The organism is Mesorhizobium sp. B3-1-8, from assembly GCF_006439495.1.
In the GTDB taxonomy this organism is placed as follows: domain Bacteria; phylum Pseudomonadota; class Alphaproteobacteria; order Rhizobiales; family Rhizobiaceae; genus Mesorhizobium.
Genome location: NZ_VFTK01000023.1, coordinates 1 through 53,535 on the forward strand (window position 1 = coordinate 1; position 53,535 = coordinate 53,535).

General features: G+C 63.5%; 61 protein-coding genes and 1 tRNA gene (1 of these 62 only partly in view). 30 read left to right on the plus strand and 32 right to left on the minus strand.

Annotated elements, in window-relative coordinates; genetic code table 11:
- Positions 1-201: 201 nt before the first annotated feature.
- On the plus strand, positions 202-951 hold the full coding sequence (locus FJ424_RS20905; RefSeq protein WP_140641551.1) for an NYN domain-containing protein: 750 nt from the start codon (positions 202-204) through the stop codon (positions 949-951).
- 7 nt (positions 952-958) lie between these two features.
- Positions 959-1,510, plus strand: a complete 552-nt coding sequence (locus FJ424_RS20910; RefSeq protein WP_140641549.1) for an ankyrin repeat domain-containing protein — start codon at positions 959-961, stop codon at positions 1,508-1,510.
- A gap of 25 nt (positions 1,511-1,535) precedes the next feature.
- Here FJ424_RS20910 and FJ424_RS20915 read toward each other — a convergent pair whose 3' ends face one another.
- Together FJ424_RS20915 and FJ424_RS20920 are read right to left on the minus strand one after the other, a co-directional pair.
- Positions 1,536-2,063: a gamma carbonic anhydrase family protein gene (locus FJ424_RS20915; RefSeq protein WP_140658508.1), complete on the minus strand. Its 528-nt coding sequence runs from the start codon at positions 2,061-2,063 to the stop codon at positions 1,536-1,538.
- A gap of 19 nt (positions 2,064-2,082) precedes the next feature.
- Positions 2,083-2,427 (minus strand): hypothetical protein, encoded by a 345-nt coding sequence (locus FJ424_RS20920; protein ID WP_140658596.1) that lies wholly within the window; start codon positions 2,425-2,427, stop codon positions 2,083-2,085.
- 110 nt (positions 2,428-2,537) lie between these two features.
- Between FJ424_RS20920 and FJ424_RS20925 the strand changes: the two genes are divergently transcribed.
- Positions 2,538-3,266, plus strand: coding sequence for a hypothetical protein (locus FJ424_RS20925; RefSeq protein ID WP_140658510.1), 729 nt, complete (start codon positions 2,538-2,540; stop codon positions 3,264-3,266).
- A gap of 143 nt (positions 3,267-3,409) precedes the next feature.
- Entirely contained in the window at positions 3,410-4,657 is a 1,248-nt protein-coding gene (locus FJ424_RS20930; protein ID WP_140658512.1) for a cytochrome P450, read from the plus strand.
- Between the two features lie 50 nt (positions 4,658-4,707).
- Here FJ424_RS20930 and FJ424_RS20935 read toward each other — a convergent pair whose 3' ends face one another.
- The 6 genes from FJ424_RS20935 to FJ424_RS20960 all read right to left on the minus strand — a co-directional run bounded on the left by FJ424_RS20935 (position 4,708) and on the right by FJ424_RS20960 (position 9,422).
- Positions 4,708-5,052: a cupin domain-containing protein gene (locus tag FJ424_RS20935; protein ID WP_140658514.1), complete on the minus strand. Its 345-nt coding sequence runs from the start codon at positions 5,050-5,052 to the stop codon at positions 4,708-4,710.
- A gap of 1 nt (position 5,053) precedes the next feature.
- Positions 5,054-6,334: an O-acetylhomoserine aminocarboxypropyltransferase gene (locus FJ424_RS20940; protein ID WP_140658516.1), complete on the minus strand. Its 1,281-nt coding sequence runs from the start codon at positions 6,332-6,334 to the stop codon at positions 5,054-5,056.
- Between the two features lie 161 nt (positions 6,335-6,495).
- Positions 6,496-7,017, minus strand: a complete 522-nt coding sequence (locus FJ424_RS20945) for a CoA-binding protein (RefSeq protein WP_140658518.1) — start codon at positions 7,015-7,017, stop codon at positions 6,496-6,498.
- Positions 7,014-7,793 (minus strand): GNAT family N-acetyltransferase, encoded by a 780-nt coding sequence (locus FJ424_RS20950; protein ID WP_246677315.1) that lies wholly within the window; start codon positions 7,791-7,793, stop codon positions 7,014-7,016. The genes FJ424_RS20945 and FJ424_RS20950 overlap by 4 nt, the downstream gene beginning before the upstream one ends.
- Positions 7,774-8,556: an AAA family ATPase gene (locus FJ424_RS20955; protein ID WP_140658520.1), complete on the minus strand. Its 783-nt coding sequence runs from the start codon at positions 8,554-8,556 to the stop codon at positions 7,774-7,776. Before FJ424_RS20955 ends, FJ424_RS20950 begins: the two co-directional genes overlap by 20 nt.
- A gap of 44 nt (positions 8,557-8,600) precedes the next feature.
- Entirely contained in the window at positions 8,601-9,422 is an 822-nt protein-coding gene (locus tag FJ424_RS20960; protein ID WP_140658522.1) for an enoyl-CoA hydratase, read from the minus strand.
- 150 nt (positions 9,423-9,572) lie between these two features.
- Between FJ424_RS20960 and FJ424_RS20965 the strand changes: the two genes are divergently transcribed.
- The 4 genes from FJ424_RS20965 (at position 9,573) to rpsI (ending at position 11,935) form a co-directional block, all read left to right on the plus strand.
- Entirely contained in the window at positions 9,573-10,037 is a 465-nt protein-coding gene (locus tag FJ424_RS20965) for a PaaI family thioesterase (RefSeq protein ID WP_095767634.1), read from the plus strand.
- A gap of 41 nt (positions 10,038-10,078) precedes the next feature.
- A complete protein-coding gene (locus FJ424_RS20970; protein ID WP_140658525.1) occupies positions 10,079-10,729 on the plus strand; it encodes a LysE family translocator in 651 nt (216 codons plus the stop codon).
- Positions 10,730-11,000: 271 nt separating this feature from the next.
- Positions 11,001-11,465 (plus strand): 50S ribosomal protein L13, encoded by a 465-nt coding sequence (gene rplM / locus FJ424_RS20975; RefSeq protein ID WP_040983169.1) that lies wholly within the window; start codon positions 11,001-11,003, stop codon positions 11,463-11,465.
- Positions 11,465-11,935, plus strand: a complete 471-nt coding sequence (rpsI, locus tag FJ424_RS20980) for a 30S ribosomal protein S9 (RefSeq protein ID WP_140658527.1) — start codon at positions 11,465-11,467, stop codon at positions 11,933-11,935. Before rplM ends, rpsI begins: the two co-directional genes overlap by 1 nt.
- 51 nt (positions 11,936-11,986) lie before the next feature.
- Here the strand turns inward: rpsI and FJ424_RS20985 are convergent, their stop codons facing one another.
- Complete coding sequence (locus FJ424_RS20985; RefSeq protein WP_140658529.1) at positions 11,987-12,898, minus strand: LysR family transcriptional regulator; 912 nt, start codon at positions 12,896-12,898, stop codon at positions 11,987-11,989.
- A 94-nt stretch (positions 12,899-12,992) separates the two neighbouring features.
- Here FJ424_RS20985 and FJ424_RS20990 point away from each other — a divergent pair, with 94 nt between their 5' ends.
- Positions 12,993-13,865 carry an aldo/keto reductase family oxidoreductase gene (locus FJ424_RS20990; RefSeq protein WP_140658531.1) on the plus strand — a complete coding sequence of 291 codons (873 nt, stop codon included), beginning with the start codon at positions 12,993-12,995 and terminating at the stop codon, positions 13,863-13,865.
- 203 nt (positions 13,866-14,068) lie between these two features.
- Here the strand turns inward: FJ424_RS20990 and FJ424_RS20995 are convergent, their stop codons facing one another.
- A complete protein-coding gene (locus FJ424_RS20995; RefSeq protein ID WP_140658533.1) occupies positions 14,069-15,127 on the minus strand; it encodes a glycerophosphodiester phosphodiesterase family protein in 1,059 nt (352 codons plus the stop codon).
- Between the two features lie 141 nt (positions 15,128-15,268).
- A complete protein-coding gene (locus tag FJ424_RS21000; RefSeq protein WP_140658535.1) occupies positions 15,269-16,483 on the minus strand; it encodes an acyltransferase in 1,215 nt (404 codons plus the stop codon).
- A gap of 125 nt (positions 16,484-16,608) precedes the next feature.
- Here FJ424_RS21000 and speB point away from each other — a divergent pair, with 125 nt between their 5' ends.
- The 4 genes from speB to FJ424_RS21020 all read left to right on the plus strand — a co-directional run bounded on the left by speB (position 16,609) and on the right by FJ424_RS21020 (position 19,811).
- Complete coding sequence (gene speB / locus FJ424_RS21005; RefSeq protein WP_140641515.1) at positions 16,609-17,610, plus strand: agmatinase; 1,002 nt, start codon at positions 16,609-16,611, stop codon at positions 17,608-17,610.
- A gap of 29 nt (positions 17,611-17,639) precedes the next feature.
- Entirely contained in the window at positions 17,640-18,572 is a 933-nt protein-coding gene (gene argC / locus FJ424_RS21010) for an N-acetyl-gamma-glutamyl-phosphate reductase (RefSeq protein ID WP_140658537.1), read from the plus strand.
- Positions 18,573-18,578: 6 nt separating this feature from the next.
- Entirely contained in the window at positions 18,579-19,412 is an 834-nt protein-coding gene (locus FJ424_RS21015; protein WP_140658539.1) for an aminoglycoside phosphotransferase family protein, read from the plus strand.
- An 84-nt stretch (positions 19,413-19,496) separates the two neighbouring features.
- The gene (locus tag FJ424_RS21020) at positions 19,497-19,811 is read left to right on the plus strand and encodes a hypothetical protein (protein ID WP_140658541.1); all 315 of its coding nucleotides are present in this window, start codon (positions 19,497-19,499) and stop codon (positions 19,809-19,811) included.
- A gap of 3 nt (positions 19,812-19,814) precedes the next feature.
- On the opposite strand, the gene FJ424_RS21025 is transcribed toward FJ424_RS21020, so the two are convergent.
- Positions 19,815-20,906 carry a COX15/CtaA family protein gene (locus FJ424_RS21025; protein ID WP_140658543.1) on the minus strand — a complete coding sequence of 364 codons (1,092 nt, stop codon included), beginning with the start codon at positions 20,904-20,906 and terminating at the stop codon, positions 19,815-19,817.
- A 152-nt stretch (positions 20,907-21,058) separates the two neighbouring features.
- Between FJ424_RS21025 and FJ424_RS21030 the strand changes: the two genes are divergently transcribed.
- Positions 21,059-21,274 (plus strand): DUF2842 domain-containing protein, encoded by a 216-nt coding sequence (locus FJ424_RS21030; RefSeq protein ID WP_040999884.1) that lies wholly within the window; start codon positions 21,059-21,061, stop codon positions 21,272-21,274.
- A gap of 100 nt (positions 21,275-21,374) precedes the next feature.
- On the plus strand, positions 21,375-21,779 hold the full coding sequence (locus FJ424_RS21035; protein WP_140658545.1) for a hypothetical protein: 405 nt from the start codon (positions 21,375-21,377) through the stop codon (positions 21,777-21,779).
- Positions 21,780-21,792: 13 nt separating this feature from the next.
- On the opposite strand, the gene FJ424_RS21040 is transcribed toward FJ424_RS21035, so the two are convergent.
- The gene (locus FJ424_RS21040) at positions 21,793-22,851 is read right to left on the minus strand and encodes a polysaccharide deacetylase family protein (RefSeq protein WP_140658547.1); all 1,059 of its coding nucleotides are present in this window, start codon (positions 22,849-22,851) and stop codon (positions 21,793-21,795) included.
- 90 nt (positions 22,852-22,941) lie between these two features.
- Here FJ424_RS21040 and FJ424_RS21045 point away from each other — a divergent pair, with 90 nt between their 5' ends.
- Both FJ424_RS21045 and FJ424_RS21050 read left to right on the plus strand, forming a co-directional pair.
- The gene (locus FJ424_RS21045; RefSeq protein ID WP_140658549.1) at positions 22,942-24,171 is read left to right on the plus strand and encodes a GNAT family N-acetyltransferase; all 1,230 of its coding nucleotides are present in this window, start codon (positions 22,942-22,944) and stop codon (positions 24,169-24,171) included.
- A 126-nt stretch (positions 24,172-24,297) separates the two neighbouring features.
- Entirely contained in the window at positions 24,298-24,534 is a 237-nt protein-coding gene (locus tag FJ424_RS21050) for a hypothetical protein (RefSeq protein ID WP_140641497.1), read from the plus strand.
- 98 nt (positions 24,535-24,632) lie between these two features.
- On the opposite strand, the gene FJ424_RS21055 is transcribed toward FJ424_RS21050, so the two are convergent.
- Together FJ424_RS21055 and FJ424_RS21060 are read right to left on the minus strand one after the other, a co-directional pair.
- Positions 24,633-25,067 carry a peptidylprolyl isomerase gene (locus FJ424_RS21055; RefSeq protein ID WP_140641495.1) on the minus strand — a complete coding sequence of 145 codons (435 nt, stop codon included), beginning with the start codon at positions 25,065-25,067 and terminating at the stop codon, positions 24,633-24,635.
- A 286-nt stretch (positions 25,068-25,353) separates the two neighbouring features.
- On the minus strand, positions 25,354-27,591 hold the full coding sequence (locus FJ424_RS21060; protein ID WP_140658551.1) for an exopolysaccharide transport family protein: 2,238 nt from the start codon (positions 27,589-27,591) through the stop codon (positions 25,354-25,356).
- Positions 27,592-27,853: 262 nt separating this feature from the next.
- On the opposite strand from FJ424_RS21060, the gene FJ424_RS21065 reads away from it, so the two are divergent.
- From FJ424_RS21065 to FJ424_RS21090, 6 genes are all read left to right on the plus strand, one after another.
- A complete protein-coding gene (locus tag FJ424_RS21065) occupies positions 27,854-28,417 on the plus strand; it encodes a polysaccharide biosynthesis/export family protein (RefSeq protein ID WP_140658553.1) in 564 nt (187 codons plus the stop codon).
- A gap of 10 nt (positions 28,418-28,427) precedes the next feature.
- Positions 28,428-29,558, plus strand: coding sequence for a glycosyltransferase (locus FJ424_RS21070; protein ID WP_140658556.1), 1,131 nt, complete (start codon positions 28,428-28,430; stop codon positions 29,556-29,558).
- Positions 29,559-29,654: 96 nt separating this feature from the next.
- Entirely contained in the window at positions 29,655-31,190 is a 1,536-nt protein-coding gene (locus FJ424_RS21075; RefSeq protein ID WP_140658558.1) for an undecaprenyl-phosphate glucose phosphotransferase, read from the plus strand.
- 89 nt (positions 31,191-31,279) lie between these two features.
- Positions 31,280-32,527, plus strand: a complete 1,248-nt coding sequence (locus tag FJ424_RS21080; protein ID WP_140658598.1) for an O-antigen ligase family protein — start codon at positions 31,280-31,282, stop codon at positions 32,525-32,527.
- Between the two features lie 54 nt (positions 32,528-32,581).
- Positions 32,582-32,658: transfer RNA gene (locus FJ424_RS21085), tRNA-Pro, on the plus strand.
- A gap of 307 nt (positions 32,659-32,965) precedes the next feature.
- On the plus strand, positions 32,966-34,033 hold the full coding sequence (locus tag FJ424_RS21090) for an acyltransferase (RefSeq protein ID WP_140658560.1): 1,068 nt from the start codon (positions 32,966-32,968) through the stop codon (positions 34,031-34,033).
- Between the two features lies 1 nt (position 34,034).
- On the opposite strand, the gene FJ424_RS21095 is transcribed toward FJ424_RS21090, so the two are convergent.
- Complete coding sequence (locus FJ424_RS21095) at positions 34,035-35,048, minus strand: sugar-binding transcriptional regulator (protein ID WP_140658562.1); 1,014 nt, start codon at positions 35,046-35,048, stop codon at positions 34,035-34,037.
- 152 nt (positions 35,049-35,200) lie between these two features.
- Between FJ424_RS21095 and FJ424_RS21100 the strand changes: the two genes are divergently transcribed.
- Positions 35,201-35,986, plus strand: a complete 786-nt coding sequence (locus FJ424_RS21100) for a hypothetical protein (RefSeq protein WP_140658564.1) — start codon at positions 35,201-35,203, stop codon at positions 35,984-35,986.
- A 17-nt stretch (positions 35,987-36,003) separates the two neighbouring features.
- Here FJ424_RS21100 and ptsP read toward each other — a convergent pair whose 3' ends face one another.
- The 5 genes from ptsP to FJ424_RS21125 are packed head-to-tail and all read right to left on the minus strand — an operon-like array spanning position 36,004 to position 40,725.
- A complete protein-coding gene (ptsP, locus tag FJ424_RS21105) occupies positions 36,004-37,989 on the minus strand; it encodes a phosphoenolpyruvate--protein phosphotransferase (protein WP_140658566.1) in 1,986 nt (661 codons plus the stop codon).
- A 49-nt stretch (positions 37,990-38,038) separates the two neighbouring features.
- Complete coding sequence (locus FJ424_RS21110; protein ID WP_140658568.1) at positions 38,039-38,419, minus strand: PTS glucitol/sorbitol transporter subunit IIA; 381 nt, start codon at positions 38,417-38,419, stop codon at positions 38,039-38,041.
- Positions 38,420-38,446: 27 nt separating this feature from the next.
- The gene (locus FJ424_RS21115) at positions 38,447-39,451 is read right to left on the minus strand and encodes a PTS glucitol/sorbitol transporter subunit IIB (protein WP_140641477.1); all 1,005 of its coding nucleotides are present in this window, start codon (positions 39,449-39,451) and stop codon (positions 38,447-38,449) included.
- Between the two features lie 15 nt (positions 39,452-39,466).
- Entirely contained in the window at positions 39,467-40,234 is a 768-nt protein-coding gene (locus FJ424_RS21120; RefSeq protein ID WP_127867858.1) for a PTS glucitol/sorbitol transporter subunit IIC, read from the minus strand.
- 53 nt (positions 40,235-40,287) lie between these two features.
- Positions 40,288-40,725 carry a transcriptional regulator GutM gene (locus FJ424_RS21125; protein ID WP_140641475.1) on the minus strand — a complete coding sequence of 146 codons (438 nt, stop codon included), beginning with the start codon at positions 40,723-40,725 and terminating at the stop codon, positions 40,288-40,290.
- A 190-nt stretch (positions 40,726-40,915) separates the two neighbouring features.
- Here FJ424_RS21125 and FJ424_RS21130 point away from each other — a divergent pair, with 190 nt between their 5' ends.
- A complete protein-coding gene (locus FJ424_RS21130) occupies positions 40,916-41,557 on the plus strand; it encodes a hypothetical protein (protein ID WP_140658570.1) in 642 nt (213 codons plus the stop codon).
- A gap of 88 nt (positions 41,558-41,645) precedes the next feature.
- On the plus strand, positions 41,646-42,320 hold the full coding sequence (locus FJ424_RS21135; RefSeq protein ID WP_140658572.1) for an HAD family phosphatase: 675 nt from the start codon (positions 41,646-41,648) through the stop codon (positions 42,318-42,320).
- 1 nt (position 42,321) lies between these two features.
- Here the strand turns inward: FJ424_RS21135 and FJ424_RS21140 are convergent, their stop codons facing one another.
- From FJ424_RS21140 to FJ424_RS21170, 7 genes are all read right to left on the minus strand, one after another.
- A complete protein-coding gene (locus tag FJ424_RS21140) occupies positions 42,322-43,491 on the minus strand; it encodes a DUF930 domain-containing protein (protein ID WP_140658574.1) in 1,170 nt (389 codons plus the stop codon).
- 113 nt (positions 43,492-43,604) lie between these two features.
- Complete coding sequence (locus FJ424_RS21145) at positions 43,605-44,978, minus strand: pyruvate dehydrogenase complex dihydrolipoamide acetyltransferase (protein ID WP_140658576.1); 1,374 nt, start codon at positions 44,976-44,978, stop codon at positions 43,605-43,607.
- Between the two features lie 3 nt (positions 44,979-44,981).
- Positions 44,982-45,980, minus strand: coding sequence for an alpha-ketoacid dehydrogenase subunit beta (locus FJ424_RS21150; protein ID WP_140658599.1), 999 nt, complete (start codon positions 45,978-45,980; stop codon positions 44,982-44,984).
- Positions 45,980-47,008, minus strand: a complete 1,029-nt coding sequence (locus tag FJ424_RS21155) for a thiamine pyrophosphate-dependent dehydrogenase E1 component subunit alpha (protein ID WP_140658578.1) — start codon at positions 47,006-47,008, stop codon at positions 45,980-45,982. Before FJ424_RS21155 ends, FJ424_RS21150 begins: the two co-directional genes overlap by 1 nt.
- Before the next feature lie 2 nt (positions 47,009-47,010).
- Positions 47,011-48,339, minus strand: coding sequence for an NAD(P)H-dependent oxidoreductase (locus FJ424_RS21160; RefSeq protein ID WP_140658580.1), 1,329 nt, complete (start codon positions 48,337-48,339; stop codon positions 47,011-47,013).
- 254 nt (positions 48,340-48,593) lie between these two features.
- Complete coding sequence (locus FJ424_RS21165; RefSeq protein WP_140658582.1) at positions 48,594-49,052, minus strand: YbaK/EbsC family protein; 459 nt, start codon at positions 49,050-49,052, stop codon at positions 48,594-48,596.
- A 154-nt stretch (positions 49,053-49,206) separates the two neighbouring features.
- A complete protein-coding gene (locus FJ424_RS21170) occupies positions 49,207-49,473 on the minus strand; it encodes a helix-turn-helix transcriptional regulator (protein ID WP_140658584.1) in 267 nt (88 codons plus the stop codon).
- A 298-nt stretch (positions 49,474-49,771) separates the two neighbouring features.
- Here FJ424_RS21170 and FJ424_RS21175 point away from each other — a divergent pair, with 298 nt between their 5' ends.
- From FJ424_RS21175 to FJ424_RS21190, 4 genes are all read left to right on the plus strand, one after another.
- Positions 49,772-50,380, plus strand: a complete 609-nt coding sequence (locus FJ424_RS21175; protein ID WP_140641459.1) for a hypothetical protein — start codon at positions 49,772-49,774, stop codon at positions 50,378-50,380.
- A 219-nt stretch (positions 50,381-50,599) separates the two neighbouring features.
- Positions 50,600-50,794, plus strand: coding sequence for a hypothetical protein (locus FJ424_RS21180; RefSeq protein WP_140641457.1), 195 nt, complete (start codon positions 50,600-50,602; stop codon positions 50,792-50,794).
- A gap of 218 nt (positions 50,795-51,012) precedes the next feature.
- Positions 51,013-51,207, plus strand: coding sequence for a hypothetical protein (locus tag FJ424_RS21185; RefSeq protein ID WP_140658586.1), 195 nt, complete (start codon positions 51,013-51,015; stop codon positions 51,205-51,207).
- 155 nt (positions 51,208-51,362) lie between these two features.
- Positions 51,363-51,623 carry a hypothetical protein gene (locus FJ424_RS21190; protein ID WP_140658587.1) on the plus strand — a complete coding sequence of 87 codons (261 nt, stop codon included), beginning with the start codon at positions 51,363-51,365 and terminating at the stop codon, positions 51,621-51,623.
- A gap of 75 nt (positions 51,624-51,698) precedes the next feature.
- On the opposite strand, the gene FJ424_RS21195 is transcribed toward FJ424_RS21190, so the two are convergent.
- The 4 genes from FJ424_RS21195 to FJ424_RS21210 all read right to left on the minus strand — a co-directional run.
- Positions 51,699-52,001, minus strand: a complete 303-nt coding sequence (locus FJ424_RS21195) for a DUF883 family protein (protein WP_140658588.1) — start codon at positions 51,999-52,001, stop codon at positions 51,699-51,701.
- 94 nt (positions 52,002-52,095) lie between these two features.
- Positions 52,096-52,635 carry a MerR family transcriptional regulator gene (locus FJ424_RS21200; RefSeq protein WP_042640150.1) on the minus strand — a complete coding sequence of 180 codons (540 nt, stop codon included), beginning with the start codon at positions 52,633-52,635 and terminating at the stop codon, positions 52,096-52,098.
- Between the two features lie 132 nt (positions 52,636-52,767).
- Positions 52,768-53,091 (minus strand): integration host factor subunit alpha, encoded by a 324-nt coding sequence (locus tag FJ424_RS21205; RefSeq protein WP_023815657.1) that lies wholly within the window; start codon positions 53,089-53,091, stop codon positions 52,768-52,770.
- A gap of 104 nt (positions 53,092-53,195) precedes the next feature.
- A protein-coding gene (locus FJ424_RS21210) for a beta-ketoacyl-ACP synthase III (protein ID WP_140658589.1) crosses the window boundary here: on the minus strand, positions 53,196-53,535 show its end. Its footprint extends 632 nt past the window's final position; only the last 340 of its 972 coding nucleotides appear in the window; the start codon falls outside the window, past its right edge — the gene reads right to left on this strand; the stop codon is at positions 53,196-53,198.

The following is a 53,535-nucleotide window of genomic DNA, read 5'->3' on the forward strand; positions in this document are numbered from 1 at the left end:
AATCCCGGTCGAGGCCCCACCCTCCCCGTCCCCAACGACCGGGTTTTAGGAGCCGGCCCCTGTCCCCGGGGCCGGCTCCGCTGTTTCTGACGATACGGTTCCGGTGGCCTGAATTTCTGTTTGGGGGGCCTTCTGCTACAACAGAAGATAGCGCGAAACTCTTCTCCTGTTTGTCTGCGCGCCAACCGAGGGATGTTCTGTATGCCGAACGAACCCCGATCACCTCGTCTTGCGGTTCTCATCGACGCCGACAACGCCTCCGCGAAGATTGCCGACGGACTGTTCGAGGAAATCGCGAAGATCGGCGAGGCAAGCGTTCGCCGCATCTATGGTGATTTCTCGAACGCCCGGTCGAAGAGGTGGGCAGAGGTTCTGTCGAAGCACGCGATCATTCCGCAGCAACAATTCGCTTACATCACGGGCAAGAACGCTTCGGATATCACGCTGGTGATCGACGCGATGGATTTGCTGCACAGCGGCCGGTTCGACGGTTTCTGTCTGGTTTCTTCCGACAGCGACTTCACTCGCCTTGCCTCGCGGATACGCGAGCAAGGCGTCGACGTGTTCGGATTTGGGGAGCAAAAAACCCCAGAGAGCTTCCGGCAGGCATGTCGCCGCTTCGTCTATACCGAAAACCTTCTCCATGGCGCGGAGAACGCTCAAGATACTGCTCCTGCGACGAAGCCGCTTCAGGCGCCGACGGCAGCTACGCCCATTCTGAAGAAGGTCATCGGCCAGATGGAAAGTGAGGATGGCTGGGTGCTCCTGGGCACCTTTGGCAAGCAGCTCTCAAATCTCTTTTCCGATTTCGACCCGCGTACCTACGGCTTCAGCAAACTGAGCGACCTGGTAAGGAAAACGGCCGCCTTCGACATCGAAAATCCCAAAGGCGGGTCCATGCGGATACGGGTCAAACCTGCCGAGAAGAAAGGAAAAGGCAAATCCGGGTAACGCGATCATGTTAGAGATCCCTGAAGACCGATGCGAGCGCGCCAAGCTGTTCCGGGCGATCGACGACGCCTTTAAAGCAGGTGATTTCGAGACCCTTGGCAAAGCGCTTGGTGAAGCGCCGCGCTGGTTCGACGAGAGGATGCCGTTCGAACTCGGCCTTGGTCATCCGCTGGAATATGCGATCTACTGGAGCCCGGCCGCGTTCATCACCGCCTTGCTCGATGCCGGGTCGAACGCGAACTATGAAGATCCCGCCGGCTTTCCTTCGATCATTGCGGCGTTGTCGACGGAACGGCCGGACAGGCTGGATGTCGTCCACATCCTGCTTGGACACGGCGCCGACCCGGATATGCGCGGCGTGAACGACTGGACGCCGCTGCACTATGCGGTGTCCCGGCGTGACGCGGACGCGATCCGTCTGTTGCTCCTTTCAGGCGCGGACCCGTCGCTGCGGACTCGCATCGACGACTATGAGACGGCACTGGAAGGCGCCGAGCAGGCCGGCTTCGAGGCCGGCGCCTTTCTGTTGCGTGAAGCGATGAACAATCGCCGCGGATGACCACGCGCGAAGCGGGCCGCCGCCGTCACACCGTCTTGAGCTTAGCCTTGAAGCGTTTGGCATTGGCGACATAGTGGGCCGCCGAGACGCGCAGCCGTTCGATCGCCGCCTCGTCCAGCGTCCTGATCACCTTGGCGGGCGAGCCGACGATGAGCGAATTGTCAGGAAAAACCTTGTTTTCGGTCACCAGGGCGCCGGCGCCGACCAGCGAGTTGTTGCCGATCCTGGCGCCGTTCAGCACGATGGCGCCCATGCCGATCAGGCTGTTGTCGCCGATCGTGCAGCCATGCAGCAGCGCCCTGTGGCCGATCGTGCAGCCTTCGCCGATGGTCAGCGGAAAGCCCGGATCGGTGTGCATGATCGTATGTTCCTGCACATTGGTGTCGGCGCCGATCGCAATGAGTTCGCCATCGCCGCGGATGACGACACCGAACCAGAAGCCGGCGTTGCCGCCGATCCGGATATTGCCGATCAGCGTCGCGTCGGGCGCGATCCAGTTCGTATCGGCGTCCTCGAACTCAGGCGCCTTCCCATCGATCGCATAGACCGGCATTTTTCGTCTCCGATTCGTCTCAACCAGCGAATTCGAAAGACCCTAGGTTGGCGGTCGCCCAGGATGCAATGGCGATGAGCACGACGCCGAGGGCCAGCGCCCAGGCGATGGCCGTGCAACCGCAGGACAACAGCGCCATCGCGCCTATGCGACCCTCACGCCGGGCGGCCAAGGCCTCGTTGGTGAGCATGAACGGTCCGGCGCAAGCCGTTGCCGCCAGCGAACGCAGGATATGGACAGGCGAAACATAAGGCTCGGCAAAGGCCAGGCGCCGGCCTGACAGCAGTTCCATGGCCGATCCGGACAGTCCGCAGGCCGTTAGACCAACAGCAAAAGCGTAAAGAACAAGCACAACGGGATCCATGTTTACCAACCGTTTACCATGAAAACGCACAGTCGTGCCAACGCGCTGCAAAAGCCATGCCGCGCAGGCTGTGCCGCCGAAGGACAGGCGGGCGGATCGGGAAAGAGCAAATGAGAGACGCAACGGCTGCCGAGAGCGCGGAGTTCCAGGTCGTCGACTCGACCTTGATGAGGCGGGTCTTCTACATTTTCGCGGCGCTGGCGCTGCTTTCGGTGGCCATCAGCGTCGGCGGCAAATGGCTCGGCCGGTCGATCGCCATGGCCGGCTATACGGATAACATGACGGTGCGCCAGATTGTCATGGGCAACAATCTGATCAGCGTGCCGGCAAACTTCATCCGCTTCGACCAGGCCAGGCGCGACGGCATCGCCTCGCGGCTCGATCTCTATCTGCGCTATCCCGAAATGGACGGCTACAGCACGGCCGCGCGCGACGACTTCAACCATGCGACGACCAGGAAGATCGTCTTCCTGTCGTTCGAGCCGCGCATGATGTCGCGCGACATGAGCGGCCGTTTCGCGCCGATCTACAGCGCCCTGATCGAGAAGCCTGGCACGCCCGGCCCGGGCGGCACGACGGTCTACGCCTTTACGGAAAAATCAGGCTATCTCAACGAGGTGCTGGTCGTCGCGGAGCGTCCCGGCAAAGATCCCTTCGTCGTCCGCTGCCTGAGCGGCCCGAGCGCGGAGGAATCGCTGGCGCCTTGCGAACGCGACATCCAGGTCGGCGACGATCTCAGCCTCACCTATCGTTTCCCGCGCGAGCTGCTCGCGAATTGGCCGGCGCTCGACGCGGCGATCGCAGCCAAAGTGGCGAGTATTCTGAAGACTGGCCACTGACGCTGGCGGCTAGCCGAATATCCAACTAGATCATTTCTGCGCGCAGCTAGGCTTCAAACCGGCAATCTGGCTCAACGGTTCGATTTCACGGGCGACAAGATACGGTCTGGCATCGGGCTGACAAGGCGCGCTAATGGTCAGGCATGACCGATTTGAAGCCTTCCTATCTTGAGTTTGATCTCGCCAGCCGCCATCTGCGCCTCGACCCGCACGAGCCGGCCTTCGTGCAAGACCCTTACGAGGCCTACGCCTTCCTGCACGGCACTGCCAACGCCTTCTTCTGGGAAGACTACGGCTTCTGGTGCTTTGGCGGCTTCGACGACGTCAACCAGCTGTTGCGCGACCGCCGTTTCGGCCGCCAGAACCCGGCGGGGATTCCCGACAGCCGCGGCGTCGGCGACGACCGTTCGCATCTCGCGGCCTTCGACGCCATCGAGGCCAATTCCATGCTGGAACTGGAGCCGCCGGTGCATACGCGGCTTCGCACGCTGGTCAACCGCGCCTTCGTCTCACGCCAGGTCGAGCGGCTGCGGCCGCGCATCGAGGTGCTGGCCAACGAGTTGATCGACCGCTTCGAGCCAAACGGCGTCGACCTTCTGCCCGCCTACGCCTCGCCTTTGCCGATCACCATCATAGCGGAAATGCTCGGCGTGCCGGTGGAGATGGGGCCGCAACTGCTCGACTGGTCGCATCGGATGGTCGCCATGTACATGCATGGCCGCACGCGCGAGACCGAGGAGACCGCCAACCGCGCCGCGCGCAACTTTTCCGACTTCCTGCGCGGTTACGTTGCCGAGCGGCGCAAGAAGCCGGGCGACGATCTGCTGTCGCTGCTGATCGAGGCCCAGGACAACGGCCAGAAGCTTTCGGAAGACGAGCTGGTTTCCTCGGCGATCCTGCTTCTCAATGCCGGTCATGAAGCGACCGTGCACCAGACCGGCAATGCGGTGCGCTCGATCCTCGCGCAAGGCGGCGATCCGCGGCGTTTTTTCGAGACGCCTGAGAAAAATGTCGCGGCGGTCGAGGAGTGCCTGCGCTACGACGCGCCGCTGCATATGTTTCTGCGCTACGCCTATGAGGAGATGGAAGTTTCGCCAGGCATCCTGGTCAAACCCAGGGAGATGGTGGCGCTGTTGCTCGGCATGGCCAATCACGACCCGTTGGCGTTTGCCGAGCCCGACACCTTCAATCCGGCCCGCGCGGACCAGAAGAACGTCTCCTTCGGCGCCGGCATCCATTTCTGCATCGGCGCACCGCTGGCGCGGCTTGAGTTGCAGGTGTCGCTGAAGGCGCTGTTCGATCGGTTGCCGGAACTGCGCCTGGCGGAGACGCCACGCTTCCGCGACAGCTATCACTTTCATGGGCTGGAGCGGATTGCCGTCACATTTTAGGGCCAGGCCTACGCCGCTTCGCCATAGAATGACGCGGCATTGGCGCCCACTCAAAGCTTGATCACATATTCCTTGCGTGTCGTCTCGAGCACCTCCCAGGTGCCCTTGAACCCAGGCCGCAGCACGAAACTGTCGCCGGCCCGCACGGTGCGCGCCTCGCCGCCGTCCTCGGCGATCACCGACACGCCGGACAGGATGTGGCAGAACTCCCATTCGTCATAAACGATCCGCCATTTGCCCGGCGTCGCTTCCCAAACACCGGCATAGAGGCCGCCGTCGCGCTCCTCGGCATTCCAGGTGCGGAATTGGGGATCGCCCGAGATCACCCGATCCGAGGCCGGCGCGCCGGCCTCCGGTTCGACGGTATCGGTGCTGACCGCAAGGAAGGCCGACATATCAGACCTTGCCGAGCGCTTGCTCGAGATCGGCGACGATGTCGTTGACGTCCTCGATGCCGACGGAAAGGCGGACGGTGTCGGATCCGGCGCCGGCCTTGACCTTCTGCTCGTCGGAAAGCTGGCGATGCGTGGTCGAGGCCGGATGGATGACCAGCGACTTGGTGTCGCCGACATTGGCGAGGTGCGAGAACAGTTCGAGCGCCTCGACGAATTTGATGCCGGCCTCGTAGCCGCCCTTGAGGCCGAAGGTGAACACCGCGCCTGCGCCCTGCGGCGAATATTTCTTCTGCAGCGCGTTGTTCTTGTCGCCTGGAAGGCCGGGATAGTTCACCCAGGCAACCTTGGGATGGTCCGACAGCCAGCCGGCAACGCTCGCGGCATTGTCGCAATGACGCTGCATGCGCAGCGGCAGCGTTTCCAGGCCAGTCAGGATCAGGAAGGCGTTGAAGGGCGAGATCGCCGGGCCAATGTCGCGCAGGCCGAGCACGCGGGCGGCAATCGCGAAGGCGAAGTTGCCGAAGGTCTCGTGCAGGACGAGGCCGCCATATTCAGGGCGCGGCTCCGACAGCATCGGGTATTTGCCGGACTTCGACCAGTCGAAGGTGCCGCCATCGACGATGACGCCGCCGATCGAATTGCCGTGGCCGCCGATGAACTTGGTCAGCGAGTGCACGACGATGTCGGCGCCGTGCTCGATCGGCCGGACCAGGTAGGGGGAAGCCAGCGTGTTGTCGACGATCAACGGCAGGCCGTGCTTGCGGGCGATGTCGCCAATCTTCTCGATATCGACGAAGACGCCGCCGGGGTTGGCAAGGCTCTCGATGAAGATCGCCTTGGTCCTGTCGTCGATCTGGCTCTCGAAAGTCGCCGGATCGTTTGCTTCTGCCCAGCGAACTTCCCAGCCGAAGTTCTTGAAGGCATGACCGAACTGGTTGATCGAGCCGCCATAAAGCTTGTTGGCGGCGACGAAGTTGTCGCCCGGCTGCATCAGATTGTGGAAGACGATGACCTGCGCGGCGTGGCCCGAAGCGACGGCGAGCGCCGCCGTGCCGCCTTCCAGCGCCGCGACGCGTTCCTCGAGAACCGCCTGCGTCGGGTTCATGATGCGGGTGTAGATGTTGCCGAAGGCCTTCAGCCCGAACAGCGAGGCGGCATGATCGGCATCGTCGAAGACAAAGGAGGTGGTCTGGTAGATCGGTGTGGCGCGCGCGCCGGTCGCCGGATCGGGCTTGGCGCCGGCATGAACGGCTAAAGTGTTGAAACCAGGCGTACGGGTCATCGAAACCTCCCTCTCCTAACCTTTCGAAAATCGCCGGGCATTCATGCCGAAGCGCGCTCGTGAATGCAAAGAAGAAAATACCTTTCGGCGTGCGATCTGCGACGAACGCCAGGAAAAATCCAAATTCTTCCCGGAATAATTTTGCGCGAATTACCGCGCGCCTATTTCTGCCTTACGCCGAAGCTCTGGAAACCCTGGCGCATCAAGGGTTTCTTCGACGACAGCACGCCGGAATTGACGCCGGTCCAGCCGATCTCGCCCGACAGCTTGCCGTATTCGATCTTCGGACAGCGGTTCATCACCACCTTGATGCCGGCAGCTTCTGCGCGGGCCGCCGCCTCGTCGTTGCGCACGCCAAGCTGCATCCAGACGACCTTGGGCAACGGGTCGAGCTTCAGCACCTGGTCGACAATGCCCGGCACTGCCGCCGAAGCCCGAAAAACATCCACCATGTCGACCGGATGCGGCAGATCGGCCAAGCTCGCGTAGACCGTCTGTCCGAGAATCTGCTTACCGGCGTGACCGGGATTGATCGGCACTACCGAAAAGCCTTTGGCCAAAAGATATTTCAGCACGAAGTAGCTTGGCCGCACATCGTTGGGCGAGGCGCCGACCATGGCGATCGTCTTCACCGAATTCAGGATGCCGGCGATGTAGCTGTTGTCGTAGGTATCGTGGTTCATGCTGCGACGGTCTTCCTGCGGTAATGGTAACGATAGAGTTCCCGGCTGAAGCCGAGAGAAGCATAGAGTGCGCGGGCGGGCGTATTGTCGACAACCACCTGCAGGCAGCCCGCCTTGGCCCCCGCTCGCCTCGCCCAGCCGATCAGCCCGCCAACCGTCCTGCGTCCGAACCCCTGCTGCCTGAATCTGGCGTCGGTTTCAACCGCCTCGACGACAAGCAGCCCATTGCGGATGACGCCAAAGGCAAAGGCGACGACTTCATCGTCGCGCGCGGACGATACGAATGCCTTGTCGCCCGCAATCAAACGCGTCATCTCGCGAAAAACCCGCCGTTCCGCGCCGTCATAACCGCCCGTGCGAAAGCGTGCCTCAAACCAGCGCTCGCTTGGCGCCGGGGAAACCGTGACGTCGTCGTAGCCGCCTCCCGCGAGCGCGTCGATATCGGCATGAAGATGGATCGTGCCGCCTTCCCTGCCGTAACCGCGACGGTCAAGCTCGGGCTCCAGTTCGGCGGCGATGTCGGGGATGCGAAACAACGGCGTCTGGCCGTGGCCGGCATAGAACGCTTCGGCGGCATCGATTACCTTCCCCGGCGCGCCGCGTGTGCCGCGCAAGGGGTTGGCGGAATTGCTGCGCCGGATACGGCCGCCCGAGCGCCGTAACAGCCAGCCATTGGCAACGATCTCGAGCGCCGAAGGCCATGCCTCGCGACACGCCTGTTCCATCCGCCAGTTGAGATCGTCCTGTGCCATTTGCTCACTGCAACTCATCGTCATCCCGCAGCGCCTCCTCCAAAAAGGTTCCAGGATCGCTGCAGAAGTCGCGCATCATGCGAAAATGATCGGTGTCCTGAAAATCGATGCGGTCGAGACCGAAGCGGCTGATGCGAAAAAGCCGCGCGTTCGGGCAAGCCATCAGCAGCGGCGAGTGCGTTGCCATGATCACCTGCGCGGTGCCGGACCGTTCCATGCGCCGGAGCAGTTTCAAAAGTTCGATCTGGCGCGTCGGCGACAGCGCGCTTTCGGGCTCGTCGAGGATATAGATGCCTTGCCGGCGGCAGCGCTCCTCGAAGAAGCGGATAAAGCCCTCGCCATGCGACCAGGACAGGAAATCAGGCGGCGCCGCCCCAACATCCAGTGCGGCTCGGTCGAGATAACGCGATACGGAGTAGAAGGATTCGGCGCGAAAGAACCAGCCAGCAGTGACCTTGGGAAGCCAGTGGGCGCGGAGCGTGGCGCCGAGTGCAGCACCGCTTTTGTCGACAGCACGCGAATGGTCGACCGGCATGTAACCTTTTCCGCCGCCCGCCTCGTCATAGCCGGCCAGCGCGCCGATGGCTTCAAGCAGCGTCGATTTGCCGGTGCCGTTCTCGCCGACGATGACGGTGATGGCGCTCGTGAATTCGAACTCGAATTCGCGATCCCCGAAGATCGGCAGGTTCCAGGGGTATTGCTCCCAGTCGGAGACGCGCGACGGCTCGAGCAGGATGCGCTTGAGATAGGGCGCTTTCAGCCGCGTCAGTTGCTTGCGGGCAGCCACGTCGAACCTTCAGCGATGGAATGGCTCGGTTCCATTCAAGCCGGCTACTCGTCGGTCCATTCGGGCTTGCGCTTGCCGATAAAGGCACCGATGCCTTCCTCGGCGTCGCGCGCCAGCATGTTTTCCACCATCACGCGGCCGGTATGGGCATAAGCGTCGGCCAGCCCCATTTCGGCCTGGGCGTAGAAAGCCTCCTTGCCTGTCTTGACGACCAAAGACGATTTGGATGCAATGGTTTGCGCGTATTTGTTGACAACCTGAATCAGATATTCGCGCGGCACGGTGCGGTTGACCAGCCCGAACTCCTTGGCGGTCGCCGCGTCGATCGTCTCGCCGGTGAGCAGCATTTCCATCGCCTGCTTGCGCGAGACGTTGCGCGACAGCGCCACCATAGGCGTCGAGCAGAACAGACCGATGTTGACGCCAGGCGTGCAGAAACTCGCCTCGTGCGAAGCGATGGCAAGGTCGCAGCTGGCGACCAGTTGCAGGCCGGCGGCGGTGGCGAGGCCGTCGACCTCAGCGATCACCGGTTTCGGGTGGCGCACGATCGTCTGCATCAGGTTCGCGCAAGCCGCGAAGGTCCTTTCGAAGAAGGCCTTGCCCCGATCCGGCTCGGCGCGGTGCGCCGTCATTTCCTTGAGGTCATGGCCGGCACAGAACACCTTGCCGGTCGCCGCCAGAATGATGACACGCACGGATCTGTCGGCCTTCACGCGATCAAACTCTGCCTGCAACGCCGCCATCGTCGCCAGCGACAGCGCATTGGCCGGCGGGCTGGCGAGCGTGAGGCGCAGGATGCCCTTGTCCTGGCTGACAAGAACAGGACCGTCGGCGACGGCGGGCTTGATGGCGACGACTTCGGCCATTTTTAAACCTCTCGATCAGCGCTCGCGGCTTATGGAGCAACAGAACTACCATGCTGCCGGTTGAAGAACAGCCGCGAGACGTGTTTTCTCCGTCGCAGCGTTTGGTCCAGACGCACCGCCCGGAACTGCTCTTTCATATAGGACGCCGCCATGCCCGCCCAAAGCGATCTGAAGCCAATGCTCAACGCGGCGGAAGTCAATGCACTGATGGCAAGCGTCTATCCGCAGCTCAACGACAATTTCACCTCCTATGAGGCGATCGACGTTTTTCCGGGCGGCTGCACGGTGCGGCTGAATGCCGACGAGCGGCATCTGCGCCCCGGCGGCACGGTATCCGGTCCGGCGCTGTTCACGCTGGCCGACATCGGCGGCTATGTCTGCGTGCTCAGCCACGCCGGCCCGGACGCGCTTTCGGTGACGGTCAACCTCGACATCAATTTCATGCGCAAGGCCGAAGCCGGTCCGATCGACGGCCATTGCCGTATCCTGAAGCTTGGCAAGAGCCTGATGGTGTTCGATATCGATATTGTCGCCGGCCCGGACGGACACACCGTCGCGCACGCCACCGGCACCTATTCGATCCCGAGGAAGCGAATAAGCGACAAGCCGGCCTGACGTCTTGCCGGAACTCCCAGTCGATAGGTTCGTTCTGCGGCATGCCCGATCTTACGACCTACCTTGCCTTTCTCGGCGCCGTGCTCGCCTATCAGCTTTCTGGTGTCGGTCCGGACATGATGCTGGTGATCAGCCGCGGCGTCGGGCAAGGCTGGCGCCATGCCCTGGCGACTGCAGCGGGCTGCGTATCGGCCGGCGTCGTCCAGATTCCATTACTGGCAATGGGGCTTGCCTCGCTGATCACATCCTCCCCCTCTCTTTACAGCTTCCTTCAGATCGTCGGCGCCATCTATCTGATCGCCATCGGGATCAAATTCCTGTTAGCCCGTCGGTCGGGCAAAGGTGGCGGTGCGTCTACCCTTGCCGAGACGAGCAGTATCCCAGCCGCTTTCCGGCAAGGCGTGATCTGCAATCTCACCAACCCGACGACGCTCGCTTTCATGCTGGCGGTGCTGCCGCAATTCGTTCATCCCTGGGTCGGTTCGCCTGCACTGCAGTTCATCATTCTCGGTACGACCATGAAGATGATGGGACTGGTTGTCCTCAGTGCCGTCGCGTTGACCTCCGGCGCGGTTGGCGGCTGGCTGGGGCGCCGAGGCACGTTCGTCATTTGGCAAGAAAGGCTGGCAGGAGCCTTGATGGTCGCGATCGGCGTCAAGCTTCTCCTTGTCGCCGTGACCGGGCGGCGGTGAACGAAAGAGAGCTATTTTGACAAATAGGTGTGAGGTAAAATAATACCTTCCACCTTAGTTGTTGAATTTAAACGGCTTTTCGCGACGATAAACAGTAACCGACGCTTGACGCGCCAAGCACCCTCGCCTATAAGCCGACCCGAAGCAGCGGCCCGCAAAGGCCGCCGTTTTGTTATTGGCGGAGCGGCTCCGGTCATCCCGTCAATCCAAGCAACAAGAAACGCCTTCTCTGTCCCTCCCGGACGGGAAAGGTCAAACCTGAGAGCAAAACATGGCTACCTTTTCGCAGAAGCCTGCGGATGTGGTGAAGAAGTGGGTGCTGATCGACGCCGAAGGTCTCGTCGTCGGTCGTCTGGCCACTGTCATCGCCAACCATCTGCGCGGCAAGCACAAGCCCACCTTCACCCCGCATGTCGATGACGGCGACAATGTCATCGTCATCAATGCCGACAAGGTGGTGTTCACCGGCAAGAAATACACCGACAAGGTCTATTACTGGCACACCGGCCACCCAGGCGGCATCAAGGAGCGCACCGCGCGCCAGCTGCTCGAGGGCCGTTTCCCCGAGCGCGTCGTCGAGAAGGCCGTCGAGCGCATGATCCCGCGCGGCCCGCTTGGCCGCCGCCAGATGAAGAATCTCCGCGTCTATGCCGGCGCCGAGCATCCGCACACCGCCCAGCAGCCCGTCACGCTCGACGTGGCCAAGCTGAACTCCAAGAACAAGAGGGCTTCGTAATGGCTGAGCTTTCCTCGCTCGCAGAACTCGGCACGGTTGCCGCGCAGCCGGCCGCGCCCGTGCATGTCCAGAAGCTCGACAAGTCGGGCCGCGCCTATGCCACCGGCAAGCGCAAGAACGCCATCGCGCGCGTCTGGGTGAAGCCGGGCTCCGGCAAGATCACCGTCAACGACAAGGAATTCGCGAACTATTTCGCGCGTCCGGTGCTGCAGATGATCCTCAACCAGCCGATCGTCGCGGCCAACCGCGCCGGCCAGTACGACATCGTCGCCACCGTCATCGGCGGCGGCCTCTCCGGCCAGGCGGGTGCTGTGCGTCACGGCATCTCCAAGGCGCTGACCTACTACGAGCCGGGCCTGCGCACGGTGCTCAAGAAGGGTGGCTTCCTGACCCGCGACAGCCGCGTGGTCGAGCGCAAGAAGTACGGCAAGGCAAAGGCCCGCCGCAGCTTCCAGTTCTCGAAGCGCTGATCGTACGCTTACGTGTTGTCGAAAGGCCGCCTCCGGGCGGCCTTTTGTTTTCTACTGCCAGTGTCCGGCGGGTGTTTTTATATAGTCGATGAAGGCGCGCAGCGGCGCCGGCACCAGCCGGCGTCCGGGGTAGTACAGAAACGGCCCGGAGAATTCCTGCCACCACGGCTCCAGCACAGGTTCCAGCGCGCCGCTGTCGAAATGCGGGCGCACCCAGTCCTCGAAGAGCCAGAGAATGCCGACGCCGGCGATCGCCGCATCGATGGCTAGATCGACGCCGCCACCGATGCTGACGAGCAATGGCCCCGTGGTATCGACCCGCACCACCTCGCCGTCGCGCTCGAACTCCCAAGGCGTCATGACCCCGCTCGGAAAGCGACCGCGCACGCACGCATGCCCAAGCAAGTCACGCGGGTGTTGCGGCCGGCCGTGCCGATCAAGATAGGCCGGAGAGGCGGAGGTGGTGAAGCGCTGGACGCGTGGCCCGATCGGCACGGCGATCATGTCCTGCTCCAGCCGCTCGTCATAGCGGATGCCGGCATCGCAGCTGGCCGCCAGCAGATCGACGAAGTTCTCCTCCGCAATCACCTCCAGCCGGATGGCCGGATAGGCCGCGAGAAATCCCGGAACGATTCTTGGCAGGACCAGCCGAGACGCGCTGATCGGGACATTGAGGCGCAACGTGCCGGCGGGCCGGTCGCGAAAGCCGTTCACGACATCAAGCGCCGCTTCGACCTCGCCCAGCGCCGGCGCAAGCCGGGCCAGCAGGCTGGCGCCCGCCTCGGTCAGGGCGACACTGCGCGTTGTACGATTGAAGAGCCGCACACCAAGTTGGGTTTCCAGACGACGGACGGCTTCGCTAAGCACGGACGCGCTGCCTGCCGTCACACGGGCCGCTTCGCGAAAGCCGCCGGCGCGTGCCACGGACATAAATGCCTGGAGATCGTTGAGATCAGCCGCCATTGTTCTTAGTTCCGCACAGGTTGTGCTGGTTATACCCGGTTATCGGGACAGCGGCCATGCCCTATCTCCTCGCCGACAGCGAAGGAGAACCACGATGTCCAGCGTAAACAAATCCGGCATGTATAAACTCGGCGACCGCACGGTCCGGCGCCTCGGCTACGGCGCCATGCAGCTTGCGGGCAAGGGCGTGTTCGGTCCGCCGAAAGACCATGACGCGGCCATCGCCGTGCTGCGCGAAGCGGTGGCGCAAGGCGTGAACCATATCGACACCAGCGATTATTACGGTCCGTACGTCACCAACAAGCTGATCCGCGAGGCATTGGCGCCCTATCCTGACGACCTCACCATCGTCACCAAGATTGGCGCCCGCCGCGGAAGCGATGCCTCGTGGCTGCCGGCCTACTCGCCCGAAGAACTGACGCAGGCCGTGCACGATAATCTTCGCAATCTCGGGCTCGACGCGATCGAAGTGGTCAATCTGCGCATCATGTTCGACACCCATGGCCCGGCGGAAGGCTCGATCGAGGCGCCCCTGGCTGCTCTTGCCGAACTTCAGCGCAAGGGCTTGGTGCGCCATATCGGCTTGAGCAACGTTACCCGCGCGCAGATCGCGGAAGGCCGCAGGATCTGCGACATCGTCTGTGTGCAGAACCAGTACAATCTGGCGCACCGGGACGACGACGCGCTGATCGATGAACTGGCGCGCGACGGCATCGCCTATGTGCCGTTCTTCCCGCTCGGCGGATTCAGCCCGCTGCAATCGTCGGCGCTGTCGGGGGTCGCAGAACGGCTTGGCGCGACGCCGATGCAGGTGGCGCTGGCGTGGCTGCTGCAGCGGTCGCCCAACATCCTGCTGATCCCGGGCACATCGTCGGTCGGGCATCTGCGGGAGAATCTTGCTGCGGCGGAGCTGGAGCTGTCGGCGGATGTGCTGCGGGCGTTGGAGGGCGTGGCGAAAGCGGCGTGAGGTCGGCGCTATCACCCCGCCCGCGCCTGCGGCCCTACCTCCCCATCAAGGGGAGGTGGTAGGGCGCCGAGCCATACGTTCGAAAGTCCGCTTAATCTCATCGACTTCGCAGGCGTAGCGAAGAGGAGTTCGCACGACGCTCTACCTCCCCTCGATGGGGAGGTCGGCGCGAAGCGCCGGGTGGGGTGAAGCGCCAACGCGCTCTAATTAATACTCGCCGTATGCGCCGGCTCGGCCTGCTTGCTCTCCGTCGGATAAGGCACCCGATAACCGTTCGCCTTCAGCCACTCGATCGCCGCTTTCGGCTCGTCGGTCTGAATGATGGTGGCGTCGCGGTCGACCCAAAACCCCCAGGCTTCGCGCGGCAGGCTGGCGGCGACGGCGAGTTCGTCGCCGCGCCCGCCGGCAAGGAAGCCGCCCGGTTTGTTGACGATGGCGTAGGTGTCGGCCCAGAGATGCCAATCGCCGCGCGCCGCTTCCGCTCGCATATGGTTACCGAACAGCGGACCGCCGGTCGAAGTCAGCGTCTCGGCACCGTTGCGCCAGTTGATTAGCTCGATGGCATGCGGCGCGAACGCCTTGTCGACCTCGCCGGCGAAAGCTGCATCGTGGACAGCGTCGTCGGCGAGGATCGGCATGAACTGGAAGCCGCCGCCGGCCTTGGCAAGCGCCGCGCTCGCGGCGGCAATGCGCTGCCGATTCCAGAGGTTCTCCTTGACGATCACCTGATCGGCCATGCCGAGATCGCGCGCCTCGGCGATCATGCCCGGCAGGTCGGTCACCTCCAGCTTGTTGTCGAGGTTGATGAGGATCCTGTCCCTGGTCGTGAGCAGCATCTCGCGCAGCGTCGACACCGGCTCATTGGTGACGGCGCCCGTGCCCTCGATCACCAGCCGGCATTTCTTCAACTCGGCAAGCGTGTATTTCACCACCTCGCCCTTGCACGTGGTCGTGCGGTCGAGCCAGCTGTCATGCATGATGACGAACTCGCCGTCTCTCGCGCGTCGGACGTCGACCTCGACGATCTCGGCCCCGATCGCGATCGAGCCCTCGACCGCGGCCAGCGAATTCTCGGCGTAGAGCGTCTTGCCGGCCTGCATGCTGCCGGCGCGATGCGCGGCGATCATCACATGATCGCGCCACTGGTTGGCATGCTCGAAGCGGTCGAGGATTTGCGCGGCGCGCGTCTCGCCGGCTAAACCTTCGCCGGAGATTGCGGCAAGCGCGATGGACAGAAGAAGGCTCAGCCAGAGTGTTCGCATCGGGGAATCGCTCCGTTCCGGGTCGGAACCCGGTTAGGCGACGCCCATGACAGGCCGGTGAACGAAGCCGGCTAGTTGTTTCCTTGTTTGGCGCAATTCCGGACGGAAAACCGCTTCACATTTTTCCTGGAATTGCTTGGGTCAAATCCGCTTGGAAAGGCGGCGGAACCAGGCGAGCGCGGGCATCTCGACGAAGCGCCAGGTGAACCAGGACGCGACGATGACGGCGATCAGCATGGCGATCAAAGCCGCGAAGCCGATCCAAGGCGAGCCAGTGCCGAAGCCGGTCGCATGGTCGCCGCGCAGCATCAGGTCGCCGACGATGCCGAGCCCGAGCTTGCGCTCGATCAGGCCGGCGGCATTGATCATGCGCGCCTGGACGAAGATGTGGACCATGTAGATCGAATAGGAGAGCGAGCCGAGCAGCAGCATGGGCCGGCTGCGCAGCAGGGCGCTGACCCATCCGCCCTCATGGGCAAAGAGATAAAGCGCCAGCGCGAAGACGACCGGCGCCGCAATACCAAGGTCGTTGGCGCCGGCAATGGAGACGAACAGCGCGATCCCAGCGATCATCGCCAACTCGGCCAGCGTCCAGGCGAGACGCCCTGCCCCGCCGCTCAAGGCCTGTCGCGCCTCTGCAATGGAATCGTGCTGAAACCAGGCAAGCAACGCACCGAGCGAGAAGCCGTAAAGGCAGCGGATGAAGCCGAAATCGAAGGACACGTCCATATGACGCGTCGAGACCGCAAGCAGGAAAAGGGGCGCCGTCACCGCGGCGGCAACGAACCATATCCATGCGCGCTGCCCGGCGGTGAAGACGACGGCGGCAAACAGCAGATAGGTGAAGAACTCGGCAGAAATGCTCCAGCTCGGCGCGTTCCAGCTCAGATGATCCTCGACGCCCATGCCCTGCAAAAGGAAGAGGTTGGCGACGAGGCTCTTCAGGTCGAAGCCTCCGGTGAAGGGCGCAGGCCCCGTTCCATGCAGCCCCGGCAGCACGAGCCGCAGCGCCTCGAAGCCGGCGAAAGCGGCAAGCATCAGGAGATGCAGCGGATAGATGCGGCCGAAACGCACGAGCGCGAACCGTGCAAGGTCGCCCTGACCGGCGAGCCGGCCGCCATAGGCGCTGGCGATGACGAAGCCGGAGAGCACGAAGAAGAAATCGACGAACAGATAGGAGCCGCCGACAAAAGCGCTCTGCGATACTATCGAGGTCGTCGGGAAGTGGAACAGCGCCACCAGCAGCGCGCAGACGCCGCGCCAGGAATCCAGCACCAGGAAGCGCGCGCCGGCCGCCGTGCCGACACGGGTCGCCGCGGGCGCGGATGCAAGGTTGAGCAGAGCCGTCTCAGCCATAATGATACAGATCCTGTGTTGGCGTGGCACTCGCCGAGCGCCGCTTCCTTTCCGCAAGCTGTGACTGGCATGTTGCGTGCCGGTTCTGTAGTTGTGGCTGCCCCGATGAAAACCGAGGATTCCTGATGGCGAACAACGAGATCGACCATGCCTTCACCGCCCGCTCCAAGACGGGCGCGTCGTTCGAGCCGACCTATGCCGGCGCGCTGTCTTTCATGCGGCGCAAATACACGAAGGACGTGAAGGGTGCGGACGCTGTCGTGTGGGGCATTCCCTTCGACGCCGCGGTCACCAACCGGCCGGGCGCGCGCTTCGGGCCGCAGGCGATCCGCCGCGCCTCGGCGATCCTCGACAACGATCCGCAATATCCGTTCTCGCGCGACCTGTTCGAGCACCTCTCGGTGGTCGACTATGGCGATTGCCTGCTCGACAGCGGCAATCACCAGAAGACCCCTGGCACGATCGAGCGCGAGGCGGCCAAGATCCTGAAATCAGGCGCGTTCCTTTTGACGCTCGGCGGCGACCATTTCGTCACCTGGCCACTGCTCAAGGCGCACGCCGCGATCCACGGGCCGCTGGCGCTCGTGCAGTTCGACGCGCATCAGGACACCTGGCCCGATGACGGCAAGCGCATCGACCACGGCTCCTTCGTTGCCCGCGCGGTGAACGAAGGCATCATCGACCCCGATCGCTCGATCCAGATCGGCATCCGCACTCATGCACCGGACACGTTCGGCATTAAGATCCTCTATGGCCACGAGGTCGAGGAAATGCGCGCCTCCGACATCGCCTATGCGATCGTCGAGCGCACCGGCGGCAAGAAGACCTATCTCACCTTCGACATCGACTGCCTCGACCCGGCCTTCGCGCCGGGCACCGGAACGCCGGTGGCAGGTGGCCCCTCCTCGGCCAAGATGCTGTCGACGCTGCGCCAGCTCGGCCAGATCGACATCGTCGGCGCCGACGTCGTCGAGGTTGCGCCGGCCTATGATCATGCCGATATAACGGCGATCGCCGGATCGATCATAGCCATGCACTATCTCGGCCTGTTGGCGGAGCGGAAGGCGCGGCTCGACGAACTGAGCAACGGCAATCATGTAGCAGTAAATCATGCCAACGGCATATGACATTGGAATCGCAAGGAATTTGGCAAGCGATGAAACCGAAAATCTTCATTGACGGCGAACACGGCACGACGGGCCTGCAGATCAGGGCGCTGCTGGCCGACCGTGGCGACCTGGAGATCATCTCCATCCCGACGGAACGCCGCAAGGAGGCCGCCGCCCGCGCCGAATTCCTCAACGCGGCCGACGTCGCGATCCTTTGCCTGCCGGATGCGGCGGCCAAGGAAAGCGTGTCGCTGATTACGAACGACACCACGAAGGTGATCGATGCCTCGACCGCGCACCGCGTGGCCGAGGGCTGGGAATATGGCTTCGCGGAAATGGACAGGGACCAGGCGAAGAAGATCGGCAGCGCGAAACGCATCGCCAATCCGGGCTGCTGGCCGCAAGGGCCGATCGCGACGCTGCGACCGCTGGTTGCGGCCGGCCTTCTGCCTGCCGACTTCCCGATCACCGTCAACGGCATCTCCGGCTATTCCGGCGGCGGCCGGCCAATGATCGAGGACTATGTCGGCAAGGGCGAGGAGGCGCCCGAGTTCCTGCCCTACGGGCTGACGCTGCAGCACAAACATGTGCCGGAGCTCCGCACCTATGCGAAGCTGTCGCACGACCCGATCATGCAGCCGGCGGTCGGCAATTTCGCGCAAGGCATGATCACGGTGGTGCCGCTTCAGCTCGCGGGTCTCGAACGCGTGCCGACAGGCGCGGAGCTTCACGCGGCGATCGCCGATCATTATGCGTCGATCGACGGCGGCGTGGTCGAGGTCGCGCCCTACACACATATGGAGCGCATGCCGGAAATCGATCCGGAGGTGTATAACGGCACCAACCGGATGAAGGTCTACGTCTTCGCCAATGACGAGCGGGCGCAGGCGCTGCTGATGGCCGTCTACGACAATCTCGGCAAGGGCGCGTCGGGTGCCGCGGTGCAGAATCTCGACCTGATGCTCGGCATCAAGCACTGAGCGGTCATGCAGGCATTCCCTGGGCGCTGGAAGGTCAGCGCTCCCGAACTCATTGCCGAGACCTTTTCCAGCCGGATCTGGAAGGTCGTGCGGGACGATGGCTCGGTTGCCATCGTCAAGGACCTGAAACCCTTCGACGACGTCGCGGACGAGTTGCGCGGCGAGCATTACCTCGCCTGGCGGCGCGGCGAAGGCGCGGTGCGGCTGCTCGGCCGTGACGGCAATTGCATGCTGCTCGAATATGCCGGCGACAGGCTGCTTTCCGAACATCTTGCGGAGCATGGCGACGCTGCCGCGACGGCGATTGCCGCCGAGGTCATGACCAGGCTTTTCTCGCCTTCGGAGCACGCGCCTCCATCGGACCTGCAGCCGCTGCGGGAAAGGTTCGCAAGCCTGTTCAAGGCGGCAAGGGCCGACCGCGATGCCAACCGGGAGACCCTTTACGTCGACGCGGCGCCGATCGCCGAGCGGCTGCTTGCCGACCCGCACGCAGTCCTCCCGCTGCATGGCGACCTCCACCACGACAACATCCTGTTTGGGCCGCGCGCCTGGCTGGCGATCGACCCCAAGGGCGTGCTTGGCGATCCCGGCTTCGACGCGGCGAATATGTTCTACAACCCGCTCGATCGCGACGATCTCTGCCTCGATCCGCGCCGAACCGCGCATATGGCTGAGGTGTTTGGCACAACGCTCGGACAGTCGCCGCGCGCCATCCTCGACCATGCGATCGCCTATGGCTGCCTGTCGGCCGCGTGGCATCGCGAGGACAAGAACGCGGTCGACGAGGACCGCGAGCTGGCTGTGGCCGAAGCCGTTCGAAAGGTTCGGTCGCAATTCTGATCACCGAGACAGGACCGACCGCGGTAACCGCCGATTCACCATGATCGGCTATTGATGGAGTCGGCCCTCCTCAAAGGAATTTCCATGGTCAGCGCGATCTCCAGCTCCGTCCAAGCGGTGCAGTACTCCTCATCCACGTCGTCCGACAGCGCGGCCCAGGAGGCCGACCTCGAAAAGCAGATCCAGGCCCTGGAAGATCAGGCCAAGGCCGCCCAGGACCAGGTCGATGCCGCCAAGCTGCAGCAGCAGATCGCGGCGCTGGAGGCCAAGCTCGCCGCGCTCAAGGCCGCCGACGCGAAAAAGGCCGATCAGGACCAGTCGACGACGTCCGTCGCCGCTGCGCGCCAGGCGGAATTCGACAACGAGCCGACGATGCAGTCGCATTTGTTTTCGATGTGACCGTCAGCTCTTGACGGTAATCTCCGTCGGCAGCGAGTAAGCGCCCTTGGTGCCGCGCCAATGCGCGGCGGCGAAGCCGAGCAGGACAAGCGCGATCGCCTGATGCGTCAACGCCATGTGCAGCGGCACCTGCATTACGAGCGTGCCGATGCCGATCGAGGCCTGGACCACCACCAGCGCGAACAGAAGCGTGGCCCGGCGGGCATGGGTGGTGCCGGGCTGGCGCCGCCACGTCGTGATCATATGCCAGAGCGACACGGCGAAAATGGTATAAGCGCCCAGCCGGTGGACGAACTGCACCGTCTTCGGATTCTCGAAGAAGTTCAGCCAGGCGGGCTTCAGGAGAAGCAGATCGGATGGGATCACCTTTCCATCCATCAGCGGCCATGTGTTGTAGGAAAGGCCGGCGTGCAGCCCGGCGACCAGCCCGCCAAGGTAGATCTGGACCAGCGCGAGAAGCACGATGAAACCGGCGAGCCGCTGCGTCGACCGGCCGGCGGCGGGCTCCGAATGCGGCGCCAGCCCGCGCGCGACCACTATCGTCGCGGTGAAGATCAGCGCGGCAAGCGTCAGGTGCGTCGCCAGCCGGTATTGACTGACCGAGACGCGGTCGGCCAAACCCGAAGCCACCATCCACCAGCCGATGGCGCCCTGCAGGCCGCCGAGCAGAAGGATGCCGACGAGCTTCAGCCCAAGGCCTCGTTCGATGCGGCGCGTCGCCCAGAAGAACAGCAGCGGCAAGGCAAAGACCACGCCGACGCTGCGCGCCAGGATGCGGTGCGCCCATTCCCACCAGAAGATCGACTTGAAGTCCTGGACGCTCATGCCCTTGTTGATCTCGGTGTATTGCGGGATCTGCTGGTAGCGCTGGAACTCTTCCTGCCATTCGACGTCGTTGAGCGGCGGGATGACGCCGTGAATCGGCTGCCACTCAGTGATCGACAGCCCCGAGCCGGTGAGCCGAGTGGAGCCGCCGACAAGCACCAGCGCGAACAGCACGAGCAGCACGACGTAAAGCCAGCCACGCACCAGTGCGCGGTTCTGGAGGTCGCGGTCTCGGGCGGCATAGGGGGCCGTGGCGGTGATGGCAGCCATAGGCGTTTTTCCGGTCGTTGAAAGGCTGAAGTGGTGGACCAAGGCCGCCCAACTGGCAAGACCGGACAGCGCGGCACGCCGTCGCGCCGGGCCGCGACGGTTGCGCGCTTTCTTCATTCGGCCTAAGCGGAGCGGGTCAACGGAACCGCGACATGCCCATTCGCCTGAAAAAGCTGATCGGAACTATATTGCTGGTGGCGCTGGTCGTCATCTACGCGCTGATCGCGTCAGCCGTCGCGGTCACCAGGCTCGCCGAATACGGGCCGACGGCGCATCTCCTCTTCTTCCTGCTCAGCGGCTTTCTCTGGGTTCTGCCGGCCATGGCCATCATCAAATGGCTGATCATCGAGCCGCGCCCGAAGGGCTGAGCCTCGCCGGTGCCGGGCAAGCAAAAACACGAATGTGATTCAGACGTGATCGGGTGCGCGCCTACCCTGCCTCGTTCATAGCTCGGCAGGGAGGCTTGACATGCTGAGGGCCATGTTCGCGGGGCTGATCTTTCTGACCGGCTCGCTCGCCGCTTCGATCGCGACAGCGGAAACCATCAATGTCTCGGACGCTCACGGCGGCAGCGTCGCCGCCTATAGCCAGCGCTGGAAGGAGCTTGCGGCGCGCGGCGTCGATGTGCGCATCGTCGGCAAATGCCAGTCGGCCTGCACCGTGCTGCTCGGCTATGTTCCACGCAGTCGCATCTGCGTGACGCCGGCGGCGAGCTTCGGCTTCCATCTGGCGCACCGGCCCGCCATGACCGCCGTTCTATGGAACGCCTACGCATCCGACATCAGAGGCTGGATCAAGGCGCATGGCGGGCTTGAAACGCAGCTCAAATGGATGAGCGCGCCCGACACCTACCGTTATTTCCATAAGTGCTGATCAAGGCGCAGGCCTATATCGTAACGACCATCTTGCCCGCATTGGCGAGCGGCGTGGTGATGCCGGACAGCATCGTGCGGATATGCGCCACGCTCTGATAGCGGCCATTGACGGAGATGCGCGGCAGCGCGTGCAGGAAGCCGGCATGCTCGGCGCGCAGCACACCATGCCGCGTGGTTACCGCCGAGGCATAGCCTGCGTCGCGGGCAAAGCCAACCTCGCGGCAACCGACGGCGCTGGCATAGCCATAGGGGTAAGCCAGATGACGCGGCTCCTCGCCAAGCCTTTCGGCGAGGATGCGGCGGACATCGCCGATCTCATGCCGCGCATCGGCTTCGGACAGCCGCTTCAAGTTCCGATGATTGACGGTGTGGGCGCCGATGGTCACCAGCGGGTGCGCGGCCATGGTGCGAAGCTCATCCCAGTTCATCAAGGTGCATGGGCGGCCCGAGCCGAATTTGAACCCATTGGAACGGGCGAGCTCGCGCAGCGCAGCGCCCTGCTCTTCCTCGGAGACGTCCAAGGTCAGCCAGGCGTTCAGCCGCGCGACGGCCTGGATCTTCCTGCCTGGCGTCGAGCAATCGATCACCGTCGGCTTGCCCGCCATAGTCAGCGTCAGGCGCGAGCTGGTGTCGACGATGTCCTCGATCACGTCCCACCAGAGTTCGACGGCGCCGTCGATCAGGCCGGGGGCGACGTAGATGGCGATCGGCGCGCCGTGCTTTTCCAGCACCGGAAGCGCCTCGGTCATGTTGTCGCGATAGGCGTCGTCGGCGGTGATCGTGGCGAACTGGCCGTCTTTGCCACCCGTCTTGATGCGCTCGATCGCTTCATCAAGGGAAACAAAGGCATAACCCCGCCCCTTCATGTCCGCGATCAGCCTGTCGAGGAAGGCGGGCGCGATGTTCAGATGCCGGTTGACGCTGTTCGGCTTCTCCGGTGTCGCGGTGACGCGGTGCAGCATCAGGATAGCGCCGATGCCGCCGACAAACGGCCGCGCCAGGGGCGCGAGACCGGAGTAGCGGGCAAGGTTCAGCGCCAGTTTCCGGATTGCCTCGCCCCCGTCGATCATTCCTTCACCTTTTGCGCCTAGGCTTATTCAAACACGACATTCGCCTATGCGAACCCCAGGTTGCAACCAATACGTCTTAAGGATTGAGGGATGGTTGACGCCGCCGCGTCATTTGACGGCAACCGAGTCGCGGCCAACAAGACTTCCGCGCGACCCATGCGAGCCGATCAGGGTCGGTGGACTGCGACCGCAAAAGACGGCGCCGGGCTGGCCGACTACGTTCAATTCTGCGCCTCGGCGTTGTTCGCGCCGGCGCAAAGCGCATCCTGGGTAAACAACTGGGCAACCGCGACCGGCGCCGACATCGTTGTCGCGACGCTAACCTGCGATGGCCATCCGGCGCTTTCGCTTGCGCTGGAAGTCGTAGGGCGCGGTCCGTTCAAGGTTGCCCGTTTCGCCGGCGGGCGCCACGCCAACGGCAATTTCGCCGCCGCCGATCCACGTTTCCTGCCGGCTATCGACGGTCGGGCGATCCGCTCGGTGTTCAAGGTCATCGCCCGAACGCGGCCGGACATCGACCTGATCTCGCTGGAAAGGCTGCTGCCCGACCTCGACGGCGTCGCCAACCCGCTCGCCGCGCTATCCGGCTTTCCAAGTCCGAACCTTGCGCTCGCGGTCGATCTCGACGGCGGGTTCGACGCGCTCTTGTCGCGCGCGAGCGGCAAGCGCAAGCGCAAGAAGCACCGTTCGCAGACGCGCAAGTTCGAGGCGGTCGGCACCTTCCGCCGCCTCGAGGCGCACACTCGCGAAGAGGTCGACACGCTGCTCGACGCCTTCCTCGAGATGAAGGAGGTGCGTTTCGCCAAGATGGGCATCGCCAATGTCTTCGGCGACAGGCAAGTGCGCGACTTCTTCCGGACGCTGTTTGCCGATGCGCTGACGGAGGAAAAGCCGTCCTTCCTGCTGCACGGCCTGGACGTGGCGGGAAAACTGCGCGCGGTTACCGGCTGCAGCCGCTCCGGCAAGCGACTGATCTGCGAGTTTGGCGCCATCGCCGAGGACGATCTCGCCTTCACCAGCCCCGGCGACTTCCTGTTCTTCGACAATATCCAGGAAGCCTGCGATCTCGGCTTCAAGGTCTATGACTTCTCGGTCGGCGACGAGCCTTACAAACGGCTCTGGTGCGATCTCGAGATCCAGCATTTCGAGGTGCTTGCGCCGCTGACATTGAAAGGCCGCGCATTGGCGACGACGATGCGGCAAGGCGCGCGGGCCAAGGCCTTCATCAAGAACAATCCGACGGTCTGGAAGTTGACCAAGATGCTGCGCCGCAAGGCTGCCGGACAGGCTGCACCTGCCGCAACCGAGGACGACAGCTAGGCTTGGTAAGAGTCGCACAGTCGCCGTCGCGTTCCGGGGCGATGCGGCAAGCGGGCCGAGACCCTGAGGGACTCGACGGAACCTATCGAGTGCCGAGAGGTTTTCGCACCCAGAAGGAGAATGGCCATGGCTAAGTGCGACCAGTGCGGCAACGACTATGACAAGGCATTCCTAGTGAGCTTGAGCGGGCAAACCTACACGTTTGACAGCTTCGAGTGCGCGATCCAGAAGCTTGCGCCGATCTGCCCGCATTGCAGGGTGCGGATCATGGGACATGGCGTCGAGCAGGGCGATATCATCTATTGCTGCGCGCATTGCGCCGGGCAGGAAGGGGCCAACGCCCTGACCGATCGCGCACCGTGACAATCGCGAATCCTCTGCCTCTCCCTTCGAGGGCCACGCGGAAATAACTTTCTCGTAGCGCTCTTGACCGCGATCCTGGGGCAGTCGTTCAGTTCTAACTACGCCGCCTGAACGATCTCGACCAATTCAACGTCGAACACCAGGTCCTTTCCGGCCAACGGATGATTGCCGTCGAGCTTGACGCTGGCGTCGTCCGCGCCGATGACCGTTACTTGCATGGGACGTCCCTCGCGGGTGCGGGCCTGCAATCGGGTGCCAATATCGACGTTGATGTTTTCCGGCACGCTGGCGCGGTCGATGACTACGACCGCTTCGGGGCGATGGGGGCCATAGGCGGCGTCAGCGGGAACGGTGACGGTGCTTTTCGTGCCGACCTCCATGCCTTCGACATGCGTTTCGAGACCAGGAATTACCTGTCCTTCGCCCAGTGTAAACTGCAACGGTTCACTGCCGGAAGAATCGAATTGGGTGCCGTCGACCAGACGCCCAGTGTAGTTGATACGTACAGTGTCGCCATTCTTGGCCTGTGTCATAACAGCCATCCTTTGGGAGTTTCGAGGGACCGGCCTAGGGTTCACGGTCCGCTCTTGATCATCCACGCACGAAAATGCGCAGCGCGAAACATCAAAACTAGGTGCTATGCCGCCGATGTAAAGTGCGGGGGCCGCCGAGAAATGCCCCGGCTCGGTCTTGCACCTAAGGACTGTCATGCCCCCGACTGAGCCGTGCTCGATTCGCTGCGGTCTCGGCCTCCGGTTCCTCGCGGTTGTCCTTAGCAAGCGCCGCGGCAGCGCAGGACAGCCTTGTCCGCCTCCAGCCTTACGCAGCCGACCGGCGTCCTGGCAATGGATCTCCCGGTTCGCGGCCGACCGGCGTGACCAGCGTCAGGTTGGGATAGCCGTTCTCGATCAGCTTCACCGCGGCCTGCGTCACCTGGTCGTCGGCCTCGAGCATCGACAGGAAGACTTCGGTGCCGTCGCCGACAAGGCGGCCGATGCCTTGCGCGTCGGCAGGGCCGCACTCGACCACGACGAGATCATAGGCCGTGGTGAGCGACTGCATGATGATCGGCAGCCGGTCGGCGGCGCGCATGGCGCGGACAGGGTCGGCGGTGCCGACCGGAATGACATGCGCATCCGAATAGAGATCGGGGTGGATGACGTCGCTGAACTGCGCTTCGGAAGCGAGCAGATTGGTGATGCCGGGGAAGAGGCTTGTGTCCAGCATCGGCCGCGACGCCGCGCCCGATGCGGTGAGATCGAGCAGCAGCACACGCAGGCCGGCATCCGATACTTCGCGCGCCACCAGCACGGCGGACGCCGCCGCCTCGTCGCCTTCCGGCGACACGAAGATCGCGCGCGCGGCGCCGGAGGCGATCAGCTTCTCCGCGGCCTTGTCGACATCGATCTCGCCCAGCCTGGATTGCCTTGGCTCCGGGGCCGATTCGCTGGGCTCGGCCTGCTTGACAGCCGCAGCGCGAACCTCCGCCAACTCGTGCTCGGCCGGCCTCGGCAGTTCCGATTCGGCGATCGAATGCCCCGGCTCGGCTTCCTCGTAAGGCGCAAAGGCCCGACCTTCGCCATGTGCTTCGGCGATCATCGGTTCCACCCGGGTCGCGGGCATCGCCACCTGCTCGATATCGGCGAAGCGGGCGCCGGCGGCCGGACGCATGGCGCGGCCCGAGAACAGCTCGCCAAGCAGCGTGCCGATCGCCATCAGCAGCAGCGAAGCAGCGGCGGCGGCGCCGGTGATCGGCCCGATCTTCGGGAAATAGGGCTGGGACGGCACCTGGGCCTGCGCGATCAGGCTCGCCGCGACAGGCGAGTATCTGCGATCCTTGCGCGAGGCCACGGCATTGTAACTAGCCATATAGGATTCAAGCTGTTGGCGCTGAACATTCGCGTCGCGCTGCAGGGCGTCCAGCTGCACCTGCTGCTCGCCGGCCCGCGCCGAGGCAGCTTTCAGCGTGTTGACGTCCGCGATCAGCTGATCCTCGCGGGCCTTGGCCGTCTGGACCTGGGCCGACAGGCCGCGGATGATCTTTTGCGCCTCATTGCGAATCTGTCCGTCGAGATCGGCCAGCTGCGACTTCAGCGCCCGGATGCGCGGATGGTTGTCGAGCAGGGTCGTGGAAAGATCGGCGATGTTGGCCTTGAGCTCCACCTGGCGCTCGCGCAGGCGCTGGATCAGCTCGGAAGACAGGACTTCCGGCACACTGTCCAGCGAACCGCCATTCTGCAGCGCCCGGCGCACGCTCTCGGCGCTCGCCTCGGCGGCGGCTCGGCTGGCGCGCACGCGCGACAATTCGCTCGACAGTTCAGAGAGCTGCTGCGTCGGAAGCACCGCATTGTTGCCGCCCATCAAGAGGTCGGACTGCGCACGGAAGGCCGCGACCTTGGCCTCGGCGTCCTTGACGCGATTCTGCAGGTCGGCGATTTCCGGCGCCAGGAAGTCGGTGGCGGCGGCGTTCGATTCGAGCTTGGCGTCGCCCTTCGAAGCGATATAGGCGTTGGCGATGCCGTTCGCGATGTCGGCGGCGAGCTTGGGATCCTTCGAGGCGAACTCGATCGCGATCGCGCGCGTCTTTTCAACGGCGTAGACATTGAGCTTGTCGTGCATGGCATTCAGCACGCGCTCGTCCGGCGGGATATCGAAGGGATCGCTTTTCAAGCCGACGAGCACAAGCGCGCGCCCGAGCGACGACATTTTCAGCGTCTCGTCGAACTCCGGCAACTTGTCCAGGTTGAGCTTGGTCGCCACCTGCTTGAGGATGTCGGGCGAGGAAATGATCTGGACCTGGGTCGCAACGCCTTGCTCGTCGAGAATCGGTTTGTCGTCATCGTTGGTGCCCGGCGGCCGGGTGTATTCCGATTCGCGCGAGCCGATCTCCAGCTTGGCTGTCGCCTTATAGTAGGGCGTCGCGAGCCAGGCGAAGGCGAAGGCCAGCCCGGTGACCAGAAGCGTCACGAAGACAATGCGCAGCCAGTTCCTCGCCAGGCTGGCGAAGAGCTGTCTCAGATCGACATCGACGTCTGCGGCCGCGGACTGAACGGACATGCATCCTGCTCCGAACTTTGAGTCGAGGATGGACCGTAAACAACTATGGTAACTCACCCGTTAAGATCGGAATGAGCGCTTATTAGAGAGCACTCAAAGAAGATTGGGCGAAAGCAATAGAACAATTGAGCTTTTTGCCGATCTCCGCTCTCCCGGACCGAGCTCCTTTACCACCCATTAACCCTAACAGGATGATAACGGTCGCACTTTCCTGGGGTTGGCCGCGACTTGCGGCAAGAGCGATGAAGGTTCCTGGCCGGTCATGAAAAGCACTGCTTCCCTCTTTCGCGCTTTGCTTGCCCTGTCGCTGCTGACCGGCTGTTCGAGCTACCGCCCGACACCCGCCGCCTTCCATGAAGTGCTCGATCAGCCCTACCGACTCGGCGCCGGCGACCGCGTCCGTGTCACGGTGTTCGAGCAGGATGGGTTGAGCAACACCTACAGCGTCGACCAGTCCGGCTATCTCTCCTTCCCGCTGGTCGGCGCGGTGCCGGCGCGCGGCCACACCGCGCAGCAGTTGGAAAAGGCGATCGCCGACAAGCTGCGCCAAGGCTATTTGCGCGATCCCGACGTTTCGGTCGAAATCGACCGCTACCGGCCGATCTTTGTCATGGGCGAAGTGGGTGCCGCCGGCCAGTATTCCTACGTGCCGGGACTCACCGTGCAAAAGGCGGTCGCCATCGCCGGCGGCTTCACGCCGCGCGCCAATCAGGGGAGCGTCGACATCACCCGCGACATCAACGGCAAAGTGATGACCGGTCGGGTTCTGACATCCGATCCGCTCCTGCCCGGCGACACCGTCTACGTCCGCGAACGCCTGTTCTGAAAAACCCGTCGTGGCGGTGAATCTCAGGATCGTCCACTGCTTTCGCTCACCTGTCGGAGGAATCTTCCGGCATGTGCGCGACCTGACAGAGGCGCAGGTCGCCGCTGGCCATGCGGTGGGAATCGTCTGCGACTCGACCACCGGCGGCGACTATGAGGAGCGCTTGTTCGAGGCTATGAAGGACAGTTTGGCGCTCGGCATCCATCGCACGCCGATGCAGCGTCATGTCGGGCCGGGCGACCTCGCCTCGGCCTGGCGCACCTATCGAATCATCCAGGAATTGCGGCCGGACGTGCTGCACGGGCACGGCGCCAAGGGTGGCGCCTATGCCCGGCTGTTCGGCTCACTGTTGCGGGTATCAAGGTTTCGCGTTGCCCGCCTCTATTCGCCGCATGGCGGCTCCCTCCACTATGACGAAGCGACGGCGACGGGAAAGCTGTTCTTCGGCCTGGAGCGCTTCATGGCGTGCTTCACCGATTGCCTGCTGTTCGTTTCCGACTACGAGCGGAAAACCTATCGCCGCAAGGTCGGCGAGCCGCCGATACCCAACCGGCTGGTCTATAACGGCCTGCGCGCCGCCGAATTCGAACCGGTGACGACGTCGGCGGATGCCGCCGATTTCCTGTACATCGGGATGATGCGCGACCTGAAAGGTCCGGATATCTTCATCGATGCGCTGGCCTTGGCCGGCAACGAGCTCGGACGCCCCCTGAGCGCAGTTATGGTCGGCGACGGCGACGACCTGCCGCGCTACCACGCGCAGGTCGAGCGGCTCGGCCTGGAGAGCCACGTCCGTTTCCTGCCGCCCATGCCGGCGAGGGACGCTTTCGCGCTGGCCGATTTGATCGTCGTGCCGTCCCGCGCGGAGGCGATGCCGTATATCGTGCTCGAGGCCTTGGCCGCCGGCATGCCGATGATCGCGACCGCGGTCGGCGGCATTCCGGAAATCTTCGGCGAAAACTCCCCTGCCCTGATCCGGCCCGACGCATCCCAGCTCGCCGCCAAAATGGGGACGGCGCTCAGCGACTTCGACGGTTATCGAAAACGGATGCCGCAAGCCGATGAGCTGAAGGCCCGATTCGGCGCCGACGTCATGGCCGCCGATATCGAGAAGGCCTATTTCGCCGCGCTGCACAAATAGGCCGCGGGCCGCAACAACTCCAAAACCACCGGTTGTTTCAAGGGTTTCTTAGCTCTCTTTTGTTATGCAGTTGCGCGAAGCTCGCGGACAGTTCCCATGAATGAGATCGACCCCGCGCACCGCTTTTCCATGGATGCGGTGCGCAACTACGACGCTCCCGCCGAGGGCGAAAAGCCTGGCGGCATCAACGATGTGGCGCGCCAGGTCGCCTCACAATACCGGCGCGATACCATGTCGCCGATCATGGTCAGCGGCGTGCTGCGCATGGTCGAGTTCGCGATGCTGTTCCTGTCTGGGCTCTGCGTCTATTTCTACTATGTCGGCTTCTTCAGCTATCTGGCCTGGCAGTATCCGCTGGCGATCGCGGCGACGTCGTTCCTGGCCGTGGTGCTGCTCGACGTGACCGACTGCTACCAGATCGAAGCTTTGATGCGTCCGCTGGCCAATTTCGGCCGCCTGCTGCTGGTCTGGGCCGGCAGCTTCGCGCTGATGGCGCTCACCGCCTTCGCCATCAAGGCGTCGGAAGACTATTCGCGCTTGCTGTTCGGCACCTGGTTCGCGGTCGGCTTCGTGCTGATCTTCGGCCTGAGACTCGTGATGTCCAGCCTCATCCGGCGCTGGGCGCGCGACGGCCGCATGGAGCGCCGCGCGCTCATCGTCGGCGGCGGCAAGGCGGCCGAGCAGCTGATCCGCTCGGTCGAGAAGCAGCCCTACAACGACATCCGCATCTGCGGCATCTTCGACGACCGAAACGACAAGCGTTCGCCGCCGATCGTCGCCGGCTATCCGAAGCTCGGCACCATCTCCGAGCTCATCGAATTCGCCCGCATCGCGCGCATCGACATGCTGATCGTATCGCTGCCGCTGACCGCCGAATCGCGCGTCCTGCAGCTTCTGAAGAAACTCTGGGTGCTGCCGGTCGACATCCGGCTCTCGGCGCATTCCAATGCGCTGCAGTTCCGGCCGCGCGCCTACTCCTATATCGGCTCGGTGCCGATGCTCGACATCTTCGACAAGCCGATCAACGACTGGGATTCGGTCGCCAAACGCGCCTTCGACATCTTCTTCTCACTTGTCGGCATCGTCCTTTTTTCGCCGGTGATGCTCGCCACCGCGATCGCCATCAAGCTCGACAGCAAGGGCCCGGTGCTGTTCAAGCAGAAGCGGCACGGCTTCAACAACGAGATCATCGAGGTCTACAAGTTCCGCTCGATGTATACCGACCGGTCCGACCCGACCGCCAAGCAGACGGTGACCAAGAACGATCCGCGCGTCACCCGTGTCGGCCGCTTCATCCGCAAGACCTCGATCGACGAGCTGCCGCAGTTCTTCAATTCGCTGTTCGGTTCGCTGTCGCTGGTCGGGCCGCGTCCGCATGCCATCGCCGCGCAGTCGCACAATTTGCTCTACAACGAGGTGGTCGACGGCTACTTCGCCCGCCACAAGGTCAAGCCCGGCGTCACCGGCTGGGCGCAGATCAACGGCTGGCGCGGCGAGATGGACACCAACGAAAAGATCCGCATGCGCACCGAATACGACCTCTATTACATCGAGAACTGGTCGATGCTGTTCGACCTGCGCATCCTGTTCCTGACGCCGATCCGCCTGCTCAACACGGAAAACGCCTATTGAGCGCAATCGCCCATCCGTTGCAGCCGCAAGCTGTCAACCAGTTGCCGGCGTCGGCGGTCAACAAGTTGCAACCGCAGGCTGTCAACAAATTGCTGGCGTCGGCGGTCAACGCCAAGCTGATTTCGCTGATCGCGTCGGCGGCGATCGGCGTCGGCATCCTGCTCTCCGGCTTCGTCATCAGCGAGCCGGCGCCCTACGAAATCTACATGGCCGGGCTGATCGCGGTCTGGGCGCTGTTCGGCCTGCGAATCTCGCGCGCGATCGTCCCCTTACTGGTGCTGCTGGTGGCGATGAACATCGGCGGCATGATCGCCATGACGCAGATGGCGGACCTCGCCAACACGCCGCTCTATCTCGCCGTCTCGCTGTTTTTGGCCCTCAGCGCGGTGTTCTTCGCCTCGGTGACTTCGGTCCAGCCCAGCCTCTACCGGCTGATCTTCATCGCCTATGTCGTGTCGGCGGTGGCGACGTCGCTGCTCGGCATCGCCGGCTACTTCCATGCCTTCCCCGGCGCGGAGATGTTCACTAAATACGACCGAGCGGCCGGCGCCTTCCAGGATCCGAACGTGTTCGGGCCGTTCCTGGTGCTGCCCGGTACCTATCTGCTCTATCTGCTCCTGACCGGCCCGGTGTCGCGGATGCCGCTTCTGGCGGTGCCGCTGCTCATCGTCAGCGCCGGCATCTTCTTCTCCTTCTCGCGCGGCGCCTGGGGCATGTTCGCCGTGTCGGCGGTGCTGCTCACCGCGTGCCTCTTCCTGCAGAGCGCCAGCGGCAGGTTCCGGCTGCGCGTGGTGGTGATGACGATCGCGGCCGTGGCGCTGCTGGTCATCGCCTTCATCGTCATCCTGCAGTTGCCCGGCGTGTCTGACATGTTCACTCAACGCGCGCAGCTCGAGCAGAGCTATGACTCGGCGCGGCTTGGCCGCTTCGCCCGCTATTCGATCGGCTTCCAGCTGGCGATGGAGCACCCGTTCGGCATCGGCCCGCTGGTCTTCGGCACGATCTATGGCGAGGACACGCACGACATCTGGCTGAAGGCGCTGATGGATTATGGCTGGCTTGGTTTCGTCTCGTTCCTGACGCTCACGCTATGGACGATCGGGGCCGGCTTCCGCATCCTTTTGCGCGACCGGCCGTGGCAGCCCTATCTGCTTTGCGCCTATGTCGCCTATCTCGGCAATATCGGCCTCGGCACCTTCATCGACATCGACCACTGGCGCCATCTCTACCTGCTGTTGGGCTTGATCTGGGGCGCGATCGCGCTGGAGTACCGGCATCAGCTGGAATTGCGGCTGGGAAGGCCTGCGTCCCTGCTTGCAATTTCACCTGCGCGATAGGCACCGAATTCGGTTGACCCGCACCGGGTTATCACGATACATCGCCACCCGGTCCGGAGTGTAGCGCAGCCCGGTAGCGCACTTGACTGGGGGTCAAGGGGTCGTCGGTTCGAATCCGGCCACTCCGACCATTTGAAACAAAGGACTTCCCCCAAGTTCTTAGGCTGAAGCCCAAGCCTTCCGCTCTTCACGCAACCGCTTACTGACAAGAGCAGCCCCCGCTTGATTTAGAGCAGTTCCTGCGACTTCGGCGGAAGCCAGGCGTATCCATCACGCGACCGTGGCTTTGGCCGCCGGGTCCTGCTCGGACGAGCGCGCCGAGCGCTGCCACCGGCATAGAGTGTTAACGGGTTTGTTAATGTGGCGCGGCATATAGAATTTCCGGGCAGCATCGAGAGTTCCGAGCATCGCCTCACGCTCACAGCCGCGGCATTCTGCATGAAACCGAAGCCTTCAGCCGGATCGAACCTGACGCAGCTGACCAGCTTGCGGTTTTTCGCCGCTCTCTATGTGCTTGCCTTCCATTCGGCAGACATCGACGGAGCGCCGCCCCTAATCGCCAATTTTATGCAGAATGGCTATCTCGGCGTCTCGTTTTTCTTCCTGTTGTCCGGCTTCATCCTAACCCATTCCTACTTCGACAAGATGTCTGACTGGCACGAGGTTCGACGGTTCGCCATTGCGAGATTCTCCCGAATTTATCCAGTCTATCTCCTTGCCCTCGCTGTGGCTCTGCCGCTGACAAGCATGCCTTTCGATCACCCGCTTGCGTCGCTGGGGACACTTGGCCTTATTCAGGCTTGGGGCGCACCAACGTCAATGCTCGGATTCTTCTGGAATCCTCCAGGTTGGACGCTTTCGATCGAGCTCTTTTTCTATCTTATGTTCCCGTTACTGCTTCCAGGCCTTTCAAGGCTTACGACTGGAGCCCTGTGGATCAGCCTGGCAGTTGTGACGCTGGTCTTCATGGCTATGTGTCTGCCGGGGCTAGGGCCGACAGGCTACCTTGCATTCGGCTGGATGGGGCTGGTACCTCTCCCGCTGCTGAGGCTGCCCGAATTTATGACCGGCATCATCTGCGCTCTCCTGTTCAGGGCCGGCGCGTTCGATCGCTTCCGCAGCGACCTGGCCGTCATTCTGGCCGCGGCGTTCACGGTGGCTACGCTTGTCGCGACCTGCATGTCGATGACAGGGGGGTTCGCGGCAATCGGCTTTGTTGCCCTGATTGCGACATGCGCGGTGAATGACGGCAGGACCCAACGCGCGCTGTCGTATAAGCCGCTCGTGCTGTTGGGCAATGCAAGCTATGCCCTCTACATCCTGCAAATTCCGGTTCGGAAGTGGATTCCGGTGATATTCACCGGAGAATGGGATTGGGTCGGAAGTCTTTTGTATCAGCCTTTGCTGATCATCATCTCGGTCGTCGTCTTCATTCTGGTAGAGGAACCTGCCCGCAAGCTCCTACGCTCCTCAATTCCGCAGCGGGCGGGCCCTTCCGTCGCATGATTCAAGCCCCATGCGCGGCCAGCATGCGGCGCGCGCTTTCCTCATCGGTGATCAGGATGGTCGGCGCGATCAGGTTCATGGCACCGAGCAGTGCCTCGGTCTTCTCGGCGCCGCCGGAGGTGAGGATGCGGATCGGCGCCTTGCGCAGGCGGTCGACATCCACCGACATCACGTGGCTGTTGACGGGATGGTCGACCAGATCGCCGTTGCGGTCGTAGAAATGGAACAGAAGGTCGCCGACGGCACCGCGCGCCAACAGGGCCTCGCGGTCGGCTTCCTTGAGAAAGCCGCCGCGCGAGAAGGTGGTGGCCGAAGCGATGCCGCCGACGCTCAGCAGAACGGCGTCGAGCGCGTCGGCCATTTCAAAAATCTCCTGCAGGCCGCAACGCTCGACCAGCGCGATCTTGGTCTCGACGCTGTCGACGACGGCCGGCGTCGGCATCAGATAACCGTCGCCCTGGAATATCTGGGCAAAGCGCCAGGCGAACTCGGCCGGGTTGACCCGGCGCGCGACGCCGACGCCGCCAAGCAGCGAAATCACGCTGAAATCAGTCAGCGATTTGGCGCTGATGAAGGGCAAGGTATGGAATAGCGTCACGCCCCAGCCGACGCCGACCCGCATGCCGGATTTCATCGCGTCGGACAGGAACATGCCGGTCTTGGCGGCGATTGCCGGGATTGGATCGGCGTTGGGGTCTGTGAGCGGCGCGACCAGCGCCTGCTGCAGCCCAAAGGTCTTCTCCAGCGCCCGCTCCAGCCGCACGATCTCCAAAAGCTCGCTCTCGATGGTGATCTTCACCTCGTTGCGCGCCCTCGCCTCCGCCAGCATGCGCACGATGGTGACGCGGCCGACGCCGAGCACGTCGGCAATCTCGTTTTGCGTCATCTGCTCGACGAAATACATCCAGGCGGCGCGGATCCTGAGGCGGTCGGTCCGGCTTTCGCTGACGACCTGCTCGGATGCCTCAGCCGCCGCCCTGCCGTTTTCGGATTCGCCCTGCCGCCGCCTGCCCAATTTCCCCTCCAAGCCCGGCGATGATGCTGCCTCGCCGATTCTGCATGCTGGTTAAATATTGCCTATTGATCTACCAATCGAGACGAACAATCTAGAGAGGGCGACTGGCGCCCCAAGCCCTGACCGGCTTCAGCGTTTCGAGGCAATTGGCGATGCTGCGACAAATTTCCGAAGACGTCCGCGCCAACCTGAAGGACCGGCTTCGGGAACTGCGCGACGCGATCCGCCAAAACCGCCACGACAGCGCCGGCGATACCTCGCACGACATCGCCGGCAATTTGCCGCCCTTCCCGGGCCGCAGCCTGCTTGGCCATGCCGCAAGGGCCGTCGACGAAGCGCTGACGATCGCCGAATCCTTCGTTCCGCATTCCCGGCCGCTCAAGGTCGACGGCACGACCGTCAAAAGCCTGCGGACCTATTTCCCGCAAGGCGACGAAGACCGGCAGATCGGCGGCGAACGCCAGTTCAGGCGTGACATGTATTATCTGACCCGCGCGGTTCTCGCCGGCTATGGCATCGACAATCCGCGCGTTCACGAGGCGGGCTTTTCCGCCGTGCACGCAGCGATGCGCAAGCGCCACGCCGATCTTCTGGCTGCCGCGACGGGCGACGCGGCATCCACGGATGAGGTCGCGGCGGCCTGCGCGGCTCTCCTCGTCGAATGCCTCAGCCACCGTCCTGTTCAGCCTGGCGAGATCGGGACAGGCCCGGCGATAGCCGGCGACCTGTCTCTCGACATCAGGTGCCTCGCGCCCGTAGTGCTTGCCTGCGGACTGGCGACCAAGGCGGACGGCGGCACGCCCGAGCCCGACATTCTCGAGATCGCAGTGCTGGCGGCCCAAGTGCGGGAGGATCGCATCCGGCAGGCCTGCGCCCAAGCCAATGCCGTCCAGGAACTGACACCGGTTCTCGCCACGCTGCTCGCGCATCTGACGTAACCCGCCGCGAGGATCCGCTATCGCTCGGCCGCCATGGCCGCGATCGTCTTCTTGGCACGCTGGATCGAGGCCGGGCTCATGCTGAGTTCGGTCAGGCCCATCCCGACGAAGGCCGGGATCAGGTCCGGCCGGCCGGCGGCCTCGCCGCACATGCCCACCATGATGCCGGCGGCGACACCCGCCCTGGCCGTCAGCTCGATCGCCGACATCACCGCCGGATTGGTGACGTCATTGAGCTTGGCGACCGTCGGATTGAGGCGGTCGGCGGCCATGATGTACTGGGTGAGGTCATTTGTGCCGATCGAGAAGAACGCCACTTCCCTTGCCAGCGCCGGCGCGATCAGCACGGCGGCGGGCGTCTCGATCATCACGCCGAGATCGAAGCTTGCATGCGGCACGCCTTCGGCCTTCAATTCCGCCGCGCATTCCTCGACGAGCGCGCGGGTGCGCGTCACTTCGGCGATTTCCGAAACCATCGGCAGCATCACCTTGATGTTGCCATGGACGGCGGCGCGCAACAGCGCCCGCAGCTGGCGCTTGAAGATGTCGGGACGGTCGAGGCACATGCGGATGCCGCGCCAGCCGAGGAAGGGATTTTCCTCGTCCGGAAACTCGATGCCGGCGATCGGCTTGTCGCCGCCGATGTCGAGCGTGCGCACGATGACCGAATGTGGCGCAAACGCCTTGGCCAAGGCGCTGTAGGTCTCGGCCTGCATGTCCTCCGATGGCAGATGCATGTGGCGCATGAAGAGCAGCTCGGTGCGGAACAGCCCGACGCCCATGGCGCCTGCTTCCTGCGCCGCCTCGATCTCCTCCAGCGAGCCGATATTGGCCGCGACCTCGATCACGGTGCCGTCGGCGCGCTTCGGGGTCACGCCCTTGAACACCTTGAGGCCCGCGCGCTCCTGCGCCGCCGCCTCGACGCGCCTGTTGAAATCAGTACGCGTGGCCTCGTCGGGGTCGACGAGAACCTGCCCCGCATTGCCGTCGATGGCGACCTCCTTGGCCGCACGCAACTCGTTGATCTTATCCCCCAGACCCAGCACGGCCGGAATGCCGTGCGAGCGGGCGATGATGGCGATGTGCGAGGTGGCGCCGCCATGGCCGCAGATCACGCCGCCGATGCGCTTCAGCGGCGCGCGCGCCAAATCCCAGGCGCCGATGTCGTCGGCAATGAGGACCGCGCCCTGCGGTATCGTCTCCAGGCTGACTTCGTCCTGGCCGAGCAGCACCAGGCAGATCTGCCGGCCGACGGCATGGACGTCGTCGGCCCGGGCGTTGAGATAGTGGTCGTCGACCGCGCTGAAATCGGCGGCGATGGTGGCCGCGGCCGCAATGACCGCCGAGACCGCGTCGTCACCGCCCCGGATCAGCCTTTCGACCTCGCCGGTCAGGCTGTCGTCGGCGGCTATGTCGCGCAGCGCCGCGACGATGCCACGGTCGCCGGCGGAGAGATTGTTCTCCGCAAGCGTGCGGTCCATGCGCGCCTGGACGCTGGCGACAACGCCGCGGAAGCGCTCGAGCTCACTGTCGATCTCATCGGCCTGCAGGCGCCTGCCCGGCCCCTCGATTTCCGGCGGGAAATGGGCAAAGGCCGGCCCGATGGCCACGCCTTCGCTGGCGGCGATACCCTGGAGTTTTGGTGCTCCATCCGGCAACGCGGCAGTCGGCGGCGTGGCTTGCGGAACGGACAAGGCGGCTGTGGCTTCGGAGTCAGCTTCGGCAGCCTCGCCCTCGTCGTCGAGGCCGGCGCGCGGGTTCTCCAGATAGCCTATCAGCGCCTCGATAGCCTCGATCGCGTCGGCGCCGTTGGCGCGCACGGTGACTTCCTGGTTTTCCTTGACCGCCAGCAGCATCAGCTTGACCGAGCTCTTGGCGCTGACTGCCTTGCCGTCCTTGACCAGCTCGACATCGGATTCGAAACCCTTGGCGAGTTTCACGAACCGCGTGGCGGGACGGGCGTGCAAACCTTCATGCACTCTGACGATGGTCGAGCGTTCCATGGCAATAACTCTAGGTTTGTGGCGCCGTCGACAGACAGCGCGGATATTATCAGGCGGCGATGGTGATGACAGCGCCCGGCGTAAGCGCCGCCACAAGCGCTCCGGTATCGACCTCGGATGCGCAAACTTCGCCCGGCCTTTCAGCCTCGGTCGCTCCGTTGAAGGAGATGACGACGTGACCCATCTCGCGGACCTTGCTCCACGCGGTGGAGCCGACCGCCGTTATCACAGCCGAAACCGGTCCGAGCGTGATCGACGCGCCTTTTTGCGGTGCGTCGTCACTGGGTCCCTGCTCTGCCAGATGAAGCACGGAAACCTCGGCCAGTTCCGGAGGCGAGCCATCCGCGAACAGGATGACCACGCCGCCCTCGGCGAGGTCCGCCACTTCGGGTCCGATAGCAGTGACCCGTGTCTTGAGAAGAACCGACATATGGCGAACCTCGATACTGTTGACGACTTAGAACACGATCAGGGAGACGACCCATGCGATCAGCACGGAGACCGGGCCCATGATCTGGCGGCTGATGAGCACCGCCGGCACGCCGATTTCGATCGTCTTCGGCTTGGCCTCACCGAGCGCCAGACCGACGGGAACGAAATCGCAGCCCACCTGGGTGTTGTAGGCAAACAGGGCCGGCAGCGCCATGGCGGGCGAGATGGTGCCGTTGGCGATCTGCGGCCCGATGATGGCGACGCCGATCACCTGCGCGATGACCGCGCCCGGGCCCAGGATGGGCGACAGGAACGGCAGGCCGCAGATGGCCGAGATGACCAGCAGGCCGACGATGTTGTTGGCCAGCGGACCCATCGGCTGCGCCAGCACGTCACCGATGCCGGTATAGAGGATCAGGCCGATCAGCATGGTCACGAAGGCCATGAAGGGCAGCACGTTGCGGATGACCTGATCGATGGTGCGGCGGCCGGAATTGAAGAAGATGCCGACAACGCGGCCCATGACGCGGCCGATCGAGCTGATCAGGCCGATAAGCCCGCCCTCGCTCGGCAGCGGCTCGGCCGCCCTGGATGCAGTGTTGTTGCTTGAACTCATCGATGCTGCTCCCCCCGCAGTGGTGACCGCTTCGGATCCGTCCGCCATTGTGACATTGGCCGGCTTCACGCCCGAAACGTAGATGTCTTCCGTGATGAACTGAGCGAGCGGACCCGCCTGGCCGACCGGCGTCAGATTGACGGTCGGGATACGCTTGCGCGGGTAGACGCCGCAGCGCGCGGTGCCGCCGCAGTCGACGACGACGACCGCCATCTCGCTTTCGATCGGCGGCGCCTTGAAGCCGTCGACCGCCTCGGCGCCGGTCATATCGGCGATAAGCTGCGCCACCGGATGAATGCCGCCACCGGTTACCGACACGACCTTGCTGCGCTGTTCGGTCGGCTCGATGACCAGCGGACCGCCCCAGCCGGTGGACCCCTTCGAGATCTTTACTGCCTTGTATGTCTTGGCCATGGTGTCCTCCCGCCTTTAGAGCTCGACGCCCTGGCGGCGTGCCATGATGGCCGTGATGCGCTCGGTCAGCATGCCCTTGAGCAGGATGACGACGAGGCCGACGATGGCGTACCAGATGGCCACCTTGACATGGTAGCCGTTGGCGATGACGCCTCGCTTCTCGAGGTCGAGCAGCGCGACCAGCATGCCGCCCCAGACGAAATATTCGCCGGGGTTGATATGCGGGAACAGGCCGAGCGGCGGATGCACGTAGGACACGGCCGCGTCGTAGAAGGCGGGCTTGTGCTTTTCTTCCAGGAAAGAACCGAAGGTGTAAGCCATCGGGTTGGTGAGGAAGAACACCGACAGGACCGGCAGCACCGTATAACGGGTCAGCGCGATGCGGCCGGCGCCGCGCGCCAGGCCGTGAACGCGCTCTTCGCCGACCAGTTCGGTAACGGCGTAGAAGGCGGTCATCAGCACCACCAGCGTCGGGATGATGCCGGTGACGAAGCCGGCGAACACTTCGCCGCCCTTCTGGAAGATGCCGATGAAATACTTGCCGATCGCGGTCAGCCAGCCGAGCTGCTCTTCCTGCTGCACGTTCTTCAGCTGTTCCTTCAGCTGATCGGCGGTGACCGGCGCGTTGTCGGTCGTCGCCTGCGCCAGGACAACAAGATGATCGGTGGCATGCTCGACGCCGAGCTTGCCGTGCCAGGCAGCATCCGAGACCATGGTGCCTGCGACATGCAGGTTATGCACCGCCAGGTCGGCATGCTGCGCCAATAACGAAATTACAGACATTTCTCCTCCTTATGACCCCTGCCGGTCATTCCCAGCCGGCTGCCGGCGTCCGTTTATGCCCTTGCTACGTTCAAGCCGGACAGGCCCGGCTTCTTCCCCGGCTCCGACCGCGCGCGGTCGATCTGCTCGATCGCCCGTTTCACGGCCTCGGCCACACCGGGTTCCCCCTCCCCCATGATCGCAGGGTTGGACCGGAGTCGATCGAGGGGGACGCCCTCGAATTCTTCATGTCGCTTGAACTTGGTCAGCACCGAGCGGCCGCTCATGACCATCATGCGGCGCACGATCAGATCCGGCGTCACGACGATCAGCGCGATGGTGCCCTTGGCAAGCCGGCCGCGGAAATTGCCAGCGCCGACGAAGCCGTCCTTGAACTCTCCGGTCACGCCTTTGAAGACGTCCGAATAATGCCGCATCTGCAGCCAGACGCCCAGCGATTGCAGCGCCCAGACAACAAACAGCAGAAGCAGTGCCCACTGCCAGATCGCCATTCGGTACTCCTCCCGACTCTCGTTCCTCCGACGCATATTGGACGGAGGCGAGATGACCCGAAAGTGAGAACATTTGTTTCCTCGGATGTCAACATGTATTATATTAGCCGTCATAACGCTCCACAGGCGGCTGACCGATTTCGGCATCGGCAACGCCTGTGCTAGCCTGCCGTCAAACGGGAAGTGAGACATGGACCTGCCTTTCAGGCACGAACTCGCGCTTATGCCGGACCTTCGCCACCGGCTCCGGCAGCTGCGCTGGTTCCGCGCTACCTTCCGCAGCAGCGCGAAAGTGGTGTCCGAAACGTTCGGCGTGCGCTTCGAGATCGACGAGGCCAAGTTGACGCGCGCTTTCCTCGACTGGATCGAAGTCATGGAAGCGCAGAAGCGATTCGCTGCCGTCGACCGCGCGGACTTCATCGTCTTCGCCGCCGGGCTTGTGCTGCGCGAGCTGATCCGGCAGGCGCCGGCGCGAGAGATTTCCGGCCTCACCGACATGATCGAGACCGAGGCCAATGCCGGCACGGCGGAAATCGTGCGCTTCTGGCCGGAAGGCTTCCTCTATACCAACTACTGCGTATCGGCGATCCTGGCCGTGCACGAGCAGGAGTTCGGCACGGCGCCCAGCATCGACAAATGCGCCGACGACCTGCGAACCTGGTGGTCTTATCGCGAGAACGCAACGGAAATGCCCGCCTATGCCGTGGCCTTCCTCGACCGCTTCCTCGGCGCCGAGCCCAACTGGATCACACCCGACCGCGCGCAGTCGCGCCAGGCCATGCAGCGCGCGCTTGGATCCACGCCGGTCAGCGAGGCGCTGCGCCAGCTTTGAAGTGTTGGGGACGCAGCTGCCCGCTATTGAACATCTGACTTTTTATCGATAGCGATGTGCGCATTGGCACAGCAGCCGGGAGAAGCGCGTGGTGCGACCTAGACTGATGATTTTCGATTGCGACGGCGTTCTCGTCGACAGCGAGCCGCTGGCCGCCAAAGCCTATGAGCGCGTCTACGAGAAACACGGCATGCCCGGCGTGCATGGCGGCATCATCGCCCAATGCATCGGCATGAAGCAGTCCGACATCATCGTCAAAATCAAGGAACTGACCGGCCATCAGTTCCCTTTAGCCGCCGACGGCGATATCTGGGCCGAGACCAAGCTGCTGTTTTCCGAGGAGCTGAAGCCGACGCCGGGGATCGTGCCTTTCCTCGAAGCGCTTGCCGGCGACCGCTGCGTCGCCTCATCGTCGTCGGTCGAACGCATCAACCACAGCCTGTCGGTGACCGGACTGTCGCGCTTCTTCGGCGAGGCGATCTTTTCCTCCTCGATGGTGAAGAACGGCAAGCCGGCGCCCGATATCTTCCTCCATGCCGCCGAGAAAATGGGCGCGAACCCCGCGGACTGCATCGTCGTCGAGGATTCGCCGTTCGGCGTCCAGGGCGCGGTCGCGGCCGGCATGACCGCGATCGGCTATACCGGCGGCGGGCATACCTATCCCGGGCACAGCGCCCGACTGAGGGCTGCCGGCGCCGATTTCGTCTGCGCCGACTGGCACGAGGTTGCCCGGCAGTTGGTCGAGCTCGGCGTGCCGGCCTGAGCTAGCGGAGACTGGGGAAGCGACGACGGGTCCACTCACCGGGCGGCACCAATCCCCCCACGCGGAAGTTGAAGGACAGGACCCTCGTCGCATCGGCGTCGACCTCGCAGCGGAAGCTCAGATCGAACCATTGGGTTGTCGTGCTGAAGGCGGCTTGCGTGGGGTTGAGAACATTGCCCTGCTTCAGGGGAATGGTCGGCAGCCATTTCGGCGAATAGTCAGCACTTTGCAGTTCCTGATTCAGGACGTTGGCGCACAGATTGGCGACGCGCTGATCGCGCGGCACGTTCTCCATCGAGCTCGTGGCCAGCGCATTGCCGGTCGCACCCGGCGAGTAAAGCTTTCTGACACCCGGCAGGCCGGAATAGATCGGCGATCCCGCAACCTCGCTGTCGGCGGAGTTCGACCTTCCCGGGTTCACGCTTGGCGCTCTCAAGGCTCTTGCGGATTTGAACTTCATCGCCTTGGAGGGTTTAGGCTTTGCCTTTCCGGCTGAGGATCGAGCCGCGGGCTTGTCGCCGGACTCCGCAGTCAGTGGCTTTGGCGGCACGACCGCTTGCTGTTCGGTGGTTTGCGGCGGCGTCTCCTGTTTGTCGGGCTCCTGCTTATCGGCATCCTCAGTGGCCTGCTTCTCCTCGCTTTGCGCGGGTTTTTCGTCCGGCGCTGCGGTTGCCGGCTTCTCTTGAGGCTTGCTGGAATCCGCCTGCTGCTCGGACGTTGCAGGCGAAGCGGGCTGGCTGGGCATGGGCTTCGGCGCGACCGGCGGCTTCGCGGGCTCATTCTGGGCTGGCGACGGCGCGTTGGCTGGAGCGCTGCCTCCGTCGGCTGATTTCTCCGGGCCGGTATCCTTTTTGCCATATTCGAAAACGCGCTTCAGAACCTGATCGTCCGGCAGCTTCGGCTTCGGTGGTTCCGGAGGCGGTTTTTGTTCAGGTGGCTTTTCAGCCTTCTTTTCAGGCTTCGGCTCCGGCGGCTTGGGAGCGGGCTTCGGCTTGGGCTGCTCGGGCGGCGGCACGATCGCGACGTTGACCGGCTGTTCCTGCCGATCCGGCTGTTGGTAGGGTCTCGGCAAGCCAAAGAACAGGAACGCGGCGATCAAGGCATGCAGGAATAGCGATGCGGCCAAGGCCCACCGCCAATTCCGAAACCATTCCCGCATCTTGCCGTTCATTGCGCCCGATGTGGAACGAAATAGCGGCGGCTTCAAGCACTTGCCGGGATTCGCGCGAGCTGCCGCCCTGACAAGTCGGTGATCAAGGTGGATTCAGGCCTACAGGGATTTGCCTACACCAGCATGCCCATCGGGTTCTCGATCAAGCGCTTGAAGGCGCCGAGCAGTTCGGCGCCGAGCGCGCCGTCGACCGCACGATGATCGGTCGACAAGGTCACCGACATCACGGTGGCTATTCTGATCTCGCCCTTCTTCACCACCGCCCGCTCCTCGCCGGCGCCGACCGCCAAAATCGTCGCATGCGGCGGGTTGATGACCGCGGCAAAGTCCTTGATGCCGAACATGCCCAGATTGGACACAGCGGTGGTGCCGCCTTGATACTCTTCGGGCTTCAGCTTGCGGCTCCTGGCGCGGCTCGCCAGGTCCTTCATCTCGTTGGAGATGGCCGACAGCGTCTTTTCATCCGCATGGCGGATGATCGGGGTGATCAGGCCGCCGGGGATCGACACGGCGACGCCGACATCGGCGTGCTTGTGCTTGACCATGGCGCTCTCGGTCCAGGAGGCATTGGCGTCCGGCACCGCCATCAGCGCCATCGCCATCGCCTTGATCACCATGTCGTTGACGGAGAGCTTGTAGGCCGGGGCTTCGCCCTTGTCGGTCTTCCTCATCGGGGCTGCGGCATTGAGCTGCGTGCGCAGCGCCAAGAGCGCGTCGAGCTCGCAATCCAGCGTCAGATAGAAATGCGGGATGGTCGACTTCGCCTCGACCAGGCGGCGCGCGATCGTCTTGCGCATATTGTCATGCGGGACGAGCTCGTAGGAGCCTTCGGCGAACAGCTTCAGCACCTGGTCGTCCGACATCGGCTTGGCTGCGGGTGCCGGAGCGGATGGGGCTTCGACCGGAATCTCGGCGGCCGGCTGAGCAGGGGTGACTGCGCTTTTCGCGGCGACTGCGGCCTCAACGTCGGCGCGCACAACACGGCCGCGCGGACCGCTGCCTGTTATAGCCGAGAGGTCTAGATTTGCCTCACGGGCCAAGCGACGAGCAAGCGGCGTCGCGCGCGCGGCCGAGGGCGATTGGCTAATCTTCCCCCCTGTGGGGGAGATGGCCGGCAGGCCAGAGGGGGGCGCGACAGAATGAGAGATCGGAGGGACAGCGCCCCCCTCTGTCGACTGCGTCGACATCTCCCCCACGGGGGGGGAGATTGGAGTCTCGTTCTGCGCCGCCTCAGCCGAATACACTTCGTCATCGGCATAAATCCACGCCACCGGCTCGCCGACAGGGATGTCGACGCGCTCCTTGCCGGTGACGTTGCGCAGCGTGCCGCTGGCCGGCGCATCGATCTCCATCGCCGCCTTGTCGGTCTCGATCTCGAAGAGCACGTCGCCCTTCTTGACCTTGGCGCCCTCCTCGGCGAACCAGCGCGAGATCTGTCCGGTCGCCATGTCCATGTCGACCTTGGGAAGAATGACTTCGGTCGGCATCGTTCAGCGGACCCCTTTCACGAGGTCGTGGGCAGCAGTGATGATGTCGGGAACCTGCGGCACCGTCGCCTTTTCCAGGTCCGGATTGTAGGGGATCGGCGTCTCGGCGCCGCCGAGCCGCACGATCGGCGCGTCGAGATAGTCGAACGCCTCGCTCTCGGCGACGAGCGCGCTCACTTCCGCGCCGATGCCGAGCGTCTTCACGGCCTCGTAAACGCAGAGCAGGCGCGATGTCTTCTTCACGCTGTCGATGACGGCCTGCCTGTCGAGCGGCCGGATCGTGCGCAGATCGATCACTTCGATGTCGATGCCCTCGCCTTCCAGCACGGCCGCGGCGTCGAGCGCCTTCTGCACCATGATCGAGGTGGCGACGATGGTGAGATCGCGGCCTTCGCGGCGGATCTCGGCCTTGCCGATCGGAACGGTGTAGTGGCCTTCCGGCACATGGCCCTTCATCTTGTAGAGCAGCTTGTGCTCGAAGATCATGACCGGGTCCGGATCGGCGACCGCGGCAAGCAGCATGCCCTTGGCATCGTGCGGCGTCGCCGGCTGTATCACCTTCAGGCCGGGTACATGGCCGAGCCAGGCCTCGAGGCTCTGGCTGTGCTGGGCGGCGGCGCCCGTGCCGGAGCCGGCCGGGAAGCGCATCACCAGGGGCACCGAGACCTCGCCGCCGAGCATGAAGCGCATCTTGGCCGCCTGGTTGACGATCTGCTCCATGCCGAGCGTGGCGAAATCCGAGAACTGGAATTCGAAGATCGGCCGCATGCCGGTGACGGCGGCGCCCACCGCGACGCCGGCGCCGCCCAGTTCAGAGATCGGCGTGTCGATGACGCGGTCGCTGCCGTAGCGCTCGACAAGATCGCCCGTCACCTGGAAGGCGCCGCCATAGACGCCGATGTCCTCGCCCATCAGGAAGACGCGCTCGTCCATGTCCATGGCGATAGCCATGGCTTCCTGGATCGCCTGGGCGTAGCTCAATTCACGCACCACGGCGTCCATCACGCATGCTCCGTGTAAACGTAGTCCGCAAGGGCGGCGATGTCCGGTGCCGGGCTCGCCTTGGCGAACTCGATGCCGTCGGCGATCTCCTTGGCGACCGCGTCGCGGATCGCCTGGATGCCCTGGTCGTCGATGAAGCCGAAGTCACGCAGCTCAGTCTCGAACAGCGCGATCGGATCGCGGTTCGCCATCCAATCCTCAATCTCTTCCTTGGTGCGGTAGCGGTTGCGGTCGCTCTTGGAATGGCCGCGATGGCGGTAGGTCTTGGATTCGATCAGCGTCGGCCCCTCGCCCGCGCGCGCCCGCTCCACCGCCTTGAAGGACGCCTCGGCCACCTCGGAGAAGATATTGCCGTTGACGATGACGCCGGGCATCGAATAGGCGGCCGCACGCTCGGCGATGTTCTTCACCGCGGTCGAGCGCGCCGTCGAGGTCGACATGCCGTAGCCGTTGTTCTCGCACACGAAGATCACCGGCAGCTTCCAGATCGCCGCCATGTTCAGCGCCTCGTGGAAGGCGCCCTCATTGTTGGCGCCGTCGCCGAAGAAGGAAACCACGACCTTGCCGGTCTTCATCCTCTTGGCGGAAAGCGCGGCACCCACCGCGATCGGAATGCCGCCGGCGACGATGCCGTTGGCGCCGAGATTGCCCTTGGCGACGTCGGCGATATGCATGGAGCCGCCGCGGCCCTTGCAATAACCGGTGGTCTTGCCGAAGAATTCCGCGAACATCCGGCTGACCTCGGCGCCCTTGGCGATGCAATGGCCATGGCCGCGATGCGTCGAGGTGATCTGGTCGTCCTCGGCGAGCGGCATGCAGATGCCCATGGCGCTGGCTTCCTGGCCGATCGACAGGTGCATGGTGCCGTGGATGAGGCCGCGCATGTAGCACTCTTCGGCGCCCTCTTCGAAGCGGCGGATAAGGTACATCTTATGAAGCACCTCCCTGAGCTGCTCCGGACTGTACTGGCGATAGACGAAAGGCAGGTTGGCCCGGCTATCCACGACGGCCTTGCTGGCTCCAGCCATGATCACGCCTCCACAGCGCCGTAAACGAGCTTGTCCTGGCGGGCGCGCAGCTCGGCGATCTTCGAGCCCGGCGCGGGCGCCGCGTTGGCATAGGTGATGAGCTCGCCCTTCTTGATGGGCTGGGTGACGGAGCCGCCCTGCAGCAGGCCGCAGGGAACGGCGCGCGCCGCATGGGCCTCCGGGGCCGTCATGATCCAGGCGCGATAGCAATACTCACCGATGGCATCGAGCTTGTCGCCGGGCTTCAGATCCTTCTTGGCGACCGCGCAGACCTCGGCCACGGGCCTGGCCAGCGGCACCATGTCGGCCTTGCCGTAAAGCACGACCCGGGCGCAGGTCAGCGGCACTTCCAGCGAGGTCAGGTGATAGGGGCGATGGAAGGTGAAATACGGGCCCTTGCCCATCTTCAGGTCTTCCATGCGCTCCGAGATGCGCGGATGCGACATGTCGGCGACGACGAAGACGCCGGGCGCGACACCCTTGCCGATCGAGTAGTCGACGACGCCGACCTTCGACAGCACGCCGCCGTCCTTCTCGGGCACCAGCACCTTCGACAATTCGCCAAGCGTCGCCGCCGGACCGTGCATGCCGGGCTTGTCGGGGACCAGCCCGGTCGCGTTGGCGATCGCCGCCATCTCGACCATGGTCTTCGAACCGTCGACGAATTCGACCAGCATGCGCACATTCATATGCCGGCGCTTCGCCTCCTCCTCATAGTCCGGAGGCGTGGCGTCAATGTTGAGCGGGTTGTTCTTGCCCTTGCCCGCGGCAACGATCGGATGCCCCATGGCGGAGACGAACTCGATCAGTTCCATGCAGGAAGACGGCTCGTCGCCGGCGCCCAGCGAATAGGTGACGCCGAGGCGGTCGGCTTCGCTCTTGAGGTAGGCGCCAATGGTGACGTCGGCCTCGACATTCATCATCACCAGATGCTTGCCATGCTCCATGGCGCGCAGGCCGATCTCGGCGCCGACGGCCGGAACGCCGGTCGCGTCGATGACGACGTCGATGAGGTCATTGCCGATGACGAGGCTGGAATCGCTGGTGACGGCGATCTTGCCGGCCTCCATGGCCGAGGTCATCGCCGAAGCGTTGGAAACCTCGCGCGCATGGCCGGCTTCCTGGAAGGCAATATCGACGGCCTTGCTGGCCGCCGGCAGGTTGAGTTCCGAAATGGCGCCGATCTCGATGCCGGACATGTGGGCGACGCGGGTGACGATGTCGGTGCCCATTTCGCCGGAACCGATCAGGCCGATGCGGATGGGCTTGCCCGACTTGGCTCGTTCCTCGAGATCGCGGGCAAGGCCCGTCAACGAAATGTTGGATGCCATACCGTATTCCTCCCATATCGCACGCTGTTCGGTTGCTTGACCGGTATTGAACATATGTATTTCTGTCAAGACTAATGTCCAGAATTTGGCCATTGGTCGACGCTTTTCCAATTGCTCGAGGCGCAACGGCTAAAGGCACGGGCAGCGGGCGCCCGTACCGAACCAAATGGAAAGCGAGCGGCCGCGGCCGAACGTCGGTCAAAACCGCGCGACGGCCCTCGACGAACCATAAAAAGATATCTAGGCGGCAATTGTTACTGGCAAACGTCGACCCATACGGCGCCGACCAGATCGGCCATGCGCTGCGGCGTGATGCGCACCGCGGCATTGGTGGCGCCGGCTGCCGGAACGACCTCGCCGAAGGCTTTGAGCGACAGATCGCAATAAACGGGCAGCGGCGCCGGCAGGCCGAACGGACAGACGCCGCCCGGCGGATGGCTGGTGACTGCCAGCACCTCTTCGCCGCCGAGCATGCGCGGCTTGCCGCCCATCCTGTCCTTGAATTTGCGGTTGTCGAGCCTGGCGATGCCGCTGGTCACGACCAGCATGGTCTCGTCAGCGACGCGCAGGCAGATCGTCTTGGCGATCTGCGCCGGCGTGACGCCGTGCGCCTCCGCCGCCAGCGCCACTGTTGCGGAACTTGCTTCGGTGACGATGACTTCGACATCGGGCGCGTGCTCGGCAAGAAAGGCGCGGACCGATTCCAAGCTCATGGTGAATCCCTCGTCAGGTCTGTCGAACAGCAGCGCTCGGCGAATCGCATGGCATGGCGGTTATTGGCAAGAGCCAGTGCCTGCGCCTCGCAGGCACTAAAAAGCCCGCCGGGCCAACCCTCGGCGGGCTTCTGGATGGACGCTTTTGGCGTCTCTATTGCTGTGTGGGCCGATTCTCTGCGGACGGCATCCTGATCAATTCCTCTTCCGGCACTTGCAGCGCGGAAGCGATGCGCCGGAGCTTGGCGGGGTCGGCGTCCTTGCCGTCCTCGATGTCGACGATCTCGCCCACGGCCAGGCCGCAGGTCAAAGAGAGTTCCTCGATCGTGTATCCCCTCGTTTCGCGAGCGGCTTTCAACGGATTGAGGCCGGACGCGGCAATGATATCGTTGGAAACAGCGTTTCGTACGGTGTTGGGCATGGCAACTCCTTAAAGATGAAACAGGTCGGATGAAATGTGGGTGTTGCCTGAGACGGCGGGAGAATGCTCGTTAACAAATGATTTGCCAAGAGCACCCATACGGCGTCACGCCATCGTGAAGCTGCGTTTTGGCCGAATGCCTCGGGCCCCGTAGATGTAAGGCCGCTCGGCGCTCAATCAAGTTCTTTTGAAGATCCTCGACCGGATTCGCCGGCATTTTCGACGCCTCGATTCGTTAGCTCACCGTCACCGGCAGCCAAACCCGCGCGCCGGGCGTTTCACGGAAGGATCGAATGCCATGAATTTGAAATCGTTCGCAATTTTGCTTGGCGCCATCTCAAGCGTCGTCGGCGCGACGGAAGCGCAGGCGGCGTACGCCACACGCGTTCGAGGCACCGTCGTCGGCGTTGCCGGATCGACGCTCACGGTGAAGGACCGCGACGGCAAGACCGATGCGATCGCGCTTGCCGACGGCTGGAAGATCTCGGGCGTCGCCAAGGCATCGGCAGCCGATATCAAGCAAGGCGATTTTCTTGGCATCGCCTCGATTTCCAAGGCCGATGGCGGCAGCGGCGCGCTGGAAGTCGTGGTCTTCCCGGCGGCCCTGAAGGGCACGGGCGAAGGCGACCGCGACTGGGATCTGCAGCCCAACAGCCGCATGACCAACGGCACCGTCGCCGACGTCACCGAGATCGAAGGCCGTACGGTCACGCTCACCTATGACAACGGCCAGAAGAAGCAGATCGCGATTCCGCAGACGACACCGATCGTGACATTCGCCGCCGCCACGCCGGCGGATCTCACGCCGGGCATCGCGGTGTTCGTCAACGCCGAGCGCGGCGGCGACGGCAAGCTCGTGGCCAACCGGGTCGTGGTCGGGAATCACGGCATCGCGCCGCCTATGTGAGGCCAGGCGGCCGTATCCTTGGATTTCAAGGAGCGCAATCCTCGTCGGCCAGGGCGAGCGCGCGGCGCAAGAGTGTTCCCAGAAACAATCCAGAAACAAAAATCTACATTTGGGAAAAATTGTCGAAAAAAACCAGGAGGATAGTCCCTATCGCGAGGCTTGGGTCACCGATTTGCTCCGGTGAATCTCGGAAGGCCCGCGTAAAAAGGAAACGAAGTCATGAAGAAGTCCCTCCTCTCCGCGCTCGGGCTGGCTCTGGCCCTGGCGTTCACCATGCCGATCCTCGGCGCCACCAGCGCCGACGCGGCTCCGATGAAGAAGCATCACCATCATCGTCATCACCACAGGCATCATCACCGCCATCACCACCACCATCATCACCACCACAAGACGATGGCTCCGAAGAAGGCCTGATCCTTCCCTTCTGCCGATGGGAAGGCAGGCCTTCGCCGCCAGAGCGGACCAGTCTTCCCATCGGACTCTTCGGCTTAAACATCCGGTGATGCCGAACCGCACTCCGGACTGCGTCTAATGGGGCCTGCGCTGATCTTTCGGCCAGACACCGCCTGCTACTGGCGGTCGCCCGTGCCGTCGTCACGCTTCGCCATCCGGCCCTCGTTGCCCGCTTCGCCATGAAGCTCGGCTATCGGCCAAATCCCGCCGCCCCGACGCGCTATAACGAACTGACGCTGTGGCGAAAGATCGTCGACCGCAATCCGCGGTTCGTGACGCCGACCGACAAGCTGGCGGCGAAAGCGTATTATCCGCGCCGCCTGCCCCGAATTGCCGGTGGCGTGATGCGGGGCACCGATAAGTTTGACGGCTGACACAGACGTCGCCGGCCAAACGAAAAAAATCGCGCGGCATATGAACCTTTCCATTGGGGCCAGCACTAAGCGGTCATGGGCACCGCGAAGGTGCTCCTCAACCCAACGGGACGCCAGGACGGCGATCCCAACAACCAATGGAAGGAAATGCTCAAATGACCAACTTCAAGCGTATCAGCCTCGCCGCGGCTCTCGTCTTTTCGGCTTTCGGCTCGGTCCCGGCTCCGGCCTTTGCCGGCACCCATCCAACCGGCGACGGCGGCGCGGTCTGTAAGGGCCATGGCTCGTGCCTGGTGCTGCAGCTGGATTGCAAAGGCACCTATACCGATGCCACCGACAAGAACGGCACCTTCTACGGCAAGTGCAGTCAGGTCATGAAGGTCGATCCGAAGACGCGGCTCAAGCTCGCGAACTGATCGCTGTAGCCAAATGGCACGGAAATGGCGGCCGTCGAGGACGGCCGCCATTTCTGTTCATATCGCGTCGATCGATCAGCGCCGGCTGATAAGAAGGCCGGCAAGCAATCCGACCACGACCAGCCCGACGGCGGCGGCCGTCGCCGGATGATCTCGCGCCGTACGCTCAATAGCCCTGCCCCTGCGCCTTATTGCCGGCAGCGCCTCGTGGAGGCGATCGGCAAGTTGCGAATAATAGTCGGACGCCGCCTCGCGGCCATCCTCGTAATAGGCGTCGCCGCGCCTGGCCAAAACCTTCTTGAGATCGTGCAATTGTCGCGAAAGCGCCGCGACCTGCTTGTCGATATCAACGTCGGAGAGGGTCGAAAACGGTGCCATGCTTTTTGTCCTTCTCTTCGAGAAGGCCTAACGCATGGACGCAGAGCCAGTTCCGGCAGGCCGAGCGCGCGGCATCAAGTCGAATGACGACCGTTCAACGAACCTGGTCGAGCAGGCGCTTGCATTCCAGCAAGTCGAACAGCGCCTCCTGCAGCAAGGCGCGATTGTCACGCGACAATTTCGAGGCGTCTGGCTGTACCGGACCTTCGTCGTCGCTCTTGCCGAGGCCGAAGAAACGGCGGCTGGGCTTCACCTTCGGTTGGCCGACCAGCGCGTCTTCGTCGCCGCGCGGCTGCGCGGCCGCCGTCAGCGGCACCTGCTCGGCCTGGCGGCGCTGAGCGATCGCCTCCACGGCGGCCATGTCGCCATTGCCGATGGCGACCAGGAAATGGTTGCCGTTTTCGCGCAACAGTTTCTGCACACCTTTGATCGTATAGCCCTGATCGTAGAGCATATGCCTGATGCCCTTGATCAGCTCGACATCCTGCGGCCGGTAGTAGCGCCGGCCGCCGCCACGCTTCATCGGCTTGATCTGGGTGAAGCGCGTCTCCCAGAACCGCAGCACATGCTGCGGCAGATCGAGATCTTCCGCGACTTCACTGATGGTGCGGAAAGCGTCGGGGCTCTTGTCCATGGGCCAATCCTCCACACTGGACCGCGATCCGGCTCATGATGCCGAATCGTGCCTTATTTCAGCGATTTATGAAACGATATTCAAGCCCGACGTCAAAATGGCCGGCGGTTTTCAACCGCATTCGCCAGCAAACTATTTGCCGCCCTTGCCCTTGCTGTTCTGATGCGAGCGCAGGATCCGGCTCTTGAGCACGTTCGACGATTTGAACGTCATCACACGGCGCGGCAGGATCGGCACTTCCTCGCCCGTCTTGGGGTTGCGGCCGATGCGCTCGTTCTTGGAACGGACATGGAAGGTGGCGAAGGACGACAGCTTCACCGTCTCGCCGCGGACGATCGCCTCGCAGATCTCATCGAGGACAGCCTCGACGAGCTCCGCCGATTCAGTTCGCGACAAGCCAACCTTCCGGTAAACGGCTTCAGCAAGGTCGGCACGCGTAAGTGTCTTTCCCCCCATGCGACCGTCCCATCTGCTCGCAAAAACGTAAATCGATACAGGTAAAGGCAGAGCCTAAGTAATTGATCCGGCAAGGTCAAGAACCGAACCGGCGAGTTCGGCACTTACCAGCGGAGCAATACCGCGCCCCAGGTGAAACCTCCACCCATCGCCTCGAGAAGCACAAGGTCGCCCTTCTTGATGCGGCCATCCGCGACGGCCACCGACAAAGCGAGCGGCACCGAGGCAGCCGAGGTGTTACCGTGTAAATCGACGGTGACCACCACTTTCTGCTCGGCAATCCCGAGCTTCTTGGCGGAAGCGTCAATAATCCGTTTATTGGCCTGATGCGGCACGAACCAGTCGAGGTCCTCGGCTGTTATGCCGGCCTCGCTGAAGGTCGCCTCGATGACATCGGTGATCATGCCGACGGCATGCTTGAACACTTCACGGCCTTCCATCCTC

What these genes read in the sequence shown, in the direction of transcription:
- FJ424_RS20990 (WP_140658531.1), top strand. Translation starts at nt 12,993, where the DNA reads ATGTCCAGCGTAAACAAATCCGGCATGTATAAACTCGGCGACCGCACG.
- FJ424_RS21090 (WP_140658560.1), top strand. Translation starts at nt 32,966, where the DNA reads ATGAAACCGAAGCCTTCAGCCGGATCGAACCTGACGCAGCTGACCAGC.
- FJ424_RS21140 (WP_140658574.1), bottom strand. Translation starts at nt 43,491, where the DNA reads ATGAACGGCAAGATGCGGGAATGGTTTCGGAATTGGCGGTGGGCCTTG.
- FJ424_RS21170 (WP_140658584.1), bottom strand. Translation starts at nt 49,473, where the DNA reads ATGCCCAACACCGTACGAAACGCTGTTTCCAACGATATCATTGCCGCG.
- FJ424_RS21195 (WP_140658588.1), bottom strand. Translation starts at nt 52,001, where the DNA reads ATGGCACCGTTTTCGACCCTCTCCGACGTTGATATCGACAAGCAGGTC.
- FJ424_RS21205 (WP_023815657.1), bottom strand. Translation starts at nt 53,091, where the DNA reads ATGGGGGGAAAGACACTTACGCGTGCCGACCTTGCTGAAGCCGTTTAC.
- FJ424_RS21160 (WP_140658580.1), bottom strand. Translation starts at nt 48,339, where the DNA reads ATGGCATCCAACATTTCGTTGACGGGCCTTGCCCGCGATCTCGAGGAA.
- FJ424_RS20935 (WP_140658514.1), bottom strand. Translation starts at nt 5,052, where the DNA reads ATGTCGGCCTTCCTTGCGGTCAGCACCGATACCGTCGAACCGGAGGCC.
- rpsI (WP_140658527.1), top strand. Translation starts at nt 11,465, where the DNA reads ATGGCTGAGCTTTCCTCGCTCGCAGAACTCGGCACGGTTGCCGCGCAG.
- FJ424_RS21030 (WP_040999884.1), top strand. Translation starts at nt 21,059, where the DNA reads ATGCCCATTCGCCTGAAAAAGCTGATCGGAACTATATTGCTGGTGGCG.
- FJ424_RS21000 (WP_140658535.1), bottom strand. Translation starts at nt 16,483, where the DNA reads ATGGCTGAGACGGCTCTGCTCAACCTTGCATCCGCGCCCGCGGCGACC.
- FJ424_RS20950 (WP_246677315.1), bottom strand. Translation starts at nt 7,793, where the DNA reads ATGACGATGAGTTGCAGTGAGCAAATGGCACAGGACGATCTCAACTGG.
- FJ424_RS21110 (WP_140658568.1), bottom strand. Translation starts at nt 38,419, where the DNA reads ATGTCGGTTCTTCTCAAGACACGGGTCACTGCTATCGGACCCGAAGTG.
- FJ424_RS21065 (WP_140658553.1), top strand. Translation starts at nt 27,854, where the DNA reads ATGAAAAGCACTGCTTCCCTCTTTCGCGCTTTGCTTGCCCTGTCGCTG.
- FJ424_RS21125 (WP_140641475.1), bottom strand. Translation starts at nt 40,725, where the DNA reads ATGGCGATCTGGCAGTGGGCACTGCTTCTGCTGTTTGTTGTCTGGGCG.
- FJ424_RS21100 (WP_140658564.1), top strand. Translation starts at nt 35,201, where the DNA reads ATGCTGCGACAAATTTCCGAAGACGTCCGCGCCAACCTGAAGGACCGG.
- FJ424_RS21200 (WP_042640150.1), bottom strand. Translation starts at nt 52,635, where the DNA reads ATGGACAAGAGCCCCGACGCTTTCCGCACCATCAGTGAAGTCGCGGAA.
- FJ424_RS21040 (WP_140658547.1), bottom strand. Translation starts at nt 22,851, where the DNA reads ATGATCGACGGGGGCGAGGCAATCCGGAAACTGGCGCTGAACCTTGCC.
- FJ424_RS20920 (WP_140658596.1), bottom strand. Translation starts at nt 2,427, where the DNA reads ATGGATCCCGTTGTGCTTGTTCTTTACGCTTTTGCTGTTGGTCTAACG.
- FJ424_RS21145 (WP_140658576.1), bottom strand. Translation starts at nt 44,978, where the DNA reads ATGCCGACCGAAGTCATTCTTCCCAAGGTCGACATGGACATGGCGACC.
- FJ424_RS21115 (WP_140641477.1), bottom strand. Translation starts at nt 39,451, where the DNA reads ATGGCCAAGACATACAAGGCAGTAAAGATCTCGAAGGGGTCCACCGGC.
- FJ424_RS21175 (WP_140641459.1), top strand. Translation starts at nt 49,772, where the DNA reads ATGAATTTGAAATCGTTCGCAATTTTGCTTGGCGCCATCTCAAGCGTC.
- rplM (WP_040983169.1), top strand. Translation starts at nt 11,001, where the DNA reads ATGGCTACCTTTTCGCAGAAGCCTGCGGATGTGGTGAAGAAGTGGGTG.
- FJ424_RS20930 (WP_140658512.1), top strand. Translation starts at nt 3,410, where the DNA reads ATGACCGATTTGAAGCCTTCCTATCTTGAGTTTGATCTCGCCAGCCGC.
- FJ424_RS20910 (WP_140641549.1), top strand. Translation starts at nt 959, where the DNA reads ATGTTAGAGATCCCTGAAGACCGATGCGAGCGCGCCAAGCTGTTCCGG.
- FJ424_RS21130 (WP_140658570.1), top strand. Translation starts at nt 40,916, where the DNA reads ATGGACCTGCCTTTCAGGCACGAACTCGCGCTTATGCCGGACCTTCGC.
- argC (WP_140658537.1), top strand. Translation starts at nt 17,640, where the DNA reads ATGAAACCGAAAATCTTCATTGACGGCGAACACGGCACGACGGGCCTG.
- FJ424_RS20925 (WP_140658510.1), top strand. Translation starts at nt 2,538, where the DNA reads ATGAGAGACGCAACGGCTGCCGAGAGCGCGGAGTTCCAGGTCGTCGAC.
- FJ424_RS21050 (WP_140641497.1), top strand. Translation starts at nt 24,298, where the DNA reads ATGGCTAAGTGCGACCAGTGCGGCAACGACTATGACAAGGCATTCCTA.
- FJ424_RS21075 (WP_140658558.1), top strand. Translation starts at nt 29,655, where the DNA reads ATGAATGAGATCGACCCCGCGCACCGCTTTTCCATGGATGCGGTGCGC.
- FJ424_RS20945 (WP_140658518.1), bottom strand. Translation starts at nt 7,017, where the DNA reads ATGAACCACGATACCTACGACAACAGCTACATCGCCGGCATCCTGAAT.
- FJ424_RS20940 (WP_140658516.1), bottom strand. Translation starts at nt 6,334, where the DNA reads ATGACCCGTACGCCTGGTTTCAACACTTTAGCCGTTCATGCCGGCGCC.
- FJ424_RS20965 (WP_095767634.1), top strand. Translation starts at nt 9,573, where the DNA reads ATGCCCGCCCAAAGCGATCTGAAGCCAATGCTCAACGCGGCGGAAGTC.
- ptsP (WP_140658566.1), bottom strand. Translation starts at nt 37,989, where the DNA reads ATGGAACGCTCGACCATCGTCAGAGTGCATGAAGGTTTGCACGCCCGT.
- FJ424_RS20960 (WP_140658522.1), bottom strand. Translation starts at nt 9,422, where the DNA reads ATGGCCGAAGTCGTCGCCATCAAGCCCGCCGTCGCCGACGGTCCTGTT.
- FJ424_RS21025 (WP_140658543.1), bottom strand. Translation starts at nt 20,906, where the DNA reads ATGGCTGCCATCACCGCCACGGCCCCCTATGCCGCCCGAGACCGCGAC.
- FJ424_RS21035 (WP_140658545.1), top strand. Translation starts at nt 21,375, where the DNA reads ATGCTGAGGGCCATGTTCGCGGGGCTGATCTTTCTGACCGGCTCGCTC.
- FJ424_RS21060 (WP_140658551.1), bottom strand. Translation starts at nt 27,591, where the DNA reads ATGTCCGTTCAGTCCGCGGCCGCAGACGTCGATGTCGATCTGAGACAG.
- FJ424_RS21015 (WP_140658539.1), top strand. Translation starts at nt 18,579, where the DNA reads ATGCAGGCATTCCCTGGGCGCTGGAAGGTCAGCGCTCCCGAACTCATT.
- FJ424_RS21185 (WP_140658586.1), top strand. Translation starts at nt 51,013, where the DNA reads ATGAAGCTCGGCTATCGGCCAAATCCCGCCGCCCCGACGCGCTATAAC.
- FJ424_RS20970 (WP_140658525.1), top strand. Translation starts at nt 10,079, where the DNA reads ATGCCCGATCTTACGACCTACCTTGCCTTTCTCGGCGCCGTGCTCGCC.
- FJ424_RS21055 (WP_140641495.1), bottom strand. Translation starts at nt 25,067, where the DNA reads ATGACACAGGCCAAGAATGGCGACACTGTACGTATCAACTACACTGGG.
- FJ424_RS21120 (WP_127867858.1), bottom strand. Translation starts at nt 40,234, where the DNA reads ATGTCTGTAATTTCGTTATTGGCGCAGCATGCCGACCTGGCGGTGCAT.
- FJ424_RS20995 (WP_140658533.1), bottom strand. Translation starts at nt 15,127, where the DNA reads ATGCGAACACTCTGGCTGAGCCTTCTTCTGTCCATCGCGCTTGCCGCA.
- FJ424_RS21180 (WP_140641457.1), top strand. Translation starts at nt 50,600, where the DNA reads ATGAAGAAGTCCCTCCTCTCCGCGCTCGGGCTGGCTCTGGCCCTGGCG.
- FJ424_RS21150 (WP_140658599.1), bottom strand. Translation starts at nt 45,980, where the DNA reads ATGGACGCCGTGGTGCGTGAATTGAGCTACGCCCAGGCGATCCAGGAA.
- FJ424_RS20985 (WP_140658529.1), bottom strand. Translation starts at nt 12,898, where the DNA reads ATGGCGGCTGATCTCAACGATCTCCAGGCATTTATGTCCGTGGCACGC.
- FJ424_RS21020 (WP_140658541.1), top strand. Translation starts at nt 19,497, where the DNA reads ATGGTCAGCGCGATCTCCAGCTCCGTCCAAGCGGTGCAGTACTCCTCA.
- FJ424_RS21165 (WP_140658582.1), bottom strand. Translation starts at nt 49,052, where the DNA reads ATGAGCTTGGAATCGGTCCGCGCCTTTCTTGCCGAGCACGCGCCCGAT.
- FJ424_RS20915 (WP_140658508.1), bottom strand. Translation starts at nt 2,063, where the DNA reads ATGCCGGTCTATGCGATCGATGGGAAGGCGCCTGAGTTCGAGGACGCC.
- FJ424_RS21045 (WP_140658549.1), top strand. Translation starts at nt 22,942, where the DNA reads ATGGTTGACGCCGCCGCGTCATTTGACGGCAACCGAGTCGCGGCCAAC.
- speB (WP_140641515.1), top strand. Translation starts at nt 16,609, where the DNA reads ATGGCGAACAACGAGATCGACCATGCCTTCACCGCCCGCTCCAAGACG.
- FJ424_RS20905 (WP_140641551.1), top strand. Translation starts at nt 202, where the DNA reads ATGCCGAACGAACCCCGATCACCTCGTCTTGCGGTTCTCATCGACGCC.
- FJ424_RS21190 (WP_140658587.1), top strand. Translation starts at nt 51,363, where the DNA reads ATGACCAACTTCAAGCGTATCAGCCTCGCCGCGGCTCTCGTCTTTTCG.
- FJ424_RS21155 (WP_140658578.1), bottom strand. Translation starts at nt 47,008, where the DNA reads ATGGCTGGAGCCAGCAAGGCCGTCGTGGATAGCCGGGCCAACCTGCCT.